The sequence below is a fragment of the Oscillibacter ruminantium GH1 genome (assembly GCF_000307265.1).
GTDB classification, from domain to species: Bacteria; Bacillota; Clostridia; order Oscillospirales; family Oscillospiraceae; genus Oscillibacter; species Oscillibacter ruminantium.
Genome location: NZ_DF158898.1, coordinates 418,005 through 475,675, shown reverse-complemented (window position 1 = coordinate 475,675; position 57,671 = coordinate 418,005). Strand labels below are relative to the sequence as shown.

Here is a 57,671-nt window from a genome sequence, read left to right as displayed (position 1 = left end):
CTTGCCGTTTCCGGAAAGGAGTACGGCGTAAATGTCGTCGCGATCCCGGATATCCTCAAGCGCGGCAGTCCAAAGGTGAATCATCTCTTCACTAAAGCAGTTCAAATGCTCGGGGCGGTTCAGAGTGATGTAGGCCGCGTGGCCTTTTACTTCATAAATTAGATCTGGCATAGTTCCTCCATACTTAGACAGGCATCCCGCAAGACGCCGTATTTTTAGACATGCGCCTTTGTAGAACAGCACGTTGTCAACTCATTATAGGAACCGATTCAGGAAGTGTCAACCTTACAAAGGGCCGTGCCTGCGCGGCAAAAAGAACTGTAACAGATTTTTAACGGCGCGCGCAAAAGGAATCAGATCAGCTTAGTGGTCCAATCCTCTACATTCCAGATCTGGGTCACCAGATCGGAATAGAACTCCGGTTCGTGACTCACCAGCAGCAGTGTGCCCTTGTAATTCCGAATGGCGGTGCGCAGCGCCTCCTTGGCCTCAACATCCAGATGATTGGTGGGTTCGTCCAGCACCAGCAGATTCATGGGGCGCAGCATCAGTTTGCAAAGACGCACTTTGGCGTTTTCTCCGCCGGAAAGAACCCGCATCTGGGTGGTGATATGCTCGGTAGTCAGGCCGCATTTTGCCAGCGCGCTCCGGACTTCTCCGTTGCTCATGCCGGGAAACTCGTTCCAGATTTCTTCCAGAGCGGTATGGTCGTTGCCGCGTTCCTCCTGCTCGAAATATCCCACCTCTGCAAACTGATCCAGCTCCACGGCGCCGGAAACCGGCGGGATCAGGCCCAGCAGGGTTTTCAGAAGCGTGGATTTGCCCAGCCCGTTCACGCCGCGGATGGCAATTTTCTGGTTGCGCTCCACGATGATGCTTACCGGGCGGGTCAGGGGTTCGCCATAGCCCAGAACCAGATTCTTTGCCGTGACGACCTCCCGGCTGGGGGTGCGGGCGGGGGAGAAGGAGAACGTCGGCTTTGGCTTCTCACGGTCCAGTTCAATAATCTCCATTTTATCCAGCCGCTTCTGGCGGCTGCGGGCCAAGGTGGCGGTGGCAGCCCGGGCCTTGTTCCGGGCCACAAAATCCTCCAACTGGGCAATCTCCTTCTGCTGCTTTTCATAGGCTTGCTCCAGCTGACGCTTTTTTACCTCGTAAAGCTCCTGAAATTGCTCATAATTGCCGGAATAGCGGGTTAGAACGGTATTTTCCACATGATAGATCACATTTACCACGTCATTGAGAAAAGGAACGTCATGGGAGACGAGAATGAACGCATTTTCATAGTTTTGCAAAAAGCGCTTCAGCCAAGCAATGTGATTTTCATCCAAAAAGTTGGTTGGCTCGTCTAAAATCAGGATCATGGGATTTTCCAGCAGCAGCTTGGTCAGCAGCACCTTGGCCCGCTGTCCGCCGGACAGCTCGCTGACATCCCGATCCAAGCCGATGTCGCCCAGACCCAGTCCGCCTGCGTACTCCTCGATCCGGGAATCCAGCACGTAGAAGCCGGAACGCTCCAAAATTTCCTGAATTTCGCCCACATCCGCCATCAGCTTCTCCAGCTCCGTGCCCGCGCAGTCTCCCATGCGGTCATACTGCGAAAGCATCTCCTGTTCCAGCGCGTACATGGGCGCGAAAGCGCCGCGCAGAATATCGCGGATGGTTTTTCCTTTTTCCAGCACGCTGAACTGATCCAGATAGCCGGTGGTGATGTGGCTGCACCACTCCACAGTGCCCTCGTCGGGACTGCGCTTACCGGTGATAATGTCCAAAAAGGTGGTTTTCCCTTCGCCGTTGGCGCCCACGAGGCCCACATGCTCTCCCTTCAGCAGGCGGAAAGAGGCGTCCTTCAAAATTTGGCGGGCGCCAAAGCCGTGGGTAACGTGACTGACGGTTAGAATGCTCATTGGGTTCTCCTTGGTAAAAAAACTCCGCCGGAAAGGCGGGATTGTGTCTGGAATCACAATCAGAGCCTGTGAAATTCCAGACTGTGCGGCTGGATCAGCCGCCGACTTCAATTAAAACGCCGGCACACAACGTATGCGGATGTCCGTTTTTAATCATAGTTTTATTCATGATACCACAGATCGGGGAAAATTCATATGGCTAATGCGGATGATTTGAGTCCTTTGGGATAATCTATTGATTACAACGCTCTGGTGATCCAAGACCCCTGCGAGGACAGTTTCAAGGAAATTAAAATAGCGGCATGGAAATTTCTCAACAGATCAAAGATTCAAATCCTTACCCGGATTAAAAAGAAATCCTTCCACCGCAATGGCCGGGGGGATTTCTTTTTCTGTGTTTACGCTCCTGCAAAACCTGCGCGTTCCTTTTGTTGAGGCTATGAAAAATGAAACCTTTCAATCCTGTGACTCGTCATCCATATAAAACAAAAATGACTTACAGGATTGCGCTTTGTCACCAAATTGAGAGGATTTTTCCCGGAAGAACCGTAAAATAGAAATAAAATAAGAAACAGAAAGAAGTTAAGTAATGTCACGAAGATCAATATGGGTGGCGCGAATCCTTTTAAGTATCGTTCTTGTAACAGCCGCGCTTCTGATTCATTTGCAAGGGAATTCTCATAGCATGTATGAGCCGGTTGAAATGCCGGAAGTGGAGGGGACTGTGCCTGTTTCCTTGGAAACGCCTCGAGACACCGATGCTTTTACAGCAGAGGCACCAACCGACGCCAAGTTAACAGAACCCGAACCGGTAAAGCATGAGCCGGTTTCCTACGACGGCCGCCAACTGCCGATTCTAATGTACCATCATGTGGTGCGGGAGGGAGAAACCTGCAATGAGATGACGGTTACCGACACACGCCTCAATGCGGATTTACAATGGCTCACGGAGAACGGGTATCATACGATTCTGCCCCGGGAGTTGGCAGAAGGAAAAGCTCTGCCGGACAAGCCGATTCTCATCACCTTTGACGATGGCTACCGCAGCAACTACGAACTGGCGTATCCTTTGCTGCAAAAATATCAGGCGAAAGCAGTTATCTCCATTATGGTCTATATGCAGGATGTCTGCGCATCGTCCTTCCTCAGCTGGGACATGTGTCGGGAAATGGAGGATTCCGGTCTGGTGGAGATTGGCTCTCACACGTATCTCCTGCATAATCTGGATGACCGCAACGGCAATTTTACGCCTCATGGAATCAACGGCATCCAACGAAAGCCTGATGAATCCGACGACAACTTTCAAACGCGTGTTTTGGACGACATCAAAAAAAGTCAAGATCGAATTGAAGAAAAATTGCAGAGGAAGGTGACTTTCTTTGCCTATCCTTACGGCATTGTGGAGCCGGACGCCCAGCCGCTGGTTGACTCGTTGTTCCCAGTGACGGTTGTGACGAAAAAGGGGACGGCGGATTTGACGCACGGTCTGCAAAATCTGCCTCGCTGGACGGTGACGATGAAAACCAAGCTCAGCCGCATCTTGTCAGACTGACGCGGCTGAGCCGACGGGAGAAGGACGGTGTTGATGCAAAATTCTGAAAGGCCAAAGAAGCGGTCTGCCGCGCGGCTCCGAGCAGGAAAGCTGTATTACGGGGCATTGCGCCGTCTGCTTTGGATCAAAATGCGAAATTCGTTTGCCTCTGCGAGACAAGAACAATTACTGCCATACACCTGCTTTGCACATCAAACGGTTCTTTTGCGAAAACTGAAAGACGTTGACATGTGGATGCAGGAGAATAAAATTGTCAATCTGAAAATTGCCGCCCGGCGCGTCAACGGGATTCTGCTTCGGCCGGGAGAAATTTTCAGTTATTGGAAACTGATTGGCAGGCCGTCCAGAGGAAAAGGCTATTTGCCCGGTATGATTCTCAGAAACGGCTCCTTTCAAGGCGGAATCGGCGGTGGGCTCTGTCAGCTTTCCAATCTGATTTTCTGGATGACGCTGCACACGCCGCTGACTGTGTTGGAGCGTCATCGGCACGGGTATGATGTCTTCCCGGATTCCAATCGGACACAGCCCTTTGGCAGCGGCGCAACCTGCTTTTATCCTTATGGTGATCTGATGATCCGCAACGATACGCAGGATATCTATCAGCTCTTGATTCGTGTTGGCGCGGACGATTTGGAAGGGGAGTGGCGGATATCGGAAAAGCCGCAGGACCGGTTTGAGATTGTGGAGCGGAATCATGAGTTTCGCAGTGAATACTGGGGTGGCTATACCCGGCACAATCAGCTCTATCAGCAGCGATTCAATTTGTATGGGGAACTGCTGGATGAACGGCTTGCTGTTGAGAATTCAGCGATTACCATGTATGCGCCGTTTCTTTCCGGTGACGTGCCCTCGACGAACGTAAAGCAGTCCAACGATACTGAAGGAGGCTATTCATGCTAAGAGATGGCAGCGCAAGTCGACAGAGCGGCATACAGAGTGCGAAAAAGACGGAAAGGATAAAATTTCCCATCCTTGCGGCAGTTCCGTTATTCCTGCTTTTTGGCGCGTTTTACATATTTGTCACATGGACGGCGGTGGAACCCAGCTTTTATGATGAGCGGTGAGGAGTTTGCTTTGCAGATTGAAGCATCCGACGAGAGCACCGACGCTTATCAGAAAAAATTTGAATCTCAGGCCGCGTGGACCGGAAATGGCTCTGACGTATATTCAGTCAATTCTTGTATAGAAACGGTAAATCAAATCAACCATCGTGTTTTTTGAGTAATACCGCTTGACATCTGTACCTTTTTACCCTATAGTTAAACGTGTTTAATACATGTTTAACTATAGGGGGGACTTAGTAATTATGACAAATCAAGATACAAGCAGAAAACTAATTGATACCACAAAACGTTTGCTGACTGATGGTACGCCACTGGAAAGCTTGACTGCACGGCAAATTTCATCCGAGGCAGAAACAAATCTGGCGATGATAAACTATTGCTTTAAATCTAAAGATGCGCTTTTGAAAATTGCAGTTGATGAAATCATTGCCGAAGAGTTTGAGCGGCATTGCCATACAGTGACATTGGGCAGTTCCGCAAAGGAGCAGCTGCGGGAATTGCTACTACATATTTGTAGTGCGATGATAAAGTACCGAGAGCTTACAAAATTGTCTATTCCATACTTAATGCTAAATGATGGAATTTCTTTGCCCCTTGATATTCTGCCATACATCAAGATGCATTTCGGAGCAACAAAAAGTGAAACCGATTGCAGAGTCATTGCATTTCAAATGGTTTACACCATGCAATTGATCTTTTATAGGGCGGAAGATTTTCTCAAGTATTCCGGAATCAATATTTGTGATGCACAGCAAATGCAGAATTTTCTTGATATGCAGTTAAATTTGTTTTTAGGGGGGATTAATGATGAAAAATAGCTTAAAGATGCTTTCACTTATTTCTTTTGCGATGGCTGTTCCCGCACTGATTGTGGTCGATTGGTTTTATGAGGGTTACGGAATTTTAATCATGTTCATTTTAGCCACTGTTGGGCTTGTTCTTGACCAGATTGTACGAATGAATTATCCGAGTAATTCCGTTGCTCCGCTTTCCAATTACCGTAAAAATAGACTGTTGGGCATCATTACTCTGGTTTTGCTGGTTCAATCTCCCATGGCATTGATCTTTGGCAATAGGGCAATGGATAAGTTGGGATTTTGGCTTATGGCGACCATGATTTGCCTTGGCATTATATTGGGTCAAGTTGCGAGATTGAGATTTGCTTACCACACGGTAAAGGAGAATAGAGAATAATGGGCATTTTGCTAAAAATCATGGGCAGTGTATCTATCTTGTTGCTAATTTGCACTTTAATCTGTGGATTGTGGATACGGTTTTATCCACAGGAGAATATGCAGTTCCATTTCGTGCTATCGTTTGCGGCAGTCGTGGTTTCGCTGTTAACTATTGTTTTGTTCATGTTTAAAAAGTAAATTCGTTACAACAATTAAACAGAGATACCACGAATGGTAATGTGACATCTCTGCTATTATCTGTTATAAGCCGAGAATCACCCAGAGGATTACGGGATTTTTATAGGTACGCTCAGTCCGTTCGACCTGCCGGCGGATACGGTGGTTTATGCAATATCTGCCACTCCAAGTAAAGAGAACGACTGGAATCACGGAAAACGGTTCCTCACCGCAGTTAGTGATTCGGAAAACAGCGTGCTCTTTTATGCAGAAAGATGGTAGCTGAAATCAACTGCCGTACCCGCGAAAACACGACTGCCGCAGTGAATGCCGGTGGTTTAGCTGGGTGTGATTGATCTTGTTTTGAATTAACGCCTATGGTAAACTGAACTCCGTAGCAAAGTGAAAATTTATCAGGCGATCAAATTAGCCGGAGGATGAAAAAATGAACATTCGGAATGCAGAAGCGGCGGACTTGCCAGCAATTGAGACGATATTTTCAGAGATTCACACTGCCGAGGAAAACGGCCTTGTGACGATTGGTTGGAAACGCGGAGTCTATCCGACTGCGGCCACCGCGGAGATGGCATTGAACCGGGGCGATCTGTTTGTTCAGGAGGATGACGGCAAGATCGTTGGAACCGGGATCATCAACCAGCAGCAGGTGGATGTCTACAACGGAGCAAACTGGCACTATGCCGCGGCCGACGAGAACGTCATGGTACTTCATACGCTGGTAATCTCCCCAACAGCGGTGAGAAAAGGCTACGGGCAAAGATTTGTTGCATTTTATGAAGACTATGCCAGAGCGCATGGCTGCAAAAACCTTAGAATGGACACCAATGAAAAAAACGCAAATGCCCGGGCCCTGTATAAGAAGCTGGGGTACATAGAGGCGGGTGTTGTTCCCTGCGTCTTCAATGGGCTTGAGGGCGTTCATCTGGTTCTCCTTGAAAAGCAGCTATCATGAAACGCCTAGTGCATGAGAGAGCGGATCCATATCACATCTTCTTTTGAAACGCAGGATGTAATCCGGAGAAGCACCCAAAAATTGAAGAGCGTTACCAAGCACCTGAAAAGGGGATGCAGTTCCATTTCCTGCCCATGATTCAGCAGGTAAAACACGGCCCATGTGACCATCGCAGCACCGGCAATGCACGCAAGAACCTTGCACAGGTCGCGCATTCGGAGTTCCAACACTGCATTGGCGGCCACACCGTGAAGGCTCCAGAGAAATTTCAGCGCCGCCGTGATAAAGGCTGCGATCAAGTATCCGCCCACGCCCAAGCGCGGAAGGAGAACCCATAAAAGGAACATGTCCATGGCGGACGTGTACAAATCGCATTTCAAAGAATAGAGCTGCTTTCCAAGGCCCTTGAGAATCATGTCGAACAGAAGCTCGAAATAAAAAAGTGGTGCGAGAAAGGCCAAAATGCGCAGATAGGGCGCAATGTCTGTGCTGCGGAAAAAGAGAGTTCCCAGCTCTTTGGAGAAGCTCCAAAATACCCACGAGATTCCAATGGAGAAGATCAGAACGATCCGTGTCACGCGGTTGACCATGTAGTTCTTGTGGCGCAGATGTCCGCTGGCCTGACAAGCGGCCAGCTCCGGCAAAAGCAATTCCAGCATGGGAGCCATCATCTGAGCGGGAAACATCAAAAGCGGCATCACCATGCCGTGGATCAGACCGAAAACAGACAAAGCCTGTGACTCTGAGATACCGCTGTGTCGCAGACCGTGGGGAATCAAAAGGTTTTCCGCGGCCCGTGTGCCGGTGGCGGCAAGCGTACTGCCGGCCACCGGCATTGCTGTTTGCAGCAATCGGCGAAAGCGCCTCGGCGTGGAGCCGCCGCCCTGACGCAGTTTCTTATTCGCGTCCTGCCGATAGAGCGCATATTGCAAAATGCAAGAGACTGCCTCTCCGATACCGGAGCTGAGTGCGATCATCGCGCAGGCATCCGATAATTCCGGGTGGAGTGTTCTGTGCAGAAGAAAAACAGCGGTGCCGAGTTCCACCAGCTGCTCCAAAACCTGCGTGATGGCAACGTCGTATGCCCGATCTGCCGCAACAAAATAGCCATTGAAAACGGATGACAGCGCCACAAACGGCAGATTCCACGCAAAGACTCGGAGGGCCAGAATGGTCCGCGTATCTTTTAAAAGCGCCGTTCCCAGCCACGGAGCGCTGAAATAAAGCGCCAGCATAGCCAGTGTCCCGGCAATCACGCCGCAGAAAAAACAGGCTCGGACTACATGGATCGCCCCCGAAAAATGGCGGTGGGCAAACTCCTGCGCTGCCATCCGCGACACCGTCAGACGAAGTCCCATTGTCGCCAGAGCGATTGAAAACATCTGAATGGTGGCGGTCAGCTGCAAAAGTCCCATTCCCTCTGCGCCCAGCGTCTTGGCGAGATAGGAGCGAAACAGCAGTGAGAGCATCTGCAATCCCAGCGTAGACGAACAGAGAATCAAAGAATTGATGAGTAAGACTTTTGAACGTATCAAATTGGCAGCACCGCCTTTTATACAGGTGTTTCAATTTATGAAAAGCTGGGCGCTTTATTCACGCAGCTTGTTAAGCTGTAAAGGGAAGGCACTTTTCAACCACTCGGTGCCGGCCTGCTGCTGGAAAAGCCGGGCAATGTCTGAGATTTCATGGGCAATCCCACTTGTGACAGATGGCGGTCTTGTCACACTCCTCTGAATCTTCCGCGCTTTTTCAAGTAGAGCTTGCGGATGAAATCTGCCGGAAGCACCGTCGAGGCAATCAACAGGATTTTGAAGAGGTCCGTCAACTGGAGATTCACTGTCCGAAAAACCGAGCCGCCGAAATAGATCATCAAAAGCTGCACCAGAGAGACGACCAGCATAATGATGAAAAAAGGTGGGTTGTCCTTTAAATTTTCTAGAATATTCAGGCGGTAGGTGCGGGCGCTGAAGCTGTTCAGGATTCCGGCAAAGATAAAGACGGAGAAAAAAGCCGTCATGAAATAAACCGGATTGTCCCGGCCCTGAAAGGCGTTGATAAAGAAGGGCAGCTTCAAAAAGGCAATGCACAGCACGACGGTATATGTCCCCGTGCCGCCGATCTGGGATTTCATATAGGAGTTGATGATCGGCTCGTCCCGCTGCTTGGGTGGTTCCTCCATGTACTCCTTCAACGGGGGTTCCCCAGCGAAGGCAAGACCTGCCAGCGTGTCCATAATAATGTTGATCCAGAGCATCTGCACCACGGTGATCGGCGTGTCGATGCCGATCATAGGGGCCAGAACGGACACGCTCACGGCGCACAGATTCATGGTCAGCTGGAAGATGATGAACTTTCGGATGCTTTTGAAAATGGTGCGGCCGTAAAGCACGGCCTCGCAGATAGAGGAGAAGCTGTTGTTTAAGATGACAATGTCTCCCGCGCTTTTTGCAACCTCCGTCCCGTTTCCCATGGCAAAACCCACGTCCGCCTGCTTGAGAGCGGGGGCGTCGTTGACGCCGTCTCCGGTCATGCCCGCCACCAGCCCCAAATCCTGCGCCGCACGCACCAATCGGCTTTTGTCGCTGGGCATGGCTCTTGCCACCACCCGCAAAGACGGCAGGCGTTCTTTCAGTTCCCAATTACTGAGCCGTGCCATCTCGGCACTGGTGAGGACCCATTCCGTTTCCTCGCCATGTAAAATTCCACATTCCCGGGCAATTGCCGCGGCGGTTTCCTGATTGTCTCCGGTGACCATAACCACCTGAATTCCGGCCTTCTGCACGCGCCGGACGGCGGATGCCGCGTCAGAACGGATGTTGTCCCGGATGCCAACCAGCCCAATTAGAATCAGGTTTTCAAACGAGCCTTCGGCAGAGACTTGCTTTTCCGAGACGGCCAAAGCCAATACCCGCATCGCATCGCCCGTCATCGAAGAGAGCCTGCTTTTCAGTGTGGACGTTCCGGTCAGCGGACGGATGGAACCGTCCGGTGCGTACCACCGGCGGCACGCTGGGAGAATCCGCTCCGGCGCACCCTTGACCAGAACCAGAGATGCTGGTTCTGTCAGGGTGACTGCGGAGAATTTATATCGGCTGTCAAACGGAATCTGACTTTGGATGGCTGCGCCCGAGACTTTGGGGGAGAGGGGGAGTGCGTATTCCATCAGCGCGCGGTCGGTGGCATTGCCGCCGATGATACCCTGCTTGGATACCAGACTTTCGTTGTTTTTCGCACAGGCCAGCTCAATCAGCCGCCACAGTTCCGGGCCCTTTTGCAGGGATTTCCGATCTGTGTGAACGGTTCCGTCCCCAGTGACAAAGGAGGAGACGGTCAGCTTTCCCTGCGTTAAAGTGCCGGTTTTATCGGTGAACAAGACGTTGAGACTGCCGGAAGTCTCAATACCCACCAGCTTTCGGACCAGCACGTGACGGCGCATCATCTGTTTCATGTTGGCGGACAGAACGATGGTAATCATCATGGGCAGCCCTTCCGGCACCGCCACCACCACCGTGGTGATAGCCAGCGTCAGGGCGTGTAAAATCCGTGCCACAACCAAATGGAAGTCCCGGCACTGTGCGGCGATGACCGCCCACTGAAAGCCGTTGTCGATCAGAAATGCGTGGGTCAGATCGGCCAGTGCCACAGCCACGGCGGCGATATATCCGATTTTACTCAGAGTACCCGCCAGCTGCTCCAACCGGAGTTTCATGGGGCTGTTTCGCGTCTCGCTTTGCAGTTCCCGGGCAAGAGTGCCATAGAGTGTGGCCTTTCCCACCTGTGTCACTCGCATCACGCCGTTTCCGCTGCACACGACCGTTCCCCGAAAGAGACTGTAAGGATCTTCCGGGGCGAGATTCTCTGTGGGTTCTCCGGCGGCGGGGCTTTTTTTTACCTCAACGCTCTCGCCGTTCAGCGCCGATTGATCCATGCGCAGAGAACCGGAGACGAGGATGCCGTCCGCGGGAATCCGCTCTCCGCTTTGCAGCAAAACCAAATCCCCGACTACGATTTCCTCAATGGGGATTTCCTCCGCGCCGCCGGCGCGGCGAACCCGTGACCGGATTCGGGCGCTTTCTTCCTCCAGCGTTCGAAATGCGGATTCGCTTCCGTACTCGCTGAGCGTGGAGACAAACGTGGCCAGCAGAATCGAAATGCAGATGCCGATTGCTTCGTACCAGTCAAAATTGCGAAAAAAGAGAAGAACGTTGATCGCCAGAGCCACCAGCAAAATTTTGATGATGGGATCGCCAAAGCTCTGCAAGAACGAGGCTAAAAAGCTTGTCCGCTTTTCCTGCTCCAGCGTATTCGGTCCGTTCTGCCGCCGGGATTCCTCTACCTGCGCCTTCGTAAGGCCGATGTTGAGATTCTGTTTCCATGTTTTCATATGTATCATACCCTCTTCAACATTCTGAATGTGATAGGACAACCTATGCGTTCTTCGCCTGTCTTATGATAAGATGCTATTTTTCGAGGGAGATCGTCTCTGAACACTTTTCACGGACTGAATCAAACGAATCAACTGAGAGTTCAAATCGTTTTCTTGAAATTTGTGAATGTCAACAAAAAAGCTCCGCAAATTTTACTTTTTATGAAAAAGTATTGACTTAGAGCCAACTTCAGGGTTTACACTTTATTAAGATAGTGGGACAACGAATGGAGGAAGACGAATATGAACTATAGACAACTTGGGAAAACAGGTCTTCGGGTCAGTGAGATCGGGATGGGGTGCGAGGGCTTTTCGGAGGACGACTGCCGCATGACGAAAAAGCTCTTCGACGCGGCGGAAAAAAGCGGCGTTAACTATTTTGACCTGTATGCTTCGGACCCGGAGGTTCGGGCTGCCGTTGGAAAGGCGCTGAAAGGCAGACGGGAAAAATTTATCATACAGGCGCACCTGTGCTCTGTCTGGAAGAACGGGCAGTATCTCCGCTCACGGAATTTGGAAGAAGTAAAACGCGGCTTTGAGGAGCTGATGCAGCTTTTGGATGCCGATTATCTGGATGTTGGAATGATTCACTACTGCGATTCTCTCAGGGACTGGGAAAGCATCGTCAATAATGGCATTTTGAAGTTTGCGGAGCAGCTGAAAAAAGAGGGCAGGATTCACCATGTCGGACTGAGTTCTCACAATCCGGTGGTTGCCAGGAAAGCGGTGGAAACTGGAAAGATTGAAGTTCTGATGTTCAGCGTGAATCCCTGCTATGATTTGCAGCCCGCCAGTGAAAACGTGGAGGATCTCTGGGCCGAGGAGGCATACACAACGCAGCTCACAAATATGGACCCGGACCGGCAGAAACTGTATGAAACCTGCCAGCGGATGGAAGTCGGCATCACGGTTATGAAGTGCTTCGGCGGCGGAGACCTGCTCAGTGCGGAACTAAGCCCGGCGGGCGTGGCCCTGAGCTCTGCGCAGTGCATTTCCTATGCATTGTCAAGGCCCGCGGTGTCGGTGGTGCTCGCCGGGGCGCATTCCGTGGAGCAGCTGGAGGCGAGTGTTGCTTACGAAGATACCCCTGAGGAAGCGCGAGACTACGCGCTGGCGTTATCCTCGTTCCCGAGAATCAACTGGTCTGGCCACTGTATGTATTGCAGCCACTGTGAGCCATGTCCTAAACAGATTGATATTGCAAGCGTCACAAAATTTCTGAATCTCGCGACTGCGGCAAAGGAACTGCCTGAAACCGTGCGGGAGCATTATCGCGTTTTGGAGCATCATGCAGGTGAATGTGTGCAATGTGGTACCTGTGAGAGCAGATGTCCTTTTCAGGTGTCTATTCGAGAGAATATGAAACGGGCGGCTGCGGTATTTGGACACTGATTTTCACGTAAGAACACGAAATCGGTCATTTGGAAATTCGGAGAGGCAAACGCTGGAAGAAAAATTTTGACCGAAAATCACAGTGGGAAATTTGAAATTGAGCTATGTCGGATAACAAACTTGAAAAATTTGTAAAAATATGTTAGACTATACCAACGGTAACCTTGCGGGTTTCCAGAGCATCATGGTAAGTAAGCCGTGCAGGAATTTCCTGCGCGGCTTTTTTCGTAAAAATGCGTTCAGACCCGCGATTTTGCGAGACAGCAGTTATGAGGAGCCGATTGCAGAAACCGCTATGTGAAAAGGAAAGGAGAGGGTGCTTATGCTTTACCCCGCACACATCCGGATCGAAGAGGATAGTGCGCAAACCGTGCAGACAGTGGCTGAACACTGCGAGAATGTTGCTGTTCTCTGCGAGCAAATTTTGCTGCGGCAGGGACTCGGCGCGGTAGGAAAACTGACCGGACTGCTGCACGACATGGGCAAAGACACAGGTGTGTTCGCGGACTATATCACCCGCGCAGCCCGCGGCGAATCGGTGCGGGTGGGCAGCGTGAACCATACGTTTGCAGCCGTTCAGTTTTTGTTCGAGCGTTATGTCTCACCCGATGCGTCTCCAATGCGCCGCATGATCTGCGAGATACTGGCCTTTGCGGCGGGCGCTCACCACGGGCAGTTTGACTGCGTTGATCCGGACGGGCGCAGCGGCTTTTTTCACCGGATTTACACGCAGGATAATCACTATACCGAAGCAAAAGCCGCTTTTCTTACACAGTGCGCGGATCTTGACACACTGGACGCCCTCTTCGCCCAGGCGGAGCGGGAGCTTACTGCCAAAATTGAAACCATCCGGCCGTTGACCCAGTCTGCGGACGAGATGCTGTTTTATTGTGCCATGCTGTGCCGCATGCTGCTGTCTGCGTTGATCGACGCCGACCGGCAGGATACCGCAGAGTTTATGCAGAACATGCAAACACCCACCATTCCTGCCGATCTTTGCCCCATCTGGGCAGAGCGGCTGTGCGCCATGGAAAATCGCCTGGATCGGCTGCCCCGGGAAAGGCCGGTAGACGTGGTCCGTCGGCAGATTTCCGACCAGTGCCGCGCACTGGGGGAAAAGCCCCGGGGGATATACCGCCTGTCCGTTCCCACCGGCGGCGGCAAAACGCTGGCAAGCCTGCGGGCAGCGCTGGCACATGCGGCAAAACATGGCGCCAGCCGGATTATTTTCGTGACGCCCCTGCTTTCCGTGTTAGAACAAAACGCCGCCGTTCTGCGGTCGTGGATCGAGGATGAGACTCTGATTCTCGAACACCACTCCAATGTGGTCGCGCCCCAGTCTGAGCAAACCGACGAATGGGACTCCCGCGAGCTGCTGATGGAAAACTGGGATGCGCCGGTGGTCATCACTACGCTGGTGCAGTTTTTGAATACCCTGTTCGACGGGCGCACCTCCTGCATCCGGCGAATGCACGCACTGAGCGGCAGCGTTGTGGTGCTGGATGAAGTGCAGTCGGTGCCGAAAACGATGCTGACCCTGTTCAATCTGGCGGTCAACTTTCTCAGCGGTGTTAGCGGCGCAAGTGTCATTCTGTGCTCTGCAACCCAGCCGAGTCTGGATGCGGCGGTGCATCCGCTGCGGGGCGCGCAGGACTTGGTTCCCTACGACCCGGCGCTGTGGGCGCCCTTTAAGCGCACGGAACTCCTTGACCGCCGTGTTCCCGGCGGTTACACGGAGGAGGAACTTGCCGCCTTCACGTTGGAGCAGCTGCATCAGAACGGAAGCGTTCTGCTGATCTGCAACAAAAAGGCGCAGGCGCTGGATCTTTATCGGCTGCTGCAAAGCGCGGATGCGCAGGTTTTCCATCTGTCCACCTCCATGTGTATGGCGCACCGCATTGACACGCTGCAAAAAATTCTTGCCTGTTTGGATGCGGGACAGCCGGTTTTGTGCATATCTACCCAGCTGGTGGAAGCTGGCGTTGATTTTTCGTTCGACTGCGTCATCCGCGTCTTTGCGGGGATGGACAATGCCATTCAGTCCGCCGGACGGTGCAACCGCAGCGGGGAAAAGGGGCATATCTGCCCGGTTTATCTGGTGAATCTAAAAGGGGAGAGCTTGTCCCATCTGCCGGATATCCGGCAGGCGCAGGATGCGTCTGAGCGCCTTTTGGCAACCTTTCACGGGGACTTACAATCCGATGATGCCGTTTCGCGCTACTATCGCTTGCTGTATACTGCCATGCCCCGCGGCGCACAGGATTTTTATCTTGCAAAATACACCTCCTCCATGTTTGACCTGCTTTCGCAAAACCTCCAGTTTTACACGCGCTGTCCAAAGGCTGAACGTCCGGTTGGACTGCTTCAAGCCTTCAAAACAGCCGGAGACGCGTTCCGCGTCTTTGACGACAACTCCACGGACGTGCTGGTGCCTTACGGGGAGGGAGGAGCCGTGATCAATGCGCTGGTTTCTGAGCAGGCAAAGTACGATCCTGCTTTTTGTAAACAACAGCTGCTGCGCGGCAAGCGCTGCACCGTTTCCTTGTTTGACTATCAGCTGCGGAGCTTACAGCAAAAAGGGGCGATTTATCCCGTCTGCAACGGTATTGTGCTTGCCCTGCTGCCCTCCGCTTACGATGAAAACACCGGCGTCCGGTTTGATGAAACGCAAAATGATTTCTGGGAGATTTAAGGGGGTCTGCAATGTGAATTACAGAAATACCGTGGAATTTGAAGTGTACGGTGATTACGCTTTGTTCACCGACCCGGTCATGCATCTGGGCGGTGAAAAGTGTACGCTGCAAATTCCCACCTATGAAGCGCTGAAAGGCGTGCTTTCCTCGGTGTACTGGAAGCCGACGCTGATCTGGGTGATTGACGCAGTGCGCGTGATGAACCCGATTCAGACTGAGGTCAAAGGCGTTCGCCCCATCAAATACGCTGGCGGTAACGACCTGTCCTTTTACACCTATCTGAAAAACTGCCGGTATCAGGTGCGGGCGCACTTTATCTGGAACGAGAACCGGCCGGAGTTGGCAGTCGACCAAAACGAGAACAAGCACCACAATATCGCCTGCCGCATGATTGCCCGCGGCGGCCGCCGGGACGTTTTTCTCGGCACACGGGAATGTCAGGCATATGTGGAGCCATGCGTGTTTGGAGAAGGCCCGGGAGCCTATGACAGTACGCCGGAGCTGGCCTTCGGCCTGATGTACCACGGTATGACTTATGCCGACGAGGCCTATTCCCCCGAAACGCAGGGGCACATGACCACCCGCTATTGGCATCCGGTGATGCGAAAGGGCGTGATCGAATTCCTGCCGCCGGTGGACTGCCCCATTCAGCGCGTTGTCCGCGAAATGGAGGTCAAGCCCTTCGGAGAGGAGCACCGGAACTTTACCGGCCTGCGCGAATTTTCTGATGCGGAATGTACGCAAGAGGAGGGAGCAACATGAGCCTGCTGCAAGCCGCGCTGGAAACCTATAACAGTCAGCAAATGCTGGTGGGCGTATCGGTGGCGGGCCAGCAGACGCTCTCCCCAATTTCCCACGCCTTTCAAAATGCCCGCATTGAACTCTCACTGGATGAAAACGGCGCATTTGTCAATGCCCGCGCACTTGCCAAGGCAGAGGGGGAGACGATCATTCCGGTGACGGAGCTCTCTTTGAACCGCACCGGTGACAACAGCGTCGCCCATCCGCTGTCCGACCAGCTGCGGTATCTCGCGCCCTTTGGCGGCGAGAAATACGCCGCCTACCTCCGCCAGCTGACCGCATGGGCGGAGTCGGACTGCTCTCACCCCAAGGTGCGGGCGATTTTGCAGTACATACAGGGCGGCACGATCCTGTCCGACCTTGCCGCGTGGAACATCCTCCAGCTGGACGCGGATGGAGCGCCCACGGATGGCAAGATCGAGGGGATCGAGTATGCCAAATGCCTTGTGCGCTGGCGGGTACTGACGGCGCACGAGTCGCCCTCCGCCTGCTGGGAGGATGCGTCGCTGTTCGATTCGTTTATTCGGTTTTATGAGAATTTGCGGCGCGATGCGCCCTGCGATCGCTGTCTTGTGTCCGGTGAGATGGACATTCCGGCTCTGTTTCATCCCAAGGGTGTTCTGACCAAGAGCAACAGCGCCAAGCTAATCTCTGCCAACGACTCCAGCGGCTTCACCTATCGTGGACGCTTTACCGAAGCAGCTCAGGCAGCGAATGTGGGATATACCGCGACCCAGCGGGCCCACGCCGCCCTGCGCTGGCTGGCCGCGAATCATGGCGTGGATTTTGGCGGGAGAACCTTTTTCTGGTGGACGCCCCAATGCGACGACCTGCCTTCTCTGAATTTTCTCGGCTATGGGCCAAGCAGTGAGCAGAAGGCGGATTTGCCTAATTTCCGACGGGAATTGCTTTCCTCCCTCAGCGGTTATAAAAAAGCCATCCCACCGCAGGAGACTGTGGTAATTGCCGCGCTGGACGCCGCCACTACCGGACGGCTGTCCGTCACCTATTATAATGAGCTGCGCTCCAGCGACTTTCTTGACCGGTTGGAGCACTGGTATCAAACCTGCGTCTGGATGCGGTACGGACAGGAGTGGTCGCCAGCACTGCGCATGATTGCACTGAGCGCCTTTGGTGTTGAACGCGATGGTCGCCTTGATGCGGATGACAGGCTGATCCGCGATCAGGTGCAGCGTTTGCTATCGTGTGTGATCGACCGGGCAAGCATTCCTGCCGACATGGTGCAAGCGCTTGCAATCCGCGCCAGCCAGCCGCAGGCATACAGCCCCGCAAACCGGGATATCGTTCTCTCAATTGCCTGTGCAATTATTCGAAAAGACAGAAATGACAAATTTTCAAAGGAGGAATGGACCTTGGCACTGGATGAAAACAACTGCGACCGCAGCTATCTTTACGGCCGCCTGCTGGCGGTGGCCGAGCAGGTGGAGCGCTGCACCTACGACAAGCAGGAGGGCCGGGAGCCTAACGCGATCCGGCTGCAATCCGTCTTTTCGCAGCGTCCGGTCTACGGATGGCGCGTTCTTTCGGAAAAGCTGATCTCCTATTATGCCCGCCTGAATCCCGGCCTGCGGGCATATTACCGCCGCATTACCGATGACATCATAAACAAAATGGACGCCAAAGACCGGGAATTGAACAAGCGGCTGGACGACACCTATCTGTTCGGATACAGCCACCAGCGCGAAGCGTTTTACATCAGGAAAGAAACCGTCACTGTATCTGATACAACGAATGGAGGAAATGAAGAATGAGCGTTTTGAATCACAAGATTGACTTTACCGCGTTGGTGTCTGTGAGCATGGCAAACTGCAATGGCGATCCCCTGAACGGGAACCGTCCCCGCACTGATTATCAGGGTTTTGGTGAGATTTCTGATGTCTGTATCAAGCGCAAGCTGCGCAACCGGATGCAGGATCTGGGCGCGAACATCTTCGTCCAGTCCGACGAGCGCAGTGACGACGGTTTTAAGAGCCTGAGCGAACGCGCCTCCAAAACTCTGCCCAAGACCAAGGATCGGGAGGAATACGCCCAAAAGGCCTGCGAAATCTGGACGGACGTCCGCTCCTTTGGTCAGGTGTTTGCGTTCAAGTCCGGCAGTGTTTCCGTGGGTGTGCGCGGACCGGTTACGGTTCATCAAGCGGTCAGCGTTTCCCCGGTGGAGATCAATTCCATGCAAATTACCAAAAGCGTCAACGGCGAACCGGCAAAGAACGAGGCGGGGGATGCTGACAAGCGCTCCTCCGACACCATGGGCTCCAAGCATATGGTGCGTTTCGGATTGTACCGCATCAAGGGCTCGATCAACGTGCAGCTTGCGCAGAAAACCGGTTTTACCGACGAGGACGCCGTGTTGATAAAAGAGTGCCTGCGTACGCTGTTTGAAAACGACGCGTCCGCCGCCCGTCCCGAGGGGTCTATGGAGGTCGTCAAACTGTACTGGTGGGAACACGACTGCCCAATCGGTCAGTATTCCTCCGCCAAGGTACATCGCAGTCTGCATGTTACCCCCAAGGAAGGGGTAGACGCGCCCGCTTGTGTGGACGATTACAATGTGACACTGGAGGAACTGCCCGGCCTGTCCTGCGAAATCGTCGATGGCCTATAACGAGGAGGATTTTCTACAACTCTCCGGCTTACAGCACTTTCATTTCTGCCGAAGGCGTTGGGCGCTGATCCATATCGAGCAGCAGTGGGCGGAGAATTTTCGCACGATTGATGGTGCGCTGATGCACGAACACGCCCACGACAAAGACTTTCGAGATAGCCGGGGAGACTGCTTTATTACCCGCGGAATGCACGTTTTTTCAGCAGAACTGGGCGTGTCCGGCGAATGCGATGTGTTGGAATTTCACAAAGATCCAAATGGCGTTTTCCTGTCTCAAAAGGAGGGGCTTTGGCTTCCGTATCCGGTGGAATATAAACGCGGCAAGCCCAACGCGCAAAGCGGCGATACGCTCCAACTGTGTGGACAGGCCATGTGTCTGGAATCCATGCTGTGCTGTGAAATTCCAGAGGGTGCGCTGTATTACGGCGAACTGCGCCGCCGCGTCCCAATCGCCTTTACAGAGGAACTGCGTCAGCGGGTAACGGCTGCTCTTGCGGAAATGCACGACCTTGTCCGCAGAGGCAGCACACCCAAAGTGAAACCAACCAAGGGATGCAACGCCTGTTCGCTGAAAGAGCTGTGCCTGCCCAAGTTACTGCGAACCCAGTCGGCATCTGCGTATATTCGGGAGCATTGGGAGGAGGCCGCCGATGAAACAACTCCTTAATACCCTCTTTGTCACGTCTGAGGACGCATATCTTTCGCTTGATGGGGAAAATGTCGTTGTGAACCGGGAAAAGCAAATAGTTGCCCGTTTTCCACTACATACGCTGACTGGAATCATCGCATTCTGCTATGCCGGGGCATCTCCTGCGCTGATGGGAGCCTGTGCTGATCGGAATATTGCCCTGTCTTTCTGCTCACCGCGAGGGAGATTCCTTGCTCGCGCTTGCGGAGAGAGCAACGGCAATGTGCTGCTGCGGCGGACGCAGTACCGCATTGCAGACGATCCGGCACAAAGCTGCCGAGCTGCGCGGGGCTTTATTTTTGGCAAGCTGTATAACACGCGCTGGAGCATCGAGCGCTCACTGCGGGATCACAAGCTGCGTCTGGACGAAAGCGCACTCCGGGATGCATCGACCCGGATCAAGGCGTTGCTGCCCGCCGTAGCGGAGGAAACCTCCATAGACTCCCTGCGCGGATTGGAGGGGGTAGGAGCGGCGGCCTATTTCAGCGTGTTTGATGAGCTGATTCTCCACGAAAAGGAGCACTTCTTTTTCCGCGAACGCAGCCGCCGTCCGCCCCTTGACCGTGTTAACGCGTTGCTGTCTTTCATATACAGTTTGCTGGCGCACGACTGTGCCTCTGCGCTGGAAGTAGTGGGGCTGGATTCCTATGTTGGGTATCTCCACCGTGATCGTCCCGGACGCACCTCGCTGGCGCTTGATTTGATGGAGGAGCTGCGTCCCTGCATGGCAGACCGGTTTGTGCTGACACAGATCAATTTGCGGCAAATTTCACCCAATGATTTTGACATGCGCGAAAGCGGTGCTGTTTTGCTGACAGACGACGGACGAAGAAAGATTCTGAAAAACTGGCAAAAGAAAAAACAAGAGGAGATTACTCACCCTTACTTAAACGAGAAAATACCATGGGGACTAATTCCATATGTTCAGGCGCTCTTACTAAGTCGATATCTGCGCGGTGATCTGGATGCTTATCCGCCGTTTTTATGGAAGTGAGGGATGCACAGTGTTGGTTGTGATTACCTACGACGTAAACACGGAAGACGCCGCTGGTCGCCGCCGTCTGCGGCAAATTGCAAAACAGTGCGTCAACTACGGGCAGCGCGTCCAAAATTCCGTTTTTGAGTGCCTGCTTGACGCGGGCCAGTGTCGACTTTTGCAGGCAAAGCTTTGTGAAATCATGGATACCCAACGAGACAGCCTGCGTTTTTATTACCTTGGAAAGCAATACGAAACCAAAATCGAACACTTTGGAAAAGATGGCTCCTATGCTCCCGAAGGCCCGCTGATCGTTTGATTGCGAACCGCCAGCACACAGAAAAACATGGCTTCTTTCGCACTGCATTTTTCGGTGATTCTGAAAACTTAACAAGCCCATTTTTTCGTTTTTACCCAAATTTAATGAATTAAAATAATAGCGCTGTGCAAATTGGATAAAATCCAGACGGAGTTTTATCTAATTTTGCTGTCGCACCCCGCACGGGGTGCGTGGATTGAAATTGGGGTTATCAATGCACCGGGTATTTTGCCCCCAGTCGCACCCCGCACGGGGTGCGTGGATTGAAATCTCAATGTCTTCAATCTCCGGTGGCGCATAGTCAGGGTCGCACCCCGCACGGGGTGCGTGGATTGAAATATTAGCCATCAGATATGTTGCATCGTCGATCACGGTCGCACCCCGCACGGGGTGCGTGGATTGAAATATTTCATCCATTCAAGGAATTTGTTAATGCTGCTGTCGCACCCCGCACGGGGTGCGTGGATTGAAATAATCCGTATCCACCTCCAGTCCCACCCACCACACGTCGCACCCCGCACGGGGTGCGTGGATTGAAATCTTTCTTACTGCGTTCCGGTTTTCTCCGCTACCCAGTCGCACCCCGCACGGGGTGCGTGGATTGAAATTTTTTCGCAAACGCCATTGCGCAGGACGAGCTAGTCGCACCCCGCACGGGGTGCGTGGATTGAAATACGTAGGTCACACCGTCCACCAGCGTGTCAATTTGTCGCACCCCGCACGGGGTGCGTGGATTGAAATGCCGCCGTTGCTGTCGTTGCTGGTGGACGTATTGGTCGCACCCCGCACGGGGTGCGTGGATTGAAATAATGCACAGGTATCCGTTGGAAAGCGCCTGCGTGGTCGCACCCCGCACGGGGTGCGTGGATTGAAATATGTCGGGTGTGTTCATAATGTACCTCCAAAAAAGTCGCACCCCGCACGGGGTGCGTGGATTGAAATCTCCTAGGTGGTTGGCAAAGAAATTCCACGCGGAGTCGCACCCCGCACGGGGTGCGTGGATTGAAATGGTCAACAGCCAGACAAAATGACGTCACGGCAGTGTCGCACCCCGCACGGGGTGCGTGGATTGAAATCTCACGATGAATCTTTAGGTCTGCATCGTATAATGTCGCACCCCGCACGGGGTGCGTGGATTGAAATGTCGTAGGTGACGGCAAAGCAGCCCTGCTGGACGTCGCACCCCGCACGGGGTGCGTGGATTGAAATCCCTGCAGTGATGGGAGTATTGCACTTGTACATGTCGCACCCCGCACGGGGTGCGTGGATTGAAATTATGATTTCCTGCAGGGCGCCCGCGGTGCCCGCCGTCGCACCCCGCACGGGGTGCGTGGATTGAAATCATTAACCCGGAAATAGCGTTGACCGTTGCGGCAGTCGCACCCCGCACGGGGTGCGTGGATTGAAATTTATTTCAAAAAGTATCGCGGCCTCTCGCCGCCCGTCGCACCCCGCACGGGGTGCGTGGATTGAAATTCACACTCGACCACAACGCGATGTTTCAAACTGACTGGTCGCACCCCGCACGGGGTGCGTGGATTGAAATACAGCGCACCACAGCGCCGTAAACTGCGGACAGACGTCGCACCCCGCACGGGGTGCGTGGATTGAAATTGTCTGCGTTACGTTACGTTTCTGTAACGTTACAGTCGCACCCCGCACGGGGTGCGTGGATTGAAATCGCCGCAATGGTGTCAGCGCAAACAGTTTGCGGAAAGTCGCACCCCGCACGGGGTGCGTGGATTGAAATATTTGGATCAACAACGTCATTCAGATCTGTTCCAGTCGCACCCCGCACGGGGTGCGTGGATTGAAATTACCGGGAGGCAGAAGAACCGTGCGGCGCCAAATGTCGCACCCCGCACGGGGTGCGTGGATTGAAATATCTGGCGATGAGCGTGAGCGCCTTTTTGAGCGGTCGCACCCCGCACGGGGTGCGTGGATTGAAATATTAATGCCGGTAGCCGCCAGACCGCTGACAATGGTCGCACCCCGCACGGGGTGCGTGGATTGAAATCATGAGCCACGAGATCAATTTGCGGCGGGAGACAGTCGCACCCCGCACGGGGTGCGTGGATTGAAATTTGGTATTATGGAGAAAGCACTGCATTCAAGCCTGTTCCGGTACAAACTCATACATGGCGTGATGGCTTTGCAGATCAAAAATCGGCTCTTTTTGATCCCACAGACGAACACGAATGCAGGCATTGCTGCTCTCTCGAATAATACCGGACATTCTGCCTTGTATCGGCGAGCGAAGGGGGTGGCCGCTGTGAGCGGGCTTTATTTCGATTTCGAGTAAGAGTTTTCCCTGTGAAAGTTTAATATAATTTTCTCGGGATGCAAGGATTTGAACACCGCGATAAGTGGCCAGACGATATTCATGTCCTTCGTGGATGATTGCGCAAATGCAGCCGGTGAAACTTGTGCCGCACAGCGGAATGTGGGCGATGGAAACCATCAAAGAGCAGGTGGCAGGGAAGTCGTTGCATTGCAGCCACTGATAGGAACGGGGAAACGACGTTCCTTTATCGGTTTCGAGATAGCCACGACCACCGTCAAAGCTGTGCAGATGATTGTCCATGGAGATGTCTCCTGCCAGTGTGTGCGCCATACTGATGACACCGTGCCGACACTGCATGGGAAGGTATTGAAACGGCCCCATGATATCTGAACGCAGGGGAGTCAGCGGCCCATAGCGGATTTCTCCATAAATTCCGGGTAGGTCAATTTGACAGCCCTGCTTTGAAAACAGACAGTTTCCCGCCCGGATAACGCCGCGCTCCACAGACAGCTCAGGCACGTCGAATTGCCGGGACCCGCTTTGAGAAATCACTTGGATAAACGCGCCGCTTTTTGCGACGCCCGGAATGAACGCGATTACGTCCTCGCCCTTTTGATGCTTGAAATACCAGCCCTCAAACCCCTTCGTCCGCCGTAAATAATCCATCAGCCCGCCTCCTCGACGGATAGTATTGGCGATTTCTGGGAAAATAATGAGTGCGTCAGAGAAAAAATTCTTGCTAAAAATCGGCTGAGAACAGAAATATTGCTTTACAAACCCGATTTCTCCTGCTATAATAAAAAAACGTACTTTTTTGCATGGAAAATAAAGAATCGCTGTGAGAACAGCTGATCTATGAGCCACCAAAAATTGTGATTTTTGGTGGTTTTTATTTGCGTTAAAGTAAAATACTTTTTTCAGACGACAGATTAAACAGAGCGGACGGCAACCATACGCCTCCGCATTGCTGATAAACGATTTTTATGAAACGAGGACCTTCATGACAACTACCACATTTGACCAGCTTTCCCTATCCCCCGAACTTTTGACCGCGGTGACTGAAATGGGCTTCACCGAAACAACAAGCATTCAGGCGGAGGCCATCCCGGTAATCCGCACCGGCGCAGACGTACTGGCCCGCTCACAGACCGGCACGGGAAAGACCGTGGCGTTTGGCATTCCCGCGGTGGAGTGCGTGGACGCGGAAACCGAAGGCGTACAGGTTTTGGTGCTCTCGCCCACCCGGGAGCTGGCCCACCAGTGCGGTGAAGAAATTCGCAAACTGGCGAAACACCTGCGCTATGTTCGTTCCGCCGACATCTGCGGCGGCTCCGATTACCGGGATCAGTTCCGCAATCTGCGCTCCGCTAATCTCGTCATCGGAACGCCGGGCCGGATCATGGATCATCTGCGGCGGGGTACGCTGGACCTGTCCGGGCTGAAGCTGGTGATTTTGGACGAGGCGGACGAAATGCTGAACATGGGTTTCCGGGAGGATATCGAGGTGATCCTGCAGGACGTACCGGAACAGCGGCAGATCGTCCTTTTTTCCGCAACGCTGCCGAGAGAAATCCTGACCATCGCGGAGCAGTTTCAGCACGAGCCTGTCCGCATCGACGTGAATCACGATCAGGTCACGCTGGATGCGATCAAGCAAGTCTATGTGGACGTTCCGCCCAAGCAGAAAGCCGAAGCTCTTTTGCTGCTTCTTCACTACTACCGTCCCCTCAGGGCGATCATTTTTTCAAATACCAAAACCATGGTGGATGAACTGGCCGAGCGTCTCAGCGCAGCGGGCTTTTCTGTGGAGGGCCTGCACGGCGACATGAAGCAGCTTCAGCGCACCACGGTGATGAATGGGTTTCGCAAGGGACGCGTGTCCATTTTGGTGGCCACGGATGTGGCTGCCCGGGGCATTGACGTGAGCGATATTGATTACGTGGTGAACTTTGACATTCCCAAGGAATCCGATTCCTATGTCCACCGCATCGGCCGAACCGGACGCGCGGGCCGAACCGGTACGGCGCTGACCTTGTGCTGTGGCCGGATGCAGGCGATTCAGCTGCAGCGGCTTGCCCAACGCACAAAATCTGAAATTACACAGATTGATATTCCAACCGTGGCGGATATCGAAAATGCCAATCAACAGCGCACAATTCAGTCCATTGAAAACGCTATGCAGGCTGAACCCGCGCCATTCCACACGGAAATGATCGAGCAGCTGATGCAAAAGGGCTACGCACCGGAGCGGATTGCCGCCGCGCTGCTGGGAATGCGCGCCGTGAGCAGCACGGAAAAGCTGAAAGATCTGACAGGAAATGTGAAAAAGGTGGCGGTGCGGGAGCACCGCGCGATGGCGGGGGTCGTGTTTAATATCGGTTCTGCCAACCGCGTGAGCGAGCGCCACATTGTGGGCGCTGTCACAGAGCGGGCGGGGCTCAGCTCCCATGACCTCGGTAAGATTCAGATTTCCGAGTCCTTTTCGTCCGTCACTGTCCCGGCAGAGGCGGTGGACGATGTGATTGCCGCCATGCGGGGCTGCAAAATCTGCGGAAAACCGGTTATTGCCATGCCAATGCCCGCAGCAGAGCGGACTGCCCGCAAAATGTCAAAGCCCGGGGCCCGCGGCGCTGCCGTGCCCTATCACGGTGGGAAACGAAAGGACCGGAATGGCCCGAAACGGGGAAAGCCCTCCGGCCACAGGCATTGATTGAAGCCCATTGCTTCGGCAGACAACACCGCATGATGAATCCAGCGATCTTGTAGCCGATTTGGAGAGGACCAGATCGTTCAAGATGGACAGGAAAAAAACCGGCCTTGGCATGAATTTGCCAAGGCCGGTTTTAATAAATTGAAGGCAACGGCAAGGATGCAGCGCTCATTCAGACTTTTTTATAACACCTCACCAGCCTAAGCGCATAGACTAGACTAAGTGCAATTTTTGCTGGTAATTTGGAGGGGTGCAGATGAGGGTCGCGATTCTTACGATGTTTAATGGACTCAGCGCTACATATTCTCTGGTCAACGTGGTCGCCGAGCATTTGAAAATGCTGCTGGACGCCGGAATCTCTACAAAGCTCTTGGTCAGTGAGGACTGCCCGGACAAGGATCGGCAGGGTATCTTTGCGGATAAACGGATCGAGTGGGTCAAAATTACAAATCGCTTGAACGGCAAGCGGATTGAGTGGCATGATTATTCCCTGCCGGACGGAGAGCTTCATGACACCTTTTTTGCCGAGGCCGAGGTGATTGCAGAGGGATTCAAGGCGGCGTTGGCTGATGTGGATGTGTGCATCATGCACGACATTCATTACCAGGGATGGCATTTGGTCCACAACGCTGCCATCCGAAAGGCTCAGGAAACCTTGCCGCATGTTCGATTCATCGCCTTTACCCATTCCGCACCGGTCAATCATCCGCCTGCGTCAACCGCTCCGTTTTCTTATCGCTATACCCCCATGCCGAATACGGTTTACGCCTATCCCACCCAGTCGGGGATTCCGGCCCTTGCAAAACAGTACGGCGTTCCGGAGGGAAAGTGCCGCGTGGTGTCAAACAGTCTGGATCTGCTGTCCGCAATGAGTGCGGATACCATGGCGATTCAAAAAACGGTTGATCTGCTGACGCCGGATATTCTCATTGTATATCCCGGTCGGTTTACCACAGCGAAAAAGTTTGAAAAAGTTGCGGCGCTGGCTGGTGCGATTCGGAAAACCACAGAGCAGACAGTCACGGTGATCTTCTGTGATTTTCCCTGTATGGATACCAACGCGGAGAACTATAAGCGCGTCATCCGGGCCACGGGGCAGGTGTGCGGTCTGGAGGATGAGGCCATGGTCTTCACCAGTGATCTGGGGTATGAGAATGGATTTCCGCGCAGCGGTGTATTGGAATTGTTTACTTTGTCGAATCTGTTCATCTGCCCGTCTTATTCGGAGTCGTTCGGACTCACCGTGCTTGAGGCGGCCAGCCGTGGGAATTTTCTGGTCGTGAACGAGGCGGTTCCCGCGTTGGAAGAACTCGGGAAAAAGCTGGGCGCATATTTTATGCGCTGGGATGCACGCAACTTCGGATTTGATACAAAGGAAAATTATCAGCCGTCGGAGCTTGGATATTTGCAAAACCACGCCGAGAAGATCGTGGATCGGATGCGGGAGGATTCCGTGCTGCGGGCCAAAACCCTGACGCGGAAAATGTTTGGACCGAAGTGGATCTGGTATAACCAATTGCAGCCGCTGCTGGAAGACTAAGAATGGGCCGCCCGAAAAGGGCGGCCCGTTTCTTATGCGTGAGGGTTTAAATCAACGAATACACATGCGCGTGAGCGGCAACATAGATCGTCTGTCCTGCAAAAGCGCTCACGTCCACCGTGAAGGTGAAAGACGTGAAATAATTTTCGGGGCCGGTGACCTCGTGCTTATAGGGGAACAGGCCGGGAGCGCTGTTGGTGGGAACCACGTTATTCACATACAGATGGACCTGATCCATCGTGTACGAAGAGTCGGTGGAAATGGTCACCAGCAGGTTACTACCACTGCGAACCATCGCGACGGAACCGATGTCGATATGGTCATTCCCCAAACCGAGATTCACTGTCTTGCTGGGGTCCCTGGGACCGATGGACGTATACTGGGCGTTGCCGGTGCCGAAATCGGTGCCCACGGACCAGGCCGAGCCGGCCTCCACGGGTTCGTCCGTGGTGGAGGAACTGGTGGACGAGGTGCTGGTGGTCGTGGTGGTAGTGCTGATGGTCAGCACATCCTCCAGCTTGAACTGGAGCAGCATCTCTTTTTTGATGATATCGCGCAGCGTCTGGTCGACGGAGTGATTGACTGCCAGCAGATCATCCATCGTGGGGGGAGGATCCAGCCGCGTCTGCCCCTCGATAGTACCAAGCACATACTGGATCTTTTCAGCCTCGGCGTTGATGAGATGGGCGAGGCCCAATTCCTCAAAAGCAACGGAGGCAAGCAGAAGATTCACAGAATCCTCAATGGAAATATCGATAGACGCATCCACGTCGGGAATGTTTGGAAAAGACATAGAACGCTCCTTTCTAAATCGGGTCCCTTGCATTATATTTCGACGGTTCAAACTGTGTGCATGCACCCCGGAGAAAGAACCAAAATACAATGGAGTGCGGAATTGTCTCAGATACCATTTCCGAGAAAGGAGAATGCTCATGTCATTTCCGACGATACCGGATGTTGATCCTTGTATTGATATTGATCTTTGTGATGCGGTAAATCTCTTACTGACGTCCATCGCCATGGAAGAAATCAGTCTGTCAAAGCTCATGGACGCAGAGCACGACAAAATACAGTACGTGCTCGAGCGCTGCGAGAGCGGTGGATGCCCGCTGGAAGATGTTGTTGCAGTGAACAAAAGCGCCGACGATATGCTGAAAACCATGATTAAGCTTCAGATGCTGCTGCAATTTAAGCTGGAGAACGTTCACGAACTGATGCCTTGCACAACGACCACCACCACTACCACCACTACCACCACCACGTCAACCACTTGTACGCGTTCGACGACAACAAAGTGCTGCCGGGGTTATTGTCTGATGGGAACAGGCAAAGGCTGCATTGAAAATCCTTGCGATCCGTTTTGTGGCTTTGGCGCATCCCTTCATGCGTTTATACCGTGCGGGGACAGGCGAAACCGCGCCATCCGATACACGGTGGGCGACGAATGTGAAGGACTGTATTTTTACGCTTCAGAGGTTGAAATGGAGTCTGTGAGCCCCTGCGGCACCTTAAACGGGCTTTTCCTGCATGGCGTTGGCCAACTCAGAAAATTCAACCGAACATGCGCAGAAACCGTTGGGCAGGCGACGTATGCACTGACAATTCGCCCGGCGGATAGCGGCCGAGTCGCATTCAAAATGCAGCTCACTTCATGCGCCACCCCACAAGTAAATCACGACAGCGGTTTCATAAACACAAATGGCTTTTCCTCAGATCTGCATATAGGAGTTTGCCGGTAAAAGGAATCCATTCATAAAAACCGTAGAAATGGAAAATACTCTGCTTATGATTTCTGATAGAGAAGCGTTTCAAGCGACTGAAAAGTGCCTTCTCCACGACGAACAGCCGTCAAAACGGCTCAGAGTTCTGGCAGATGAAGTGTGGCCTCATGTGCGCTTATTTGAAAATCTGCTGAAACAGCAGAAAACGGAGCAGTCTCCTGTGCATCATCCGGAGGGCAGCGTGTGGGAACACACGCTGCTTGTTGTGGACGAGGCGGCAAAGATCAAGCAATTCAGTGCGGACGCGCGGGCTTTTATGTGGGCGGCCTTGCTGCACGACATTGGAAAACCCGCCGCAACAAGAGTTCGCAAGGGACGAATCACTGCTTATGACCACGATAAAATAGGCGCTAAAATGGCCTGCGAATTTCTCCTTGCAATGACGGACGACACGGAATTTGCTCAAAAAACCGCTATGCTTGTGCGCTATCACATGCAGATTCTATATGTAAACAAGCGTCTCTCATTTCAAGACATTTCGGGTATGAAGCAAAAGACCGATCTTGCGGAAATTGCCCTGCTGGGTTACTGCGACCGGCTTGGAAGACGCGGCGCGGACTCCGATTCCGTCCGCGGGGAGATTCTGTCTTTTTTACAGCGGTGCGATCCAAACGGAAAAACAGAACTGCCCCTGTGAGGTTGCCTGATTTAAAAATTTATGAGCAGGCATCATGCCGCGCGTACCAACAAAGCTGTTTCCTGCTCCACGGCTCCGCCGTCCAATTCGCAGACTGCGCACAAAGCCGCCGACACTGTATAAAACAGCGACGGCGGCTTCGTGGTTGCGTTATGAGTGACGTGGAACCCTAGCCATGCGGACTTTTTTACACTGCGGTGGAATAGGTTATACCTCCGCCAGCTTCTTCAAAAACTGCTCCACCGCGCTTTGGGGCGTTGCCCAGCTGGTAACCAGACGGATGCAGGTGGAACCTTCCCCGGCTGGGCCGTTGGATTCAAATTCGCAGAAAGTCTCCAGCTTTTTTACCACTTCGTCCGGGAAGATCGGAAAAATCTGATTGCTGGGGGAGTCAGAGGCAAAGTCGTACCCCAACTTCGCGATGCCATCCCGCAAAAGCCCGGCCATTTCGTTGGCATGGCGGGCCATCTCAAAGTACAGTCCGTCCTTCATCAGCGCGGAGAATTGAACGCCCAGCAGCCGTCCCTTTGCCAGAATGGCGCCCCGCTGTTTCATGTAGGCACGGAAATTCTCTTTGGTGCATCCGGTGTTCAGGACAACGGCCTCGCCGAACAGCGCGCCGTTTTTCGTGCCGCCGATAGTAAACACATCCGTCAGCGCCGCCAGATCCGTCAGTGTCAGATCATTGCCTTCGGCCGTTAGCGCGGAGCCAAGGCGCGCGCCGTCTAAAAAGAGGTACAGGCCCCGCTCCCGGCAAAAGTCCCGCAGGGAGGTCAACTCCGCCTTTGTGTAGACCGTGCCGATTTCCGTGGTGTCGGAGACGTAGACCAGTCGGGGATGAACCATGTGCTCTGAGCCGTCGTGCTGGTCTAAAACGGCCTGCACAAGTGCGCAGGTCAGCTTTCCGTCGGGGGAGGGAATGGAACAGACCTTGTGGCCGGTAGCCTCGATGGCTCCAGTTTCATGGGTATTGACGTGGCCGGAGTCGGCGGCGATTACGGCCTCAAAAGAGCGCAGCAGTGCGTGGATCACCACCAGATTCGTCTGGGTGCCGCCCACGAGGAAGTGAATGTCGGCGTTCGGCGCGGCGCACTGCGTCCGAATCAGGTCCGCCGCCTCGGCACAGCGGGGGTCCAGTCCGTATACGCGGGTCTGTTCCAGATTCGTGTCGGTCAGGGCCTTTAAAACGGTGGGGTGCGCACCCTCGCTGTAATCATTGCGGAAGCTGTACATAAAATCCCTCTTTCTTCGGTTTCATTCAAACCACTCTGTTTCAGCCGCTTGTCTGTTTGATTGGGCTTGCCCGGTTCCGTTCGGTCAAACCGCAGCGAATGTTTTCCTGCGGCAATTCACCAAAAACCACATTGAAAACTCCGTGATTCTCTGCTATCATACCTCTAAAAACATAAAAAAGCAAGATTTGGGTGCAGACTCATAAAATTGGAAAAAGTGCAGAAAATTTGAATGGAGTGGGAACTTCCTGCGCCTCTTCTGCGTCATACTCACAGGCTGAAACCCACCCGGCCCCTGTGGGCCGAGAAGAAATCAAAGGAGAACGAAATTTTATGAAGAAGCTGTTATCTCTTGCCGTGGCGGCGCTGTTGGTCTTGGGCCTTGCCGCATGCGGAAATTCCCAGAGCCAGAGTGCGGATGTGGACCTGACGACCTATTATGAGTCCATGGCGGACCAGCTCGACTGGGATGACAACTACATGGCCGAAATGCCCGACGACATGCTGGATACCTACTATCCCGGCCTGCGAGACATTGAGACGGAGCAGTTTATTGCCCGTGCGCCCATGATGAGCGCCGTGGTGAACGAGGTGGTGCTGTTGGAGTGCAAATCCCCGGAGGACGCCCAAAAGGCGGCGGATATCCTTCAGCAGCGGGCGGATGAGCAGGCCGATGGCGGCGCATGGTATCCGGATTCTGTGGAGGCATGGAAGGGCGCTCAGGTTGCAGTTAACGGCAATTACGCCTCTCTGCTTGTCTCCGGGGATAGCCAGGCCACGCTGACTGAATCCTATAACGCGCTGTTCGCGTCGTAAAAAATCGGTGGTCCAAAGGCCGCGGCCGTCGGGCTGCGGCCTTTTTTCCCCTAAATAAAAAGGAGGCGCCGTATTGGTATTCAGCAGTCCTGTATTTCTATTTTTCTATCTTACCGTCACGCTGGCGCTGTATTTCGTCGTGCCATTAAAGTGGCGGAATCTGGTGTTGTTGGTTGTCAGCCTGCTGTTTTATGGCTGGGGCGAGCGGGCATATGTCCTCATTATGGTTTTATCCATCGCCATCGACTATGTCCACGGCATTCTGGTAGAAAAGTACCGGGCCGACGATAAAAAGGCCCGGTGGTTTGTGGCCCAGTCTGTGATTTTCAATTTACTCCTGCTGGGATTTTTCAAGTATTACAATTTTATCGCCGCAAATCTCTCCCTGATTCCCGGCGTGGCATTGCCGGATCTGAATGTCCACCTGCCCATCGGCATTTCATTTTTCACCTTCCAGACGATGAGCTATACCATTGACGTGTACCGAAAGGATGCGCCGGTGCAAAAAAACGTGGTGGCCTTTGGGGCGTTCGTCACCATGTTCCCCCAGTTGATCGCTGGGCCGATTGTCAAGTATAAACAGGTGGCGGCAGAGCTTGACCACCGGATCTGCACGGCGGAGGGTTTTGCCAAGGGCGCGCTGCGGTTCACGGTGGGTCTTGCGAAAAAGGTGCTTCTGGCCAATTCTGTCGGCGCGTTGTGGGAGGCCCAGCTTGCCGCCCAATCTGCCGGAACGCTGAGCGCATTTGGCGGCTGGCTGGGTTTGATCGCCTTTTCCTTTCAAATCTACTTCGATTTCTCTGGGTATTCCGACATGGCCATCGGCCTTGGGTATATCTTCGGCTTCACGTTCCCGGAGAACTTTGATCACCCCTATCTTTCAAAATCCGTCACGGAGTTCTGGCGACGGTGGCACATGTCCCTGACCAGTTGGTTCCGGGAATATGTTTATATTCCGCTGGGAGGTAATCGGGGCGGAACGGTAAAGACGCTGCGGAACATCCTGATTGTTTGGACTCTGACGGGCATCTGGCACGGAGCCAGCTGGAATTTCCTCCTGTGGGGCCTGTACTTTGCTGCATGGCTGATTTTGGAGAAGTATATTCTTCGCAATGTACTGGTGCGTACGCCTGGTGCAGTAAAACACCTTTACACGCTTTTGGTAGCCGCCGTGGGCTGGGGTATTTTTGCAATCGAGGATTTAGGCCGATGCTGGGCGTATCTTCGAGTATGCTTCGGCGGCGGCGCGCTGTGGAGCGCCAGGGACGGATATCTTTTGAAAAGCTATGGATTGACGCTGGTGATTTTGACGTTGGCTTCCACCACGTTGGGCCTGCGTCTGTGGGAACGGCTGTCGGAGCGGGCGCGGCAAATCGCCGCGCCGGTGCTGATGCTGGCGGGGCTGACGGTGTGTACGGCGTATCTCGTGGACAACAGCTATAATCCGTTCCTGTATTTTCGGTTTTAAGAGGTGAGAGCATGACAAAAAAATACGCGATCTGCCTCTCAGGCCTTTTCTGTGCGTTTTTGTTCGGCGTGATGGCCTTGCATCTGGCCCTGCCGGATCGGGCGCGGTCGGAGACGGAAAACCGGACGCTTCAGCAGTTTCCGGCGTTCACTGCTGCCGCTGTGGCGGACGGGACATTCATGGAGGACACAGAGGACTATCTGGCGGACCAGTTTCCCGGCCGGGACGGCTGGACGGGCATGAAGGCACGGGTAGAGCAGATGCTGGGCAAGACGGAGTTCCGGGGCGTCTATCTCTGCGGGGATACCCTCATCAACCGGGGAGACGAGCCGGGCGCGCTGGCGGAAAAAAACTTGTCCTATGTCTCCGCGCTGGCGGAAAAAACCGGTATCCCCGTGTATCTGGGGCTGATCCCCACAGCATCTGAAATTTGGCGGGATAAACTGCCCTCCGGTGCGCCTGTGTCGGATCAGAGCGCGTTTATCGAAAACGCTCTGGCGGAGACGGGGCTTCCGGGTGTGGATTACCTCTCCGTGCTCAAGGAGCACGCTGGGGAGGCCGTCTACTACCGCACGGATCACCATTGGACGAGCCTCGGAGCCTATTATGGCTACACGGCGCTGTGCAACAGTTTGGGAATAACGCCTGTAAGGATTGATTCCTTTACACAGAAAACGGTCTCGGAAGACTTTAACGGTACGCTCTATTCCACCTCCGGCGTTCACTGGCTGATCCCGGACACTATGGAGTATTATGTCCCGGAGGAGGGACTGACGGTGACCTCTTGGCGCAGTGGAAAAGCGGAAGCGGCGGCGCTGTACGACCGGACGTATCTTGAGAAGAAGGACAAATATTCCTCTTTCCTTGGGGGCAACCAGCCGCTGTGCGTCATTGAGAATCCCAACGCCGCCACGGATCAGAAGATTTTGCTGGTGCGGGATTCCTATGCTGATGCCATGGCGCCGTTTCTGGCGCAGACCTTCGCAGAGGTTCATCTGCTGGACCTGCGGTACTACCGTCTGCCGGTGGCGCAGTATGCCGCTGAAAACGGCATCGACGACATCGTGGTGAGTTACAGCGTCCAGAATTTCGTCACGGACAATAATCTGCTGTTCCTGAGCCAGTGACAGGCTTTCGACAGAGATAAATGAAGAGACTCAGACTGAGCGGCAGCAGCCGCCCAGTCTGAGCCTCTTTTTTGATTGAAAGGTTCAGCGCTTTCCTTATTTCTCGCTCTTTTCGTCCTGCCCGTCAGAAAGGAGCAGGTCCACGATCTGACCATACAGACGCTCGGGACTTTGGCGAAAGCGCTTTTCCACCGCCCGGGCCATGTCCTCCCGAACCATCATCAGCTCTAGGTCCATGACGCTTCCCATGTCGTCCGCAAGGGAGAGAGTCACTGTCCACATCCCGTTGGGCCGCTGGGCGGAGGTTGCCTGCACCTGACTTTTCCGCCGCAGACGACGATTGCAGTCCGCCAGATTTTTGTCGCACCGTTGGCGGACGGAGAAGGGGAGATTGGACTCGCAGATCTCGCTGTTCCGCTTTCCCTTTTCAGTAATGATGTATAAATCGTCCTCCGAACGTGTTAAGTGTTCTGTCTTTACAAGGTCTGCAAGACATTCGGAAAAGTCGAAATAGTCGATGGCGTCGTCACACAGCGTCAGCTCCAATATGGTGTCAAAAGGCACCGGCTCGATCACCCGCGCGGCGATGTATAAAATCAGAAATTTGATTTCCAGCTTGTCATTGATAAAACCGTGTCCGGCCATGAAACCGCCTCCTTTCGCCGGTGGAAGTCTACTGTTATTGTATACAATTATAACCGTATTTTACCGGTTTGTACAGGGGAAAAATGTAAAATTACTTGACGGAGCGAGCCTGCGGTGGGATGATATGGGGAAAGGAAACGAAAGGCGGCACGTTTATGAAACAAATCCTCTCCTTTTTGTGTGCGGTGTTGATGCTGGCTGCTCTCTCTGCCTGCGGTACGGCAGAGGAGGATGCAGCGTCCTCGTCGGCCCCGGCAGTTTCTGCCGTGGTGCCCGCATTTGTGGAGGAACCGGAGCCGGAACCTTACGTTCCCACCGGTACGAATCCATTGACGGGACTCCCCATGGAGCCGGAGTATGAAACGCTGCGGCCTGTGGCGGTGATGCTGAACAATTTGAAAGCCGCCCAGCCCCAACTGGGCACGTCTCTGGCGGATATCATCTACGAAGTCCCCGCCGAGGGGGGGATTACCCGCATGATGGCCCTGTATCAGACGCTGGAGGGGGAAAACGTGGGAGCGCTGGGAAGCATTCGCTCCAGCCGCCCTTATTACATCGAGCTGGCTTTGGGGCATGACGCATTGTATGTCCACGCTGGGGGCAGTCCGCAGGCCTATTCCGATATCTCCAAATGGGGCGTGGATCATATGGACGGAGTCAACGGCGGGTCCGACGCAAAGATTTTCTGGCGGGATGCGGAGAGGCGCAGGACCATGGGCTATGAGCACAGTATGCTGACCTCCGGCGAAAGCATCCTGAACTATCTGTCGGAGGGCCATTTCCGCACAGAACATAAATCTAATTATAGATACAGCCAAAAATTCGTGGAGGATGCCACGCCGCTCAACGGCGAGACGGCGGAATATGTCTCCGTGAAATTTTCCCAGTACAAGACGGGAACCTTTGACTATGACGCGGCCACCGGCAAATACATGGTGGGGCAGTATGGCAAGGAATACGTGGACGGAAACACCGAAGAGCAGGTTGGGGTCACAAACCTGCTGGTGCTGGAAACCGCTATCTCCGTAATCTCCGGCGACAGCTACGGCCGCCTGACCGTGAAGACCACCGGGGAGGGAAAGGGCACGTATTTCTGCGGCGGGAAAACCATCCCCATCTGCTGGAGCCGCGCGAACCGCAACAGTCCCTTTGTCTATTCGACACAGGGCGGCATTCCGTTGAATCTGGGGCGGGGAAACAGCTATGTTTGCATCCTCAGTCCCAAAACGGGTTCCGTGACGGTATCGTGAGTCAGGGCCATACTGCACCAGCACGGATGATCTCCTTGCGTCATCGGAGAATACCATGTACAATAAGAAGTAGACAAGGATAGGCACATGTTGTAAGGTTGGTTAGAATGGCTCCGAATGAGCACAATACCATTTTATAATGTTCCCGTTTAGTAACATTTTTTTGGGTGATACGGTATGGAGTTTAAGAGGATTCGGGATTTACGAGAAGATCGGGACCAGACACAGCAGCAAGTGGCGAATTACCTCAACATGCACCGCAGTGTCTATCGGCGATATGAGAATGGCGAGCGCGAAATTCCGGTCTGGGCGGTTGTCAAGCTGGCGGACCTGTATAACACAAGCACAGATTATTTGCTGGGCCGGATCAATAACCCCGCGCCTCCGGCGAAAAAATGAGGAAACTGGCAACATGGGCTTTTTCCTTTGCGGCCGGAATTTTTCTGGCGCAGTATGTGTTGGCGGAAAGCTGGATGCTGCTCACTGCCGGGGCGGCGCTGGGACTGGGTGTGTTGGCGCTTTTCCTGCGGGAACCGGTGCGGCTTCGGGTAATTTTGATCTGCACGGGCCTTTCCGTGGCAATCGGCTATAACTGGGCGTTTACCCTGCTGGTGCAGGCTCCGGCGGAGCAGATGGCGGATAGCGATCAGATGGGTGTAAGCATGATCTTGTGCGCCTATCCCACGGCCACGGACTACGGCGCAAAGGCCACCGTGCGCGCGGAGTTTCCAAATCTGCGAGGCGTACAGTTCATGTATTACGGGGATGCGGCGCTGCTGGACTTGACTCCGGGATGTACCGTCACGGATGATGTCCATTTGAAAAGTGCGGCGAAGATTCAGGACGATGAGGTGACGACCTTCACGTCCCGGGGTGTTTTTCTGCTGGCCTACGGCAGGGGAGAGGCAATGTACAGCGATACGGGCGCATCCTCGCCCAGATGGTGGCCCGCCCGATTGGGGCAGGCTATGCGGACGGGAATTTTGGAACTGTATCCCGGTGAGACGGCGGGATTTATGACCGCCATTCTTACAGGAGACAGCACGCTGCTGAGCGATTCCGCCGGGACGGACCTCAGCGAGGCGGGCATCTATCATATCATGGCAGTCTCGGGCCTTCATTGCTCGTTTTTGCTGCTGCTGGTGCTGGCTCTGGTGGGAAAAAAACGCCGGAGGCTGGCGACGTGCATTGCGATTCCGGTGCTGATTTTCTATGCGCTTCTCACAGGTGCGCGGCCCTCTGTGGTCCGCGCATGCGTAATGCTGTTGTTGGTGCTGATCGCGCCGGTGATGCGCCGGGAGGGGGACTCGCCAACAGCGCTGGGCTTTGCCCTGCTTTTGATCTTGCTGCAAAACCCGTTTGCCGCCGCGTCTATTGGACTGCAGCTGTCCTTTGGGGCGGTGGCCGGAATGCTGTGGCTCACGCCAAAACTGAATGGGCTGCTTCGGGGTGAAAAAGACCGGAGCAGGGCGTTTCGGGCAGTCTCCACCAGCTTTTCCGCCACCTGCGGTGCGCTTGTGTTCACGCTGCCGCTGACGGCGCACTATTTCGGCTTTCTGGTGCTGGTGTCGCCGCTGTCCAACCTTTTGTGTCTGTGGGCGGTGAGCGGAATTTTTGCGGTGGGGCTGATCTCCGTTTTGCTGGGGTTTGTTTGGATGCCGCTGGCGGCTGTTGTGGCGCTGATTCCTCGAGGACTGATTGCCTACGTGCTGACGGTGGTTCACTGGCTGGCAAAAATCCCGTATCATGCGCTGTATTACACGAACCCATTTTTAAAATACTGGCTGGTGTATTTTTATCTTTTGTTCGGCGCGGCCTATCTCTGCAAGCCCAAGGCCCGCCGCAAATACGCGCTTGCCGCGATCCTTTCGGCGCTGTCTCTCGTGGTAACGGTGAAGCTGGGGCGGATCTACTATTCCAGCGGTACGCTGGATATCGTGGTGGTGGACGTGGGACAGGGGAGCTGCACCGCGATGGCCTCCGGCGGGCAGTACGCGCTGATGGACTGCGGCAGCGCGGTCAGCTGGCTGGGCGCGGGCAGTGACGCTGCTGATCAGCTTTTGAGCATGGGGTGCGGAGAACTGGACTATCTGGTATTGAGCCACTATGATTACGACCATGTCTCCGGCGTGGCGGGACTGATGGACCGGCTGAAGGTGAAAACGCTTCTGGCCCCGGATTATTGGGACGACGCAGACCTGCGGGACTGGGTGACGGAGACGGCGGAAAGCCACGGGACGGCCATGGAATTCGTGACAGAGGAGGAGACGCGGACGCTGGGAAACAGCGTTTTGACGATCTATCCGCCCCTTGGCAGCGACAACGACAATGACAGCGGACTGACCCTGCTCTGCTCCGCGGGAGACTTTGATCTGCTGATTACCGGCGACATGGATGCAAAGACGGAAGAAGTTCTGGTTTCCACTTATTCGCTGCCGGATATCGAGACGCTGATCGTGGGGCACCATGGCTCCAAATATTCCACAGGCAAAGCACTGCTGGACGCGGTGAAACCGGAGCTGGGCGTGGTCAGCGTGGGCCGCAATCATTATGGTCACCCCACGGATGAGGCGTTGGGGCGGCTGGTATGGTCCGGCGTGACCGTCTATCGGACGGACAAACAGGGCAGTGTCCATATTTCTGTAAAGTGAGAGGTCAACATGGCATATCAGGCGGCAAAACCGAAGGAAAACAAAGAGTTTCAAAAACTGAAGGCGGATATCGCCGCCGGAACCCCCGGCAACGTCTATATTTTTTACGGGGAAGAGGCATACCTCCGGGAGTATTATCTGGGCGAACTGCGCAAGCAGTTGGTTCCCAAGGGGTTTGAGGAGTTCAACTATCATCGGCTGGAAGGGAAGGATCTGACAATTCAAGCCCTTTCCGAGATGGCGGAGGCCATGCCGATGATGACGGAGCGGACACTGATCCTTGTCAGCGATCTGGACCTATTTAAACTGGGCGAGGATCAGAGAGAAAAGCTCATCGCGTTTTTGGAAGATGTGCCGGAGTATTGCTGTATTATTTTTTCCTATGACACGGTGGAATACAAGCCCAACAAGACCATGAAAAAGCTCTGTAAGGCACTGGCGGATCACGTTTCGGCGGTGGAGTTCCGCGCGGCGGAGAGCAGCGATCTCGTGGCGTGGATTGTCCGGCGGTTCCGGGCTTTGGGCAAGGATATTGACCGGCAGACGGCGGAGTATCTCATTTTCCTCTGCGGTCCGCTGATGACCGGTCTGGTGCCGGAAATCGCCAAAATTGGAGCCTATACGAAGGGGAAAACCGTCACGGAAAAGGACATCGACGCGGTGGCGGACCCAGTGCTGTCGGCGGAGGTATTCAAGCTGTCCGATGCGGTGCTGGCGGGGAACTACGACAGCGCGGCCCGGATTTTAGGCGACCTTTTGAAAATGCAGACGGAGCCGATTTTGATTTTAGGAATGCTGGGGGCGCAGCTGCGGCGCATCTACACCGCCCGTCTTTCCATCGACAGCGGCAAGGACAAATACTGGCTCATGAGCCTTTGGGGCTATAAGTCGGACTATCCTGTGCGGATGCTGCTTTCCGCGGCGAAAAAAGCCACCGCCCCGTGGTGCGCCGCTGCGGTGAAGCAGTGTCAGGTGCTGGATCGGCGGATGAAGAGCGAAAAGGGCATCGACAGCGCCGGAGAGCTGAAGCTGCTTTTGGTGCGTTTGGGGGCGCAGCGGCGATGAAAAAGGTGCGGGAAGTGATCGTGGTGGAAGGGCGGTACGACAAAAACACCCTCTGCCAGACGGTGGATGCAGCCGTTTTCCCTGTGGACGGCTTTGCCGTGTTCAACGACAAGGAAAAGCTGTCCCTTTTGCGGCGGCTGGCAGACGAACGGGGACTCATCGTCCTGACGGACAGCGACGGGGCGGGCTTTGTCATCCGAAACTATCTCAAGGGGGCACTGCCCAAGGACAAGGTGAAGCAGGCCTATATCCCGGATTTTTACGGCAAGGAGCGCCGCAAGCGCAAGGCCGGAAAAGAGGGAAAGCTGGGCGTGGAGGGGATGCGCCCGGAGGTGTTGCTCTCCGCTTTGGAGCGGGCTGGGGCCACCTTTGAGGGGGAAGATGCCCCTGCACCCGCCAAGGAACCGCTGACCCGGGCCGACCTTTACGAGCTGGGGCTTACCGGCGGACCAGACAGCGCGGAAAAGCGCCGGACGCTGATGAAAAAACTGGCGCTGCCGGAGCATCTGTCCACCTCTGCCATGATGGATGCGCTGAACCTGCTGTACGGCAGGGCGGAATTGCTGGTGCTGCTGGACGAAGAAATGTGACAGAGCGATCTGAAACCTGCATGTAGAAAGGAAATTACCAATGCCACAGTTTGATCCTTTGAAATACGCGTATGTCTCTCACCGCAACGTGGTCTACGCCAAAAAGGGCATGGCTTGCTCCACCTCGCCCATTGCCTCTCAGGTGGGGCTTGATATTTTGAAATCCGGCGGCAACGCCATGGACGCGGCCGTCGCCATGGCGGCAACAATGCCGCTGACGGAGCCGACGGGAAACGGCCTTGGATCGGACTGCTTCGCGCTGGTGTGGACCGGCGGAAAGCTGTACGGTCTGAATGGCTCCGGAGTGGCCCCCAAAGCGCTGTCCGCCGAGGTGGTGCGGGCGGCGGGATACACCGCTGTTCCTCTGGACGGATGGCTGCCCACCATGGTGCCCGGCGCACCCAGCGCTTGGGCAGAGCTGCGCCGCCGTTTCGGCACAAAGTCCATGGCGGAATTGATGGCTCCCGCTATGGAATACGCCCGGGAGGGCTTTTGCATCCCTGTGAATGTGTATCGCCAGTGGAAGGAAGAAACGGTTCGGTTTACCGCCGCCGCCAAGCGGGAACCGGAGGTCTTTGGCCCGTGGATGGAGTATTTCACAAAGAACGGCCAGCCCTATGGCCCCGGCGAGACTTTTCGTAATCCGGACTACGCCAAAACGCTTCAATCTCTGGCGGATACGGACTGCGAGAGCTATTACCGCGGGGAGATCATGGAAAAGATCGTGGCGTTTTCCCGTAAGACCGGCGGCTTTTTCACGGAGCGGGACTTTGAAGACTATCGGGCGGGCTGGGTGGAGCCGATCACCGTCAACTATCGGGGCTACGATGTGTTTGAAATGCCCCCCAATGGACACGGCATCACCGCGCTGATGGCCCTAAATCTGCTGAAAGGTCTGGATTTGACCGGCGGCAAGGAGTGCGCGGACACCTATCATAAAATGATTGAGGCCACCAAGCTGGCGTTTGTGGATGCAAAAAGATTCGTAGCCGATCCCCGGTACATGCGCACAAAGGTCGCGGACATGCTCTCGGAACGGTATGCCGCCGACCGCCGCCGACTCATCACCGACATGGCGGTTTACCCGGAGGCGGGCGACCCCGCTTGCGGCGGCACGGTGTATTTCTGCACCGCAGACGGGCAGGGCAACATGGTGTCGTTTATTCAGAGCAATTACCACCGCTTCGGCTCCGGCGTGGTCATTCCCAGCACCGGTATCACACTTCAGGACCGGGGGGCCAATTTCTCATTAGACCCGTCCAGCGATAACTTCTTGGAGGGTGGTAAAAAGTCCTACCACACCATTATCCCCGGCTTTTTGGCAAAGGACGGACAGCCGATTGGCCCCTTTGGCGTGATGGGCGGCTTTATGCAGCCCCAAGGCCATGTGCAGGTGGTGGTAAATACAGTGGATTTTCATATGAATCCGCAGGAGAGTCTGGACGCGCCCCGGTTTCAGTGGGTGGGGGAGAAGAAGGTTCAGTTGGAGCGGGAGGTTCCTGCTTACATCGCGCAAGAACTGGCGGTCAGAGGCCATCAGGTGGAGATTGTCAATTCCAATCTGGATATGGGCCGGGGTCAGATTATCTGGCGCATGTCGGATGGTACGCTGGTGGGCGGTACAGAGCCGCGGGCGGACGGCACCGTGGCCGCTTGGTGAGCAGACGGTCATAGTCGGATAGAAAATTTCGTTGTAAAAAGCGGTACGCGATCACGCGTGCCGCTTTATTTTGCGCTGGGGCGGTACGCCGCTGGACACGCCCGGCGCAATGTACAATTCTTGTGCGATACAGCCAGTGCGGACATGATAGGATGGCACTGATGCAGGTGCCTAAAGATCTTGCAAAGTTGACAAAATTTTTCAAAAGGCAAAATAATATTTTGTCAGCGCAACGATTATGAATTAAAATACGACAAAATTCGACGCAATGACATGATAGGATGGCAAGTGTACTAGCTTCTATTCAGCGCATTTTACAGCAAAGGCACTGACCGGCATTTTGCGGTTTGCCAGGAAGGGGAGGAAGCGGAGGTGCGTAGAGTTTTAGTGGAGGAAACAGAGGTGCTTGGGGAAAAAACAAATTATTACCTACTGGACGGCACAGACGGAAAAATTGGGAGTTATGGCGTGGAGATCGTCCGTGGTAATGAGCGAAAACGCGTGATTGGACTTGCGCCGTCCGGCGATCAGGTTTGGCGGCTGATAGAATTGTTGGCGCGGTGCGCGGTGACTCCGATGACACTGCGGGACGTGGCCGAGGACTGGCTGCTGGGCTAGAAAAATGCCGATCGCGTCGGATGTTTTCGACCTATGGGAGTCTGAAACATCAAGAATGCGTCAAAAGTGGTGAAAAACCAGCCGGACCGCCTTCCGGCGGCGCAGGCTCCTCTTGCAATTTCCACGCGGAGTTTGTATAATAGAAATCTATATAAACAAAAGCAGGAGTGCGCCACAGGAAGGAAGGAAACGCAATATGGCAGAGGAACGCAAGGCGCCGGAGACGGAGACTCCGGAAAGCCGCAACTTTATTCAGACGTTTATCGAGGAGGACATCGCTCCCGGCGGGCAATACGCCGGTATGACAGTCCACACCCGTTTTCCACCGGAGCCGAACGGTTATCTGCACATCGGACACTGCAAGGCATTGACCATCGACTTTGGCATGGCGGAGAAGTTCGGGGGAATATGCAATCTGCGGATGGACGACACGAACCCCACGAAAGAGGACGAGGAGTTTGTGGACGCCATCAAGGAAGACATTCATTGGCTGGGATTTGACTGGGGCGACCGGTTTTTCTTTGGTTCCGACTATTTTGAAGAGGACTACAAGCAGGCCGTGGGACTGATTAAAAAGGGTCTGGCTTACGTGTGTGAGTTGAGTCCGGAGGAGTTCCGGGAACACCGGGGCGAAATCGGCGTACCGGCCCGCAGTCCTTGGCGGGACCGCCCTATCGAGGAGAGTCTGGACCTTTTTGAGCGAATGAAAAACGGCGAGTTTGAAAACGGCCGCATGACGCTGCGGGCCAAGATTGACCTTGCCAGCGGCAACTTCAACATGCGAGACCCGGTAATTTACCGCATCAACCACATGCACCATCACCGTCAGGGCGACAAATGGTGCATCTATCCCATGTATGACTTTGCCCACCCCATTCAGGACGCGCTGGAGGGCATCACCCACTCGCTTTGTTCGCTGGAATTTGAGGCGCACCGCCCCCTGTACAACTGGGTGGTGGAGCACTGCAGCCTGCCCTCCAAGCCCCGGCAGATCGAGTTTGCCCGCCTTGGCATTGACCATACAGTTATGAGCAAGCGCAAGCTGCGCAGACTGGTGGAAGAGGGCATGGTTTCCGGCTGGGACGATCCCCGGATGCCCACGCTGTGCGGTTTGCGCCGCCGGGGCTACACCCCTCGGTCCATCCGCAATTTCTGCGACCGGATCGGCGTTGCCAAATCCGCCAACGTGGTGGAGTTCGGCTTTTTGGAGCACTGCCTGCGGGAAGACCTGAACGAGACTGCCCGCAGGGTGATGGCCGTTCTGCGGCCTGTCAAGCTGACGATTCTCAACTATCCCGAGGGGAAGACGGAGACGGTTACCGTGGAAAATAACCCGTTGGACCCCGCCGCCGGGACCCGCGAGGTTCCTTTTTCCCGCCATCTTCTCATTGAAGCGGATGATTTCCTAACGGAGCCAGTGCCCAAGTACAAGCGCCTGTATCCCGGCGGCCCCGAGTGCCGTCTGAAGGGCGCATATTTGATTCATTGTGTGGGCTTTGAGACGGATGAGCAGGGCAATGTGACGGAAATCACCGCCGAGTACGACCCGGACAGCCGCGGCGGCGACCCTGCCGACGGACGGAAGGTCAAGGGAGCGACCATCCACTGGGTGGATTCTGCCACCGCTGTGGACGCTGAGGTGCGGCTGTACGACAACCTGTTTACCGACGCGGACCCCGACGGCGCTGACAAGGACTTCTTGGACTATCTGAACCCTGAATCTCTGGAGGTTTTGGAGGGCTGCAAGGTGGAAGCGGGACTGTCTGACGCTGTTGCGCCCGCCAACTTCCAGTTTATGCGTCTGGGCTATTTTTGTCTGGACAACAAGGACTCCAAGCCGGAACATCTGGTGTTCAACCGCAGTGTCAGCTTGAAGGACAGCTTTAAGAAGTGAGATTTCAGAGTGTTCGGGGAACAACTGCGGCTGTTTGAGGAAGCTGCTTGAACCTGTGACCTGATGAAAAACTGATCTGCCCGGCGGCCTATGGGCCGCCGAGCAGATTTTTTTCGATAGGTTTCCGGTTGGACCAAAGAACGCTGGCTTCTGGAAGAAAAACAATTCTGTCCTTATATAGCAACGCACAATTCAACGCTCCGTTTGATGATAAAGAATCGCCCCGCCGTTTTTAACGGCGGGGCGATTTCTGCTAAGAGTAAGTGGGAAAATTCCGTGACGCCTTGATTATAATAGGGAGGGTAACTTAGATTTCCTCTTCGTCGTGAGTAACAATCATGTCTGCATCTACAATTGCATGAGCACTGTCGTCTACCACATTGTATTTCTCGTGGTACTGGCGCAAGGTTTTCACACAAGCTATCGCAAGCAACAGCACAACGAAAAGAAGTGGGAAAGCGCAGGTGATGGCCAGCAGCTTTGTAGCATCAATACCGCTGGTGTTGCCGGTAATGGCGGCGGAAGCGATATTGATAAAAGCCAGAGAAGCCATGATCACACCCCAAAACACCTTAAACGAGGAAGGGGGCTCAGCAGAGTCAGCTACCTTGGAAGTCAGGGTCATCGTAGTAATCGTGGTCGTCATGCCATCCGCCAAAGTGACAACAGACAGGAATGCTGTCAAAATGAAGATAACAGACAGAATGGAGGAGAACGGGAGATTTTTAAAGAAAGCAAAGATCGTAGACTCCAGACCAGTGTTCTTCATAGCTTCATAGATGCCGGCACCGTTGATTTCCATGTTGATGGAAGCGGAACCAAAGATGGAGAACCAAAGCATACCAAAGCCGCCGGGCAAAGCAAAGTTGAACAGAACGAACTCACGCAGAGTACGGCCACGGGCAATCTTTGCCAAGAAAATACCCATCATGGGGGTGTAGGCCACCATAAAGCTCCAATAGTTCAGGGTCCACCAGACAGGCCACTGGGAATTGGAGGTGCCGTCTGCCATCACGCCCAGATAAGTATTCTGTACGATCCAGTTCTGAGCAAAAAAGCCAGTGGATTCCGTGGACATGGCCAGAATGTTTTTGGTATTGGCGACAATGAAAACATAGAGGAGAAGTAGCAGGTAGATCTTGGCGTTCTTATCGGACATCCAGCGCAGACCTTTCTGGACACCGGTATAGCTGGAGATCACGAAGGTTGCCACGATAATGACCAAAATAATTGCCCAGGTCTTGGGAGTAGGAGTGAAGCCAGCCAGCAGTCCGGTACCAGAACCGATTTGCATGGAGGCAACGCCCAAGCAGGCGGACACGGCGCCTGCAATGCTGAACAGGCACAGCAGGTCGATAATATCACCCAGACGCCCGTTGATCCGGCGACCCACCAAAGAGTAAAGGCCGGAGGAGACGGTGTAGGACAAACGCATGTTGTAAACAGCAATACCGATGCCGATGCCAGCTACGGCATAGTAGGCATAGAGAGGGAAACCCCAGTGCATATAACAGGTGCTCAAGGCATACAGAGCCGCTTCGCGGGTGCCACCCACAGACAAACCGGGAATACCATCCACAAAGTGAGTAATAGGCTCGGCAATTCCCCAGAACACAATGCCTGTTGCAATACCGCCACACAGGGAAACAGCAAACCAGTTCCATTTGCTCATAACCGGTTTGGCATCTTTGCCGCCCAAGCGAATACTGCCGATTTTTTTAGAGAACAGAACCCACACACAAATGATGACCATGCCGATGGTCAGATATTGATAAAGCCAGCCAAACCAATTGCAGGCAAAGTTTACCACCGTATTTTCAACTTGAGTAAACATTTTTGGGGAGATAATACCTAGGGCAATTACCGCGGCATAAATAGCTAACAGCGGGAAAAATACAGCTTTCCGAATACTGAAACGCTTGTCCTTTTTCATATGCTCTCTCTCCTTTTTACTTGACACAATAAATCAATCTTCTAAAGCCCGATTGAGATCGCCGCGGAGAATCATATCGTATGCCAAAGCGATATCCCGGCTCAAGTTGCGGTCTTTATCTAGGAAAGGAATCTCCTTGCGCAGAGTTGCCTTCAGCTTGCTGGTCTTGCAGCCCAGAGTAACATCTCCGCGAAGATCGGTGGCCTGGGCGCCGTGCATCGCTTCAATAGCCAGAATATAGCGCATATTGTCGATCATTTTCATGCACTTATCCACGGCCAAAGGCAGATTGCTGGCGTGATCTTCAATATTGCCGGCAACCGGCATATGATCCATGGAACTTGGATTGGCCAGCATACGGTTTTCCGCATCCAAGGCGGTAAACACCTTCTGAATGGTACCGTACGCAATGACTTTTACATCCTCGGGAGTAAGGAACCGGCTCAAACCGGTAAATGCCGGGTCAGCCAGATGAATCAGGCGATTGCAGGCTGTTCGGGACATGTGGCTCAACGCATTAGCCAGCATCTCAACGCCAAGTACCAAGGTTGTTACCTCAAAATTGGGGCTGACAGAGGTGGTGCTGTTTTCGTAATGGATACAGGGGTTGTCGTCGGTGGTGTTTACCTGACGAACCAGAGTCTCCCGAACAAAATTCAGTGCATCCACAATAGAGCCCTGAATAGCGGAATGACAACGGAAAGTGAGAGGGTCCTGAAGCGCACGCTTGGGGTCGGGTTGTTCCAAATAACTTCCTTCCAAATAGCTGCGGCAAATGGCGGCAGTCTCAATCTGGCCTGGGAAGGTACGCAGTTCATTGACACGCTCACCCAAAGGCTGAAGGCCGCCGTTCAATCCCTCTAGGCTCAGACAATAGACGCCGTTGGCCAGCTGAAGCAACTGTTCCATCTGATAGATCAGAATGGCGGTAAGGGCCTCACCCTGACCGTTTCGGGCCACGATGGAAAGACCATCCTTGGGACCCAGAATGGCGGGCTTCAGACCAGTCAGTTCAAAGGCGCGGGTGGCAGACATGATCTCGCCTTTGTACTCCACTTCGTTTTCTCCAATCATGCTCAGGCCGATCAAAGACTGGGTGGTAATGTCACCCTCGCCGATGGAGCCACGATGAGGAACACGGGGATGGATACCGTAATTCAGAAAATCGCGATAGAGCTTTAAAATATCCACAGAAATACCAGTGCGGCCGCATAGGGCGGTGCTTAAACGCAGCAACATCATGCCGCGAACCTCTTCTGTGGAGCAGTAGGGAGCTACGCCTAAAGAATGGCAGTTAAGAAGATTGCGATTATAAGTTTCGAAAAAGTCCTGGTCAAACTCCTTGTCCTTGTTCCAACCCACGCCTCGGTTGAGGCCATAGACAGGATGGCCTTGGGCGGCCATGTCAAAGAGGACTTGACGCGCTTTCGACGCACACTCCATGGCTTCCGGAGCTATTTCTACAGGATGTCTCAGGAACATGACATCGTGCATATTCTCCAGAGTCAGGTTTGTGCCGTCTAAAATCAACGGTTCAAACATTGTTCTCGCTTCCTTTCAACATATTCCTTGAGGGTGTTACGGTATCCAATTAGCAAATTAAAGAAACACCTTACTCAAATGACGATTATGATGTTATCACAGCAAGGTTGAAAAAGAGTTGAATCCCGTCAACTGTTCCATTTTCTACATTTCGAGAACCCAGTTCAATTGATTACCCGGCTGGGGACTAATGGGTTCGGCACAAAGGACGGCTGCCGATTGTCCGGGGAATGAGTCTGGAGACACCACGCTGCCATTATGCATGTCAAGCTGAGGGGGAAGTATCACGGGAGATGCTGGAAGCGACCACAATGCCGGAGCTGCTTACATTTTGGTTCGAAACGGACATAGTGGTGTCAGACAGCAAAAAATACATTGTTGCAGGTACACGGTGCGCCAATGTCTGAGCGCTGATTTACCCCCCAAAAAAAGCAGGTTGACTAGGTCGATATGATAAAGAGAGCGCCGGGGTGCGGAATTCCCGCACCCCGGCGCTTGACTTTTGCATATTTTGTGTTTTGTACCCCGCAGATCAGGAGAGGGCTTGCAGCGCGTGTTCCATTTCCGCCGTTTCACACCGTGGCTTTAGGCGGTGGAGATACTTCAATCCCCAGACGCAGTGCTCTCGCTTAGATGCGGGCCAGAGCGCCTGCAATTGCGGGATTTCCAGCCCCTCGCTTTCCAAAAATTCGCGAATTTTCCAGCAGTTGTAAATGGAAACCCCCATCCACCAAGGAGAACCAATCATATTGCAGAGGCTAAACGCTTTTTTTAGGCGGGCTGCCGCATCTTCATAGCGCCCGTCCTCCACGTCATAAAGCGCCAAATAAGATAGGGTGATCGGGAATTGACTGTATTCGTGGAAAGATTGATAAAGCTCCTCTGCGTATTCAAAAAGCAGGCGCGCTTCTGCTTTTTTGCCGCTTTGGTGGGCGGCTACGCCGTAATCGGTGTAGAAAATGGCGGCACCGGGATAAAAGCCTCGGCTCCGATTGTAAACGATGGCAAGATTGAAATAACGAAACGCCTCGTCGTAGTTTTGCTCCAGACGGTAAGATTCCCCAATGTAGTTATACGCGCCGGCAATATTGATATCGTATTTTCCACTGGAATTCGAATCCAGTTTTTTAAAAGCAGCAATAGACGCATTCATCTGAGCGCGGGCCTCTTGATAGTTTCCAAGCATCATCTCCAGCAGGCCGGACAGCCGCAGGTAGCTGCCCCACTCCGGCATGTGTTCCATTTTTGCCCGATACTGCATTCCGGATTTTAGATGCGTTTGCAACATGTCAAAATCATAGGTCTGAATGGCGCAGTAAATAAATTGCAGATGCGTCTTGATAGCCATTTCCCAATCTTCAGCGGCTTCGCTGCTCTCCAGCAGACAATTCAGCACGGCCAAGCCCCGGTCATAGGTCCCGCTGTGAACACAGAAGCGGCTTTCGGCATAGAGCAGGTCCCTTTCAAGCCAATCCAATTCCCGTGTGTCTGCACTGAACCGGATCGCCCGCAGACTGGAAAGTTCTTCTTCCAAAACCTGAAAGTAACCCATGATGCCTTCTTCGCCAAAAGCCAGAGACTCTGTATCCGATGTTAAAATGGGCAGAAGCTCATAGCACATTCCTGCGAAGGCACTGAGAGACAAAACCTTGTATTTAAATGCCTTATATCGATCTCCACCCGCCGTGTAATGGTTGATGAGCCGTTCGTATGGCTCCCGGTGTTCGCCGCTGATCTGCGTTTCCAGATACTGTGCCACCCGCAGATGCAAGATTCGGCGGGCGGACTCCGATTGTTGCTGGGCTAAGATCTCTTTAATTTTTTTGTGGGAAAAGGCATAGCCCAGAGTCCCATTTTTGGTGAGTTCCGTCAGAAGAGCCTTTTGCTTCAGCTGGTTGCAAAGATACATCAGCTCCAGAGGGTCCTTAGTCAAGATCGAAGTCAGAATATCAAAAGAAGCCCAGTCCGTGAACACGGAGATGGCGTCCAAAACCCGGGACTCGTCCGGGGTCAGGTTGGAGAGTCGGGAGCGGATGATTCCGCTCAGATCGCTTGGGATGTGAGTGGGTTCTTTCGTCTCCTGCATGGAATTGAGCAACTGCACCAGTAAAAGCCCGTTGCCTTCCGTAATGTGATAGATCTCGTCAACGACCTCGGGTGTGGAGCGCTCTGGGAGATAGTAACTGACGAAATTTTTTGTCTCATCCCAAGTGAAGTTATACATGGTGCAGCTTTCAAGCAGTTTATCCATCTGCGCCGTCTCCAGCATCTGCTGAATGTGGAGCGGGCTGGTGTCGCGGCTGGTGCACACAATGGTGACGTCCTGGTTGGCAAGCCGCCGCAAAAGCAGCAGCAGCATGTCCGCACTGCTGGCGTCCATCCATTGGATATCCTCAAACACAAGCAGGATGGGCAGCTTTTTGGCAATGGCGGAGAAGATCAGCAGCGTGCTCTCCTGCGCGATATGATAGTCCGTCTCGGCGGGATAGTCGCCCACCGTGGTCACATAATCCTGCTGGCATTCCAGAGAAAGGCAGGGGAAAAGGCCGGTGGCCGTTTTCATATAGACCTCTGGAATCTGGATGTGCCAAGGCTTGATCTCCGACATCAGCTCCAGCATCACTGCGTTCCAAGGCGCCAGAGCGGTGCGCATTTCCGACTGATAGCACGAAACCCGGCACACCAACCAGTCCGAAAAGTCATATTGCCGCAGAACGTAGTCCAGCAGGTAGGTTTTGCCTACGCCGATTTTCCCCTGAATCAGCAGCCCCGGCTTTTTACGCTCTGTCCGAGAGCCGTTGCACAGCATCAGCAGCTTGCGCAGCACCAAATCCTTGCCGAAAAGCTGCTGGTCATTTTGATCGTCAATCTTATAAGTGGACGCGTTCCACTCGTCCACGATTTTGTAGTAAAGCGCCGTTGTCTCCTTCAGTGGGGAAATGCTGAACGCATCGGAAAGGTTTTTGCATAGCGTGTGGTAAAGGCCAATTGCTTTACGGAATTTTTTTTGGGCGCAGTAGATTTGCATCAGCGTTAAAACGGCGGTTTCCTCCAGTGGGTCCACTTCCACATAGGCCAGACCGTATTTTTCTGCCCGGGCAAAGTCGCCACAGAAAAAAGCCTCTTTTTCCGCAGCCAGCAAACGCTGCAAATACTGGGATTGCAGCAGATTCCGCTCGTCGCTCAACCATTCGTCAAAAGCGTTGGCCCGATGAATTTCAAAATCCCGCAAAAGCTCCCCGTGATATGCGCCAAGATCGCCCCGTTTCAGGAAATCCAAAACGTCGCATTGGATATGAAGCGCCGGGTTGAATTCCAGCATGGTTCGCTGCCCACTCTGAAAAGGATCACAATTCAATTCCTTGCGAATGGAATAGATGGCATGGCGCAGGTTCTTTTGTGCGGTGGAGACGTCCGTGTCCCCCCAGAGCAGACCAATCAGTTCGCTGCGGGATGCCTTGCCCTTAATCAGCAAGTAGTACAGCAGCGCATCCGCTTTTTTATAGGGCAGCGTGATTTCGCGTCCGTCCATACAGACGGACGGAATTCCAAACAGCCTTGCCGTCAGTTCAGCCATGTGGTTGCCCTCCTTAATTTCCACACAGAATATGGCGATGCGTTTTCTTACAATTTAACACAAGCGTTAAAAGCGTGCAACAGCTTTCAACGATTTTCTGAAAAGCAGCAAGATTTTCTGAATATTTCTGCGCCCACAGAGGAAAAAATGGACCTGAAGCACGACAGGCAGAAACACTCAACGCTGATTCAACGCGGAGATGCTATACTGACAATGAAAAATTAGCAGATGGTTATGTGCGCGAGACAGGCGCATTTGTGAGGAGGATCATCTTGAAATTGATCGGTACAGATAAACCAATTCATGATGCCCGGGGAAAAGCCGCGGGTTTTGTAAAATATGCCGCAGACATCATGCTGCCCAACATGGCCTATGTGGTGGTGGTTCACAGCACGATTCCCCATGGCTACGTCAGACAGATCCACGCGGAAAAGGCGCTGGCGCTGCCCGGCGTTTTCGGTGTGTTTCACTGCTTCAACACGTCGGAGCGGACTTACAGCCACTATCGCTCCAACATAGCGCAGGAGCTGCCGGACGAGGAGCGGGCCTTCAACAGCTATGTCCGATATGTGGGCGACCGGGTGGCGGCGGTGGCTGCCAGCAATCAGGAGACGGCGGAGAAGGCCGCCCGCCTGATAGAGGTGGAATACGAGGAACTGCCCTTTACCACCGGCTTTGACGACACTCTTGCAGGACAAAACTGCCTTCCGGGCGAATCCCCGATCCGGGATGAATTTTCCTTCGATGTGGGAACCGCGCCGGAGAAAGACGGGCTGATCGAGGTGGAGAGCTTCACTGAAATTCCACGGCTGCATCATGCCACCATGGAGCCGCATGTCTGCGTGGCGGACTACGACCCCTATCAGCAGCAACTGACGGTGTACAGTCCCAACCAGACCGTCCATGGAATCCGCATTGTGCTGGCGGATTTTCTGGAGATGCCCTTTCATCGTGTGCGGGTGGTCAAAACCACCATGGGCGGGTCCTTCGGCGGTAAGCAGGAGTGGTTCCTGGAGCCCACCGCCGCGCTGATCGCCAAGGCACTGGGCCGTCCTGTGAAGTTGGTTTACAGTCGGGGAGAGGCCATGAGCTGCACCGTTGTCCGCGCTGCGATGCGCGCGGTGGTTCGCAGCAAGTTCAAGCCCGACGGTACACTGGTTGCTCTTGATATGGACGTACTGCTGGATGCCGGTGCGTACATCGGGAACTCCTGTGACTACATCCGAACCCTGTCCGGCAAACCCTTCCGCTGCTATCGGGTTCCGTACTTCCATTACCGCGGGCGGGTCATTAGCTCCAATACGCCGGTTTCCGGCGCGTTCCGCAGCTGGTCTGCCGCGGAGGAAGCCATTATGATGGAGCATCATCTTGACCAAGCTGCCCGGCGGCTTGGCATGGGCCGGATTGCGCTGCGGCTGAAAAACGCGCTTCTCCCCGGCGAGATTGACCGCAAAAGCGGCGTTCCTCTGGAGGACATTCGGATTTATGAGGCTTTGGAACAGGGCCGGTCGGCCTTCCACTGGGATGAACTGGTGGAAGAAGATCGGGCGTTCAACACTGCCAATCCCCGTTTTCGCCGGGGCGTGGGCGTGGGCTGCGGCGGACACGGCAACACTTATTATCCCCGTTTCAACGATTATGGGGAGGGGCGGCTCAGTCTCAACGAGGACGGCACGGTGCAGGCCGCTTTGACGCTCCACGACCACGGCTGCGGCACAGTGACAGCCATGCAGATGATTATCGGTGAGGTTCTGGACATACCCGACACGGACGTTTATCTGCCTGAGGGCGATACCGCGGTCACTCCGGTGGACTACGGCTGCTTTGCCAGCCGCACCACCTTTGTTTTGGGCCGTGCGGCTTATGAGGCGGCAGTTATGTTGCGGGACGAGATTTTGGAGCGGGCCGCAAAGCTGTTTTCCCTGCCCCAAGAGAGCCTGTATCTAAAGGATTCCGCCGTTCGCTGCCGGAACGATGAAGGGGTGAAGATATCCCTTGCCCAGCTGTCCCGGGAGAGCATTGTCAAACTCAAGCGCAACGTCAGCATCCTGACACAGTTCAACAATACCTCCAATCCCGGCGTTACCGGCGTGCACTTTGCCCATGTGGAGGTGGACACTTGGACCGGGTTTACAAAGATTTTGGATTATCTGGCCGTTCATGACATCGGCCAGCCCATCAACCCGGCCATGTGCGCCGCTCAAATTCAGGGTGCGGCCCAGATGGGATGCGGCGCAGCGCTGCGGGAAAAACTGACGGTGGATAAGAATGGGCGCTGTACGGAGAGCCTTTCCAAGTACCATCTGTTTTTGGCCACAGACCTTCCCGATATTCAGGTGAAGCTCCTGACGGAGGGTCGTTCGCAGGAGGGGCCTTTCGGGGCCAAATCCATTGGCGAGGTCTGCTATGTGCCGGCGGCTCCCGCCGTATGCGGCGCGGTAAACGACGCGCTGGGAAGTTCTCTGGAGACACTGCCTTATGATCCGGACTGCATTTTGAAATATCTGGCCAAGGAGAGAGAGCAATGACACTTCACTTTTTTGTTAACGAAAAACCAATTGAACTGGAGACGGCTCCCGACCGTCGCCTGCTGGACATTCTGCGGGAGGACCTCTACCTCACCGGCGTTAAGGAAGGGTGCGCAGAAGGCGAATGCGGCGCATGCACCGTTTTATTGGACGATCAGGCGGTTCACGCCTGCCTGACGCTTGCCGCGCAGCTGGAGGGCCGCCGCGTCACCACCATCGAGGGTCTGGCCGCGCTGGGCGAGCTGGACATTCTGCAAACCTGCTTTGTAGAGGAAATCGCGATTCAGTGCGGCTTTTGCACCACGGGTATGATTATGTCGGCCAAGGCCCTGCTCCTGAAAAATCCCAACCCGACAGAGTCGGAAATCCGGCTGGCTCTGTCCGGCAATCTTTGCCGCTGCTCCGGTTATGTACAAATTGTCAAGGCTGTGCAGCGGGCGGCGAAGGAACTGGAGGCGAAGCGCACATGCGGTGTTTAACGCCTAAAACGCTGGGGGAGATGGCGGACGCCCTCTCCCAATTCACGGACAAAAGCAAGGTCGTGGCCGGAGGTACGGACTATGTGATTCAAGCCCGGCGGGGCAAATTCGACCCGGATATCCTGCTGTATCCGGGCCTGATCCCAGAGCTTCACGAGGTGCGCCTTGGGGAGCGGGAGCTTCGCGTGGGGGCTATGGCCACTATGTGGGAGATTACAAAGGTGCTGGAGAGCGTTCCCGCCTTTCGCGCCGTTGCCGACGCGGCCTCGGACGTTGGCTCTCCTCAGATTCGGAATAAGGCCACCATGGCGGGAAATCTCTGCAACGCCTCGCCCGCCGGGGATATGCTCCCGGTCAGCTGGCTGTATGACGCAAAGCTGGAGTTGCTGTGCGGAGATGGAAGCACCCGTCTCCTCCCGGTGGATCAATTCATTCTGGGCCCCCAGAAGAATGCGCTGGAACCGGGACAGGCGGTGATATCCGTGATAATGGACCAGAAACCTTTCGAGGGCTGTGTCAGTGCCTTTAAAAAGATCGGTTCCCGGGAACGGGTTTCCATCTCCCGAGAGGGCATGGCCGCGCTTGTGCGCATGGGGAAGGACGGAACGGTGGAGCAGGCTCGCTTCACCGTGGGCGCGGTGGCGTCCACACCGCTGCGCGTTCCGGAGACGGAGGCCCTGATGGTGGGGCGGCATTTAGAGGACAGTGACCTTTTGAGCGCAGTCACGAAGATTATCAGCCAAACCATCCACGACAACTGCCGCCCGGCGAACCGCCTGTATAAAACAGAGGCGGCCAGAGGTCTGACCGCCGATCTTTTTGCCCGGCTGCAAGAGCGCATTTAAATAATCAAATACTTAAGTACCCCGCCGTCCATTGGACGGCGGGGTACTTGCCGGTTGATAGAAGATAAAGAGAGGGTATTGTATCACAAGTTTTTCCGAATAGTTTCAATCGCGCCCTTTTCAAGCCGGGAAACCTGCGCCTGCGAGATGCCCACCTCGGCGGAGACTTCCATCTGGGTCTTGCCCTCGTAAAACCGCAGGGCCAAAATCCGCCGCTCCCGGTCATCCAGACGGTGCAGCGCCTCCTTCAGAGCGATATGGTCCACCCAATTTTCGTCGGTATTCTTTTTGTCCCGTACCTGATCCATGACGCACAGGGCGTCGCCGCCGTCCGAATACACCGGCTCATAAAGTGAGACGGGGTCGGTGATGGCGTCCATGGCGAAGACAACCTCCTCGCGGGGGATTTCCAACGCCTTGGCGATCTGCTCTACCGACGGCTCTCTCTGGTTTTCGCCGATCAGCTTGTCCCGCATCTGAAGGACGCGGTAGGCGGTGTCCCGCATACTGCGGGAAACTCGGATGGCGCTGTTATCCCGCAGATACCGGCGAATCTCGCCTACGATCATGGGAACGCCGTAGGTGGAGAAGCGCACGGGTTGGGAGATGTCGAAATTGTCAATTGCTTTAATCAGGCCTACACAGCCGACCTGAAAAAGGTCGTCCGCGTTTTCGCCCCGGTTGGAAAACTTTTGGATCACGGAGAGTACCAGCCGCAGATTTCCCTCAATCAGCTTTTGCCGCGCATCCCGGTCGCCCTCCTTTGTCCGGCGCAGCAAATCCATGGTTTCGTCGTTTTTCAGAACTTTCAGCTTGGATGTGTTTACACCGCAAATCTCGACTTTTCCCTGCATGAAAGCCACCTCATTACCTGTTTTTTCTTCGTGAGTCAGTATTTCCGGTGGCTGATTTTCCTATACTGGAAGGTTTTGTCGAGGTGTGGGGAATGTCTGCGCCCCAAGGACTTGCGGTTTGAAACAAGTTGAAATCAAAATTTTGAAGTAATCTTTTTATTCGCATAGGACATTCATGCCCACACATAGAATCCCATGAGAGGTGAGAAGAATGCAGTGCAGGATGCGGGATATGCGGTGCAAGGAGGTCATCAACATCTGCGACGGCTGCCGCTTGGGCTACGTGGCGGACGTGGAGCTGCGGCTGCCGGATGGGCAGGTGTGCGCCATCATCGTATATGGTCCGTGCCGCTTTTTCGGCCTGTTCGGCAGGGGAGAGGAATATTACATCCCTTGGGAGTGCATCCAGCGCATCGGGGACGATATCATCCTAATCGACAAACCCTTCCAGCGCCGCGACCCGGCCTGTGAACGGCGGCAGCGGCGAAAGTGGAGAGGGGCATAGAGACATCAAATTGAAAAAACAGCAGAAAAATCCCGCGATTTACGCGGGATTTTTGCTTGTTTTCAGTGTAGATTTGTCAATGTATTTTTAAAATAATTGTAAATGTTTGGAATATCAGCTACAATAACTCCACAATTCTTGTGGAGTTTGCCAATCTAATATTTTACGCTCATAGCCATTTAAAAAGTCCTGCACTTCCTGTATACGCTTTTTAGTAACATCCTTAAAGTTTGTACCCTTAGGAAAGAAGCGGCGTATCATACGATTCATACGCTCATTGCTACCACGTTCACAGCTGCAATAAGGATGACAATAATAAACCTTAAGACGAGACTTGCCGAGAGAATCAATCTCCATATGCTGCCAGTCCTGAAATTCACCGCCATTATCACAGGTAATCGTCTTAAAATGATATTTCGGATAGAGTAAATTTAATTCCTTCACAACAGATTCCGTCTTACGATTTGGCAGCTTACGGATAATCTCAAACCGACTTTTACGCTCCGTCATGACCATGAGACAAGGCCGCGAGCCATGCGGACCCACAACGAGGTCTAATTCCCAATCGCCATACCGGGAGCGGCTTGCTATTACAGCAGGCCGTTCTTCAATTATTGTACCTTTCGGAAATCGCTTAATAATATGGGAATATTGCCGAGTTTTACGTTTAGACT

The 57,671-nt window shown here is 53.9% G+C and carries 45 protein-coding genes and 1 CRISPR repeat array (1 of these 46 only partly in view); of the genes, 32 read left to right on the top strand and 13 right to left on the bottom strand.

The annotated features are described in order from the left end of the window. Both ON16_RS09920 and ON16_RS09915 read right to left on the bottom strand, forming a co-directional pair. A protein-coding gene (locus ON16_RS09920; protein WP_040661650.1) for an enoyl-CoA hydratase/isomerase family protein crosses the window boundary here: on the bottom strand, positions 1-171 show its start. The gene continues 639 nt to the left of window position 1, outside the view; 171 of the gene's 810 nt are visible here — the first part of the coding sequence; it begins with the start codon at positions 169-171; the stop codon falls past the left edge of the window. A gap of 182 nt (positions 172-353) precedes the next feature. Beyond that, positions 354-1,907, bottom strand: coding sequence for an ABC-F family ATP-binding cassette domain-containing protein (locus ON16_RS09915; protein ID WP_040661648.1), 1,554 nt, complete (start codon positions 1,905-1,907; stop codon positions 354-356). A gap of 685 nt (positions 1,908-2,592) precedes the next feature. Here ON16_RS09915 and ON16_RS09910 point away from each other — a divergent pair. The 5 genes from ON16_RS09910 to ON16_RS09885 all read left to right on the top strand — a co-directional run bounded on the left by ON16_RS09910 (position 2,593) and on the right by ON16_RS09885 (position 6,845). After that, positions 2,593-3,459 carry a polysaccharide deacetylase family protein gene (locus ON16_RS09910; protein ID WP_040661645.1) on the top strand — a complete coding sequence of 289 codons (867 nt, stop codon included), beginning with the start codon at positions 2,593-2,595 and terminating at the stop codon, positions 3,457-3,459. A gap of 234 nt (positions 3,460-3,693) precedes the next feature. After that, complete coding sequence (locus ON16_RS09905) at positions 3,694-4,359, top strand: VanW family protein (protein WP_369384302.1); 666 nt, start codon at positions 3,694-3,696, stop codon at positions 4,357-4,359. A gap of 406 nt (positions 4,360-4,765) precedes the next feature. After that, positions 4,766-5,341: a TetR/AcrR family transcriptional regulator gene (locus tag ON16_RS09900; protein ID WP_040661643.1), complete on the top strand. Its 576-nt coding sequence runs from the start codon at positions 4,766-4,768 to the stop codon at positions 5,339-5,341. Beyond that, positions 5,331-5,717, top strand: coding sequence for a hypothetical protein (locus ON16_RS09895; protein WP_040661640.1), 387 nt, complete (start codon positions 5,331-5,333; stop codon positions 5,715-5,717). Before ON16_RS09900 ends, ON16_RS09895 begins: the two co-directional genes overlap by 11 nt. 603 nt (positions 5,718-6,320) lie before the next feature. Next, the gene (locus ON16_RS09885) at positions 6,321-6,845 is read left to right on the top strand and encodes a GNAT family N-acetyltransferase (RefSeq protein ID WP_040661634.1); all 525 of its coding nucleotides are present in this window, start codon (positions 6,321-6,323) and stop codon (positions 6,843-6,845) included. Between the two features lie 5 nt (positions 6,846-6,850). Here the strand turns inward: ON16_RS09885 and ON16_RS09880 are convergent, their stop codons facing one another. Beyond that, a complete protein-coding gene (locus tag ON16_RS09880) occupies positions 6,851-8,380 on the bottom strand; it encodes an oligosaccharide flippase family protein (RefSeq protein ID WP_144032086.1) in 1,530 nt (509 codons plus the stop codon). A 185-nt stretch (positions 8,381-8,565) separates the two neighbouring features. Then, positions 8,566-11,229, bottom strand: a complete 2,664-nt coding sequence (locus tag ON16_RS09875; RefSeq protein WP_040661629.1) for a calcium-translocating P-type ATPase, PMCA-type — start codon at positions 11,227-11,229, stop codon at positions 8,566-8,568. A gap of 285 nt (positions 11,230-11,514) precedes the next feature. On the opposite strand from ON16_RS09875, the gene ON16_RS09870 reads away from it, so the two are divergent. The 8 genes from ON16_RS09870 to cas2 all read left to right on the top strand — a co-directional run bounded on the left by ON16_RS09870 (position 11,515) and on the right by cas2 (position 20,766). Then, on the top strand, positions 11,515-12,663 hold the full coding sequence (locus ON16_RS09870; protein WP_040661626.1) for an aldo/keto reductase: 1,149 nt from the start codon (positions 11,515-11,517) through the stop codon (positions 12,661-12,663). A 322-nt stretch (positions 12,664-12,985) separates the two neighbouring features. Then, on the top strand, positions 12,986-15,355 hold the full coding sequence (locus ON16_RS09865; protein ID WP_051131667.1) for a CRISPR-associated helicase/endonuclease Cas3: 2,370 nt from the start codon (positions 12,986-12,988) through the stop codon (positions 15,353-15,355). Between the two features lie 13 nt (positions 15,356-15,368). Next, positions 15,369-16,118, top strand: coding sequence for a type I-C CRISPR-associated protein Cas5c (cas5c, locus tag ON16_RS09860; RefSeq protein WP_040661623.1), 750 nt, complete (start codon positions 15,369-15,371; stop codon positions 16,116-16,118). Continuing rightward, positions 16,115-17,929 (top strand): type I-C CRISPR-associated protein Cas8c/Csd1, encoded by a 1,815-nt coding sequence (cas8c, locus tag ON16_RS09855; protein ID WP_051131666.1) that lies wholly within the window; start codon positions 16,115-16,117, stop codon positions 17,927-17,929. The genes cas5c and cas8c overlap by 4 nt, the downstream gene beginning before the upstream one ends. Continuing rightward, positions 17,926-18,783 (top strand): type I-C CRISPR-associated protein Cas7/Csd2, encoded by an 858-nt coding sequence (cas7c, locus tag ON16_RS09850; protein ID WP_040661621.1) that lies wholly within the window; start codon positions 17,926-17,928, stop codon positions 18,781-18,783. The genes cas8c and cas7c overlap by 4 nt, the downstream gene beginning before the upstream one ends. Next, the gene (cas4, locus tag ON16_RS09845; RefSeq protein WP_040661618.1) at positions 18,773-19,450 is read left to right on the top strand and encodes a CRISPR-associated protein Cas4; all 678 of its coding nucleotides are present in this window, start codon (positions 18,773-18,775) and stop codon (positions 19,448-19,450) included. The genes cas7c and cas4 overlap by 11 nt, the downstream gene beginning before the upstream one ends. Next, positions 19,434-20,465, top strand: coding sequence for a type I-C CRISPR-associated endonuclease Cas1c (gene cas1c, locus ON16_RS09840; protein WP_040661615.1), 1,032 nt, complete (start codon positions 19,434-19,436; stop codon positions 20,463-20,465). The genes cas4 and cas1c overlap by 17 nt, the downstream gene beginning before the upstream one ends. A gap of 10 nt (positions 20,466-20,475) precedes the next feature. After that, the gene (gene cas2, locus ON16_RS09835; protein WP_040661612.1) at positions 20,476-20,766 is read left to right on the top strand and encodes a CRISPR-associated endonuclease Cas2; all 291 of its coding nucleotides are present in this window, start codon (positions 20,476-20,478) and stop codon (positions 20,764-20,766) included. Between the two features lie 170 nt (positions 20,767-20,936). Next, positions 20,937-22,850: direct repeats of the CRISPR family, unit length 33 nt; unit sequence GTCGCACCCCGCACGGGGTGCGTGGATTGAAAT. 26 nt (positions 22,851-22,876) lie between these two features. Here cas2 and ON16_RS09830 read toward each other — a convergent pair. Continuing rightward, entirely contained in the window at positions 22,877-23,716 is an 840-nt protein-coding gene (locus ON16_RS09830; RefSeq protein ID WP_040661609.1) for a tocopherol cyclase family protein, read from the bottom strand. 334 nt (positions 23,717-24,050) lie between these two features. Here ON16_RS09830 and ON16_RS09825 point away from each other — a divergent pair, with 334 nt between their 5' ends. Together ON16_RS09825 and ON16_RS09820 are read left to right on the top strand one after the other, a co-directional pair. After that, positions 24,051-25,760: a DEAD/DEAH box helicase gene (locus ON16_RS09825; RefSeq protein ID WP_051131665.1), complete on the top strand. Its 1,710-nt coding sequence runs from the start codon at positions 24,051-24,053 to the stop codon at positions 25,758-25,760. A gap of 256 nt (positions 25,761-26,016) precedes the next feature. Further along, a complete protein-coding gene (locus ON16_RS09820; protein WP_040661608.1) occupies positions 26,017-27,300 on the top strand; it encodes a glycosyltransferase in 1,284 nt (427 codons plus the stop codon). Positions 27,301-27,346: 46 nt separating this feature from the next. On the opposite strand, the gene ON16_RS16010 is transcribed toward ON16_RS09820, so the two are convergent. Beyond that, positions 27,347-28,093: an alpha-helical endospore appendage domain-containing protein gene (locus ON16_RS16010; protein ID WP_193372955.1), complete on the bottom strand. Its 747-nt coding sequence runs from the start codon at positions 28,091-28,093 to the stop codon at positions 27,347-27,349. 139 nt (positions 28,094-28,232) lie between these two features. On the opposite strand from ON16_RS16010, the gene ON16_RS16005 reads away from it, so the two are divergent. Next, entirely contained in the window at positions 28,233-29,039 is an 807-nt protein-coding gene (locus ON16_RS16005) for an alpha-helical endospore appendage domain-containing protein (RefSeq protein ID WP_193372954.1), read from the top strand. Between the two features lie 46 nt (positions 29,040-29,085). Continuing rightward, a complete protein-coding gene (locus ON16_RS09805) occupies positions 29,086-29,718 on the top strand; it encodes an HDIG domain-containing metalloprotein (RefSeq protein ID WP_040661974.1) in 633 nt (210 codons plus the stop codon). Between the two features lie 207 nt (positions 29,719-29,925). Here the strand turns inward: ON16_RS09805 and ON16_RS09800 are convergent, their stop codons facing one another. Further along, complete coding sequence (locus ON16_RS09800; protein WP_040661605.1) at positions 29,926-30,951, bottom strand: threonine aldolase family protein; 1,026 nt, start codon at positions 30,949-30,951, stop codon at positions 29,926-29,928. Between the two features lie 332 nt (positions 30,952-31,283). On the opposite strand from ON16_RS09800, the gene ON16_RS09795 reads away from it, so the two are divergent. The 3 genes from ON16_RS09795 to ON16_RS09785 all read left to right on the top strand — a co-directional run bounded on the left by ON16_RS09795 (position 31,284) and on the right by ON16_RS09785 (position 34,361). Beyond that, positions 31,284-31,766, top strand: coding sequence for a DUF4358 domain-containing protein (locus tag ON16_RS09795; protein WP_040661603.1), 483 nt, complete (start codon positions 31,284-31,286; stop codon positions 31,764-31,766). A 73-nt stretch (positions 31,767-31,839) separates the two neighbouring features. Beyond that, positions 31,840-33,234, top strand: a complete 1,395-nt coding sequence (locus tag ON16_RS09790) for an MBOAT family O-acyltransferase (RefSeq protein ID WP_040661601.1) — start codon at positions 31,840-31,842, stop codon at positions 33,232-33,234. Between the two features lie 11 nt (positions 33,235-33,245). After that, positions 33,246-34,361 carry a DHHW family protein gene (locus ON16_RS09785; RefSeq protein ID WP_040661599.1) on the top strand — a complete coding sequence of 372 codons (1,116 nt, stop codon included), beginning with the start codon at positions 33,246-33,248 and terminating at the stop codon, positions 34,359-34,361. A 96-nt stretch (positions 34,362-34,457) separates the two neighbouring features. Here ON16_RS09785 and ON16_RS09780 read toward each other — a convergent pair whose 3' ends face one another. Continuing rightward, positions 34,458-35,006, bottom strand: coding sequence for a DUF4364 family protein (locus ON16_RS09780; RefSeq protein WP_040661596.1), 549 nt, complete (start codon positions 35,004-35,006; stop codon positions 34,458-34,460). A gap of 155 nt (positions 35,007-35,161) precedes the next feature. Here ON16_RS09780 and ON16_RS09775 point away from each other — a divergent pair, with 155 nt between their 5' ends. The 8 genes from ON16_RS09775 (at position 35,162) to ON16_RS09740 (ending at position 44,734) form a co-directional block, all read left to right on the top strand. Next, positions 35,162-36,256, top strand: coding sequence for a DUF3048 domain-containing protein (locus tag ON16_RS09775; RefSeq protein WP_040661594.1), 1,095 nt, complete (start codon positions 35,162-35,164; stop codon positions 36,254-36,256). A gap of 177 nt (positions 36,257-36,433) precedes the next feature. Then, complete coding sequence (locus ON16_RS09770) at positions 36,434-36,655, top strand: helix-turn-helix domain-containing protein (protein WP_040661592.1); 222 nt, start codon at positions 36,434-36,436, stop codon at positions 36,653-36,655. Beyond that, on the top strand, positions 36,652-38,907 hold the full coding sequence (locus tag ON16_RS09765; RefSeq protein WP_040661590.1) for a DNA internalization-related competence protein ComEC/Rec2: 2,256 nt from the start codon (positions 36,652-36,654) through the stop codon (positions 38,905-38,907). The genes ON16_RS09770 and ON16_RS09765 overlap by 4 nt, the downstream gene beginning before the upstream one ends. A gap of 9 nt (positions 38,908-38,916) precedes the next feature. Continuing rightward, positions 38,917-39,972 (top strand): DNA polymerase III subunit delta, encoded by a 1,056-nt coding sequence (gene holA, locus ON16_RS09760; RefSeq protein ID WP_040661588.1) that lies wholly within the window; start codon positions 38,917-38,919, stop codon positions 39,970-39,972. Then, positions 39,969-40,562, top strand: coding sequence for a ribonuclease M5 (locus ON16_RS09755; RefSeq protein WP_040661585.1), 594 nt, complete (start codon positions 39,969-39,971; stop codon positions 40,560-40,562). The genes holA and ON16_RS09755 overlap by 4 nt, the downstream gene beginning before the upstream one ends. Positions 40,563-40,602: 40 nt before the next feature. Next, entirely contained in the window at positions 40,603-42,222 is a 1,620-nt protein-coding gene (locus ON16_RS09750; protein WP_040661582.1) for a gamma-glutamyltransferase family protein, read from the top strand. 372 nt (positions 42,223-42,594) lie between these two features. Next, positions 42,595-42,840 (top strand): DUF6514 family protein, encoded by a 246-nt coding sequence (locus ON16_RS09745; RefSeq protein WP_144032084.1) that lies wholly within the window; start codon positions 42,595-42,597, stop codon positions 42,838-42,840. A 196-nt stretch (positions 42,841-43,036) separates the two neighbouring features. Next, complete coding sequence (locus tag ON16_RS09740) at positions 43,037-44,734, top strand: glutamine--tRNA ligase/YqeY domain fusion protein (RefSeq protein WP_040661576.1); 1,698 nt, start codon at positions 43,037-43,039, stop codon at positions 44,732-44,734. Positions 44,735-45,041: 307 nt separating this feature from the next. Here ON16_RS09740 and ON16_RS09735 read toward each other — a convergent pair whose 3' ends face one another. The 3 genes from ON16_RS09735 to ON16_RS09725 form a co-directional block, all read right to left on the bottom strand. Beyond that, the gene (locus tag ON16_RS09735; RefSeq protein ID WP_040661574.1) at positions 45,042-46,667 is read right to left on the bottom strand and encodes a BCCT family transporter; all 1,626 of its coding nucleotides are present in this window, start codon (positions 46,665-46,667) and stop codon (positions 45,042-45,044) included. A gap of 33 nt (positions 46,668-46,700) precedes the next feature. Next, positions 46,701-48,209 (bottom strand): HAL/PAL/TAL family ammonia-lyase, encoded by a 1,509-nt coding sequence (locus tag ON16_RS09730; RefSeq protein ID WP_040661571.1) that lies wholly within the window; start codon positions 48,207-48,209, stop codon positions 46,701-46,703. A 532-nt stretch (positions 48,210-48,741) separates the two neighbouring features. Then, the gene (locus tag ON16_RS09725; RefSeq protein ID WP_040661569.1) at positions 48,742-51,786 is read right to left on the bottom strand and encodes an ATP-binding protein; all 3,045 of its coding nucleotides are present in this window, start codon (positions 51,784-51,786) and stop codon (positions 48,742-48,744) included. Between the two features lie 272 nt (positions 51,787-52,058). Between ON16_RS09725 and ON16_RS09720 the strand changes: the two genes are divergently transcribed. The 3 genes from ON16_RS09720 to ON16_RS09710 are packed head-to-tail and all read left to right on the top strand — an operon-like array spanning position 52,059 to position 55,638. Next, positions 52,059-54,314 (top strand): xanthine dehydrogenase family protein molybdopterin-binding subunit, encoded by a 2,256-nt coding sequence (locus ON16_RS09720; protein WP_040661567.1) that lies wholly within the window; start codon positions 52,059-52,061, stop codon positions 54,312-54,314. Continuing rightward, positions 54,311-54,793, top strand: coding sequence for a (2Fe-2S)-binding protein (locus ON16_RS09715; RefSeq protein WP_040661564.1), 483 nt, complete (start codon positions 54,311-54,313; stop codon positions 54,791-54,793). Before ON16_RS09720 ends, ON16_RS09715 begins: the two co-directional genes overlap by 4 nt. After that, positions 54,781-55,638 carry an FAD binding domain-containing protein gene (locus tag ON16_RS09710; protein WP_040661562.1) on the top strand — a complete coding sequence of 286 codons (858 nt, stop codon included), beginning with the start codon at positions 54,781-54,783 and terminating at the stop codon, positions 55,636-55,638. The genes ON16_RS09715 and ON16_RS09710 overlap by 13 nt, the downstream gene beginning before the upstream one ends. Positions 55,639-55,721: 83 nt before the next feature. On the opposite strand, the gene sigG is transcribed toward ON16_RS09710, so the two are convergent. Continuing rightward, positions 55,722-56,492 (bottom strand): RNA polymerase sporulation sigma factor SigG, encoded by a 771-nt coding sequence (gene sigG / locus ON16_RS09705; protein ID WP_040661559.1) that lies wholly within the window; start codon positions 56,490-56,492, stop codon positions 55,722-55,724. 232 nt (positions 56,493-56,724) lie between these two features. Between sigG and ON16_RS09700 the strand changes: the two genes are divergently transcribed. Next, positions 56,725-56,997 (top strand): YlmC/YmxH family sporulation protein, encoded by a 273-nt coding sequence (locus tag ON16_RS09700; RefSeq protein WP_323406280.1) that lies wholly within the window; start codon positions 56,725-56,727, stop codon positions 56,995-56,997. Positions 56,998-57,111: 114 nt separating this feature from the next. Here ON16_RS09700 and ON16_RS15595 read toward each other — a convergent pair. Continuing rightward, the coding region (locus tag ON16_RS15595) for an IS30 family transposase (protein WP_158441612.1) at positions 57,112-57,671 on the bottom strand (560 nt) is incomplete at its 5' end.

Bases quoted from the DNA above. Each gene is read 5' to 3' on its own strand.
- ON16_RS09915 (WP_040661648.1), bottom strand. From the start codon at position 1,907: ATGAGCATTCTAACCGTCAGTCACGTTACCCACGGCTTTGGCGCCCGC.
- ON16_RS09910 (WP_040661645.1), top strand. From the start codon at position 2,593: ATGTATGAGCCGGTTGAAATGCCGGAAGTGGAGGGGACTGTGCCTGTT.
- ON16_RS09905 (WP_369384302.1), top strand. From the start codon at position 3,694: ATGCAGGAGAATAAAATTGTCAATCTGAAAATTGCCGCCCGGCGCGTC.
- ON16_RS09900 (WP_040661643.1), top strand. From the start codon at position 4,766: ATGACAAATCAAGATACAAGCAGAAAACTAATTGATACCACAAAACGT.
- ON16_RS09895 (WP_040661640.1), top strand. From the start codon at position 5,331: ATGAAAAATAGCTTAAAGATGCTTTCACTTATTTCTTTTGCGATGGCT.
- ON16_RS09885 (WP_040661634.1), top strand. From the start codon at position 6,321: ATGAACATTCGGAATGCAGAAGCGGCGGACTTGCCAGCAATTGAGACG.
- ON16_RS09875 (WP_040661629.1), bottom strand. From the start codon at position 11,229: ATGAAAACATGGAAACAGAATCTCAACATCGGCCTTACGAAGGCGCAG.
- ON16_RS09870 (WP_040661626.1), top strand. From the start codon at position 11,515: ATGAACTATAGACAACTTGGGAAAACAGGTCTTCGGGTCAGTGAGATC.
- ON16_RS09865 (WP_051131667.1), top strand. From the start codon at position 12,986: ATGCTTTACCCCGCACACATCCGGATCGAAGAGGATAGTGCGCAAACC.
- cas8c (WP_051131666.1), top strand. From the start codon at position 16,115: ATGAGCCTGCTGCAAGCCGCGCTGGAAACCTATAACAGTCAGCAAATG.
- cas7c (WP_040661621.1), top strand. From the start codon at position 17,926: ATGAGCGTTTTGAATCACAAGATTGACTTTACCGCGTTGGTGTCTGTG.
- cas4 (WP_040661618.1), top strand. From the start codon at position 18,773: ATGGCCTATAACGAGGAGGATTTTCTACAACTCTCCGGCTTACAGCAC.
- cas1c (WP_040661615.1), top strand. From the start codon at position 19,434: ATGAAACAACTCCTTAATACCCTCTTTGTCACGTCTGAGGACGCATAT.
- ON16_RS09830 (WP_040661609.1), bottom strand. From the start codon at position 23,716: ATGGATTATTTACGGCGGACGAAGGGGTTTGAGGGCTGGTATTTCAAG.
- ON16_RS09825 (WP_051131665.1), top strand. From the start codon at position 24,051: ATGACAACTACCACATTTGACCAGCTTTCCCTATCCCCCGAACTTTTG.
- ON16_RS09820 (WP_040661608.1), top strand. From the start codon at position 26,017: ATGAGGGTCGCGATTCTTACGATGTTTAATGGACTCAGCGCTACATAT.
- ON16_RS16010 (WP_193372955.1), bottom strand. From the start codon at position 28,093: ATGTCTTTTCCAAACATTCCCGACGTGGATGCGTCTATCGATATTTCC.
- ON16_RS16005 (WP_193372954.1), top strand. From the start codon at position 28,233: ATGTCATTTCCGACGATACCGGATGTTGATCCTTGTATTGATATTGAT.
- ON16_RS09805 (WP_040661974.1), top strand. From the start codon at position 29,086: ATGATTTCTGATAGAGAAGCGTTTCAAGCGACTGAAAAGTGCCTTCTC.
- ON16_RS09800 (WP_040661605.1), bottom strand. From the start codon at position 30,951: ATGTACAGCTTCCGCAATGATTACAGCGAGGGTGCGCACCCCACCGTT.
- ON16_RS09795 (WP_040661603.1), top strand. From the start codon at position 31,284: ATGAAGAAGCTGTTATCTCTTGCCGTGGCGGCGCTGTTGGTCTTGGGC.
- ON16_RS09785 (WP_040661599.1), top strand. From the start codon at position 33,246: ATGACAAAAAAATACGCGATCTGCCTCTCAGGCCTTTTCTGTGCGTTT.
- ON16_RS09780 (WP_040661596.1), bottom strand. From the start codon at position 35,006: ATGGCCGGACACGGTTTTATCAATGACAAGCTGGAAATCAAATTTCTG.
- ON16_RS09775 (WP_040661594.1), top strand. From the start codon at position 35,162: ATGAAACAAATCCTCTCCTTTTTGTGTGCGGTGTTGATGCTGGCTGCT.
- ON16_RS09770 (WP_040661592.1), top strand. From the start codon at position 36,434: ATGGAGTTTAAGAGGATTCGGGATTTACGAGAAGATCGGGACCAGACA.
- ON16_RS09765 (WP_040661590.1), top strand. From the start codon at position 36,652: ATGAGGAAACTGGCAACATGGGCTTTTTCCTTTGCGGCCGGAATTTTT.
- holA (WP_040661588.1), top strand. From the start codon at position 38,917: ATGGCATATCAGGCGGCAAAACCGAAGGAAAACAAAGAGTTTCAAAAA.
- ON16_RS09755 (WP_040661585.1), top strand. From the start codon at position 39,969: ATGAAAAAGGTGCGGGAAGTGATCGTGGTGGAAGGGCGGTACGACAAA.
- ON16_RS09750 (WP_040661582.1), top strand. From the start codon at position 40,603: ATGCCACAGTTTGATCCTTTGAAATACGCGTATGTCTCTCACCGCAAC.
- ON16_RS09740 (WP_040661576.1), top strand. From the start codon at position 43,037: ATGGCAGAGGAACGCAAGGCGCCGGAGACGGAGACTCCGGAAAGCCGC.
- ON16_RS09735 (WP_040661574.1), bottom strand. From the start codon at position 46,667: ATGAAAAAGGACAAGCGTTTCAGTATTCGGAAAGCTGTATTTTTCCCG.
- ON16_RS09730 (WP_040661571.1), bottom strand. From the start codon at position 48,209: ATGTTTGAACCGTTGATTTTAGACGGCACAAACCTGACTCTGGAGAAT.
- ON16_RS09725 (WP_040661569.1), bottom strand. From the start codon at position 51,786: ATGGCTGAACTGACGGCAAGGCTGTTTGGAATTCCGTCCGTCTGTATG.
- ON16_RS09715 (WP_040661564.1), top strand. From the start codon at position 54,311: ATGACACTTCACTTTTTTGTTAACGAAAAACCAATTGAACTGGAGACG.
- ON16_RS09710 (WP_040661562.1), top strand. From the start codon at position 54,781: ATGCGGTGTTTAACGCCTAAAACGCTGGGGGAGATGGCGGACGCCCTC.
- sigG (WP_040661559.1), bottom strand. From the start codon at position 56,492: ATGCAGGGAAAAGTCGAGATTTGCGGTGTAAACACATCCAAGCTGAAA.
- ON16_RS09700 (WP_323406280.1), top strand. From the start codon at position 56,725: ATGCGGTGCAAGGAGGTCATCAACATCTGCGACGGCTGCCGCTTGGGC.